The 57,671-nt window shown below is 41.2% G+C and carries 61 protein-coding genes and 1 tRNA gene (1 of these 62 running past the window's edge); 29 read left to right on the forward strand and 33 right to left on the reverse strand.

Annotation, left to right across the window (positions count from 1 at the left end):
• The 3 genes from PHE37_RS10730 to PHE37_RS10740 form a co-directional block, all read left to right on the forward strand.
• A partial coding sequence (locus tag PHE37_RS10730) for a nitroreductase family protein (RefSeq protein WP_366881169.1) occupies positions 1-237 on the forward strand: 237 nt, incomplete at its 5' end.
• Positions 234-1,328 (forward strand): alanine dehydrogenase, encoded by a 1,095-nt coding sequence (ald, locus tag PHE37_RS10735; RefSeq protein WP_299995141.1) that lies wholly within the window; start codon positions 234-236, stop codon positions 1,326-1,328. The genes PHE37_RS10730 and ald, both read left to right, overlap by 4 nt.
• Before the next feature lies 1 nt (position 1,329).
• Entirely contained in the window at positions 1,330-1,647 is a 318-nt protein-coding gene (locus PHE37_RS10740; protein ID WP_299995142.1) for a hypothetical protein, read from the forward strand.
• A gap of 9 nt (positions 1,648-1,656) precedes the next feature.
• On the opposite strand, the gene PHE37_RS10745 is transcribed toward PHE37_RS10740, so the two are convergent.
• Positions 1,657-2,676, reverse strand: a complete 1,020-nt coding sequence (locus tag PHE37_RS10745) for a hypothetical protein (protein WP_299995144.1) — start codon at positions 2,674-2,676, stop codon at positions 1,657-1,659.
• A gap of 136 nt (positions 2,677-2,812) precedes the next feature.
• On the opposite strand from PHE37_RS10745, the gene PHE37_RS10750 reads away from it, so the two are divergent.
• From PHE37_RS10750 to PHE37_RS10785, 8 genes are all read left to right on the forward strand, one after another.
• Positions 2,813-4,042, forward strand: coding sequence for an FprA family A-type flavoprotein (locus PHE37_RS10750; protein WP_299995145.1), 1,230 nt, complete (start codon positions 2,813-2,815; stop codon positions 4,040-4,042).
• A 45-nt stretch (positions 4,043-4,087) separates the two neighbouring features.
• Positions 4,088-4,417 carry a nitrogen fixation protein NifQ gene (locus PHE37_RS10755; RefSeq protein WP_299995147.1) on the forward strand — a complete coding sequence of 110 codons (330 nt, stop codon included), beginning with the start codon at positions 4,088-4,090 and terminating at the stop codon, positions 4,415-4,417.
• A complete protein-coding gene (locus PHE37_RS10760; protein WP_299995149.1) occupies positions 4,414-5,427 on the forward strand; it encodes a MoxR family ATPase in 1,014 nt (337 codons plus the stop codon). Before PHE37_RS10755 ends, PHE37_RS10760 begins: the two co-directional genes overlap by 4 nt.
• Positions 5,360-6,556 carry a VWA-like domain-containing protein gene (locus tag PHE37_RS10765; protein WP_299995178.1) on the forward strand — a complete coding sequence of 399 codons (1,197 nt, stop codon included), beginning with the start codon at positions 5,360-5,362 and terminating at the stop codon, positions 6,554-6,556. Before PHE37_RS10760 ends, PHE37_RS10765 begins: the two co-directional genes overlap by 68 nt.
• A complete protein-coding gene (locus PHE37_RS10770) occupies positions 6,528-7,241 on the forward strand; it encodes a hypothetical protein (RefSeq protein ID WP_300008595.1) in 714 nt (237 codons plus the stop codon). The genes PHE37_RS10765 and PHE37_RS10770 overlap by 29 nt, the downstream gene beginning before the upstream one ends.
• Complete coding sequence (locus tag PHE37_RS10775; protein WP_299995152.1) at positions 7,234-7,476, forward strand: hypothetical protein; 243 nt, start codon at positions 7,234-7,236, stop codon at positions 7,474-7,476. The genes PHE37_RS10770 and PHE37_RS10775 overlap by 8 nt, the downstream gene beginning before the upstream one ends.
• A complete protein-coding gene (locus tag PHE37_RS10780) occupies positions 7,476-7,895 on the forward strand; it encodes an ArsC/Spx/MgsR family protein (protein WP_299995155.1) in 420 nt (139 codons plus the stop codon). Before PHE37_RS10775 ends, PHE37_RS10780 begins: the two co-directional genes overlap by 1 nt.
• A gap of 106 nt (positions 7,896-8,001) precedes the next feature.
• Positions 8,002-11,193, forward strand: coding sequence for a bacteriohemerythrin (locus PHE37_RS10785; protein WP_299995157.1), 3,192 nt, complete (start codon positions 8,002-8,004; stop codon positions 11,191-11,193).
• 2 nt (positions 11,194-11,195) lie between these two features.
• Here the strand turns inward: PHE37_RS10785 and PHE37_RS10790 are convergent, their stop codons facing one another.
• From PHE37_RS10790 to PHE37_RS10820, 7 genes are all read right to left on the reverse strand, one after another.
• Positions 11,196-12,413, reverse strand: a complete 1,218-nt coding sequence (locus PHE37_RS10790) for an HD domain-containing phosphohydrolase (protein ID WP_300008597.1) — start codon at positions 12,411-12,413, stop codon at positions 11,196-11,198.
• Positions 12,414-12,653: 240 nt separating this feature from the next.
• Positions 12,654-13,025 (reverse strand): DUF1566 domain-containing protein, encoded by a 372-nt coding sequence (locus PHE37_RS10795; protein ID WP_299995161.1) that lies wholly within the window; start codon positions 13,023-13,025, stop codon positions 12,654-12,656.
• A gap of 47 nt (positions 13,026-13,072) precedes the next feature.
• Complete coding sequence (locus PHE37_RS10800; protein WP_300008599.1) at positions 13,073-13,729, reverse strand: polysaccharide deacetylase family protein; 657 nt, start codon at positions 13,727-13,729, stop codon at positions 13,073-13,075.
• 204 nt (positions 13,730-13,933) lie between these two features.
• Positions 13,934-14,527, reverse strand: coding sequence for a nucleotidyltransferase family protein (locus PHE37_RS10805; RefSeq protein ID WP_299995164.1), 594 nt, complete (start codon positions 14,525-14,527; stop codon positions 13,934-13,936).
• Between the two features lie 10 nt (positions 14,528-14,537).
• Positions 14,538-15,515, reverse strand: coding sequence for an XdhC/CoxI family protein (locus PHE37_RS10810; RefSeq protein ID WP_299995180.1), 978 nt, complete (start codon positions 15,513-15,515; stop codon positions 14,538-14,540).
• Positions 15,516-15,520: 5 nt separating this feature from the next.
• Positions 15,521-17,734: a molybdopterin cofactor-binding domain-containing protein gene (locus tag PHE37_RS10815; RefSeq protein ID WP_366881171.1), complete on the reverse strand. Its 2,214-nt coding sequence runs from the start codon at positions 17,732-17,734 to the stop codon at positions 15,521-15,523.
• Complete coding sequence (locus PHE37_RS10820) at positions 17,652-18,107, reverse strand: (2Fe-2S)-binding protein (protein ID WP_299995168.1); 456 nt, start codon at positions 18,105-18,107, stop codon at positions 17,652-17,654. Before PHE37_RS10820 ends, PHE37_RS10815 begins: the two co-directional genes overlap by 83 nt.
• A 139-nt stretch (positions 18,108-18,246) precedes the next feature.
• Here PHE37_RS10820 and PHE37_RS10825 point away from each other — a divergent pair, with 139 nt between their 5' ends.
• From PHE37_RS10825 to PHE37_RS10835, 3 genes are all read left to right on the forward strand, one after another.
• The gene (locus tag PHE37_RS10825) at positions 18,247-18,453 is read left to right on the forward strand and encodes a hypothetical protein (protein ID WP_299995170.1); all 207 of its coding nucleotides are present in this window, start codon (positions 18,247-18,249) and stop codon (positions 18,451-18,453) included.
• A gap of 146 nt (positions 18,454-18,599) precedes the next feature.
• Positions 18,600-19,151 carry a response regulator gene (locus PHE37_RS10830; RefSeq protein WP_015653526.1) on the forward strand — a complete coding sequence of 184 codons (552 nt, stop codon included), beginning with the start codon at positions 18,600-18,602 and terminating at the stop codon, positions 19,149-19,151.
• A 101-nt stretch (positions 19,152-19,252) separates the two neighbouring features.
• Positions 19,253-19,327 (forward strand) — tRNA-Glu (locus tag PHE37_RS10835).
• A gap of 157 nt (positions 19,328-19,484) precedes the next feature.
• Here the strand turns inward: PHE37_RS10835 and PHE37_RS10840 are convergent.
• The 3 genes from PHE37_RS10840 to nhaD form a co-directional block, all read right to left on the reverse strand.
• Positions 19,485-20,849: a sodium ion-translocating decarboxylase subunit beta gene (locus PHE37_RS10840; protein ID WP_299995172.1), complete on the reverse strand. Its 1,365-nt coding sequence runs from the start codon at positions 20,847-20,849 to the stop codon at positions 19,485-19,487.
• On the reverse strand, positions 20,849-21,100 hold the full coding sequence (locus PHE37_RS10845; RefSeq protein WP_299995173.1) for an OadG family transporter subunit: 252 nt from the start codon (positions 21,098-21,100) through the stop codon (positions 20,849-20,851). The genes PHE37_RS10840 and PHE37_RS10845 overlap by 1 nt, the downstream gene beginning before the upstream one ends.
• 72 nt (positions 21,101-21,172) lie before the next feature.
• Positions 21,173-22,501, reverse strand: a complete 1,329-nt coding sequence (gene nhaD, locus PHE37_RS10850; RefSeq protein WP_299995174.1) for a sodium:proton antiporter NhaD — start codon at positions 22,499-22,501, stop codon at positions 21,173-21,175.
• Between the two features lie 192 nt (positions 22,502-22,693).
• Here nhaD and PHE37_RS10855 point away from each other — a divergent pair, with 192 nt between their 5' ends.
• The 5 genes from PHE37_RS10855 to PHE37_RS10875 are packed head-to-tail and all read left to right on the forward strand — an operon-like array spanning position 22,694 to position 27,914.
• On the forward strand, positions 22,694-23,977 hold the full coding sequence (locus PHE37_RS10855; protein WP_366881172.1) for a TrkH family potassium uptake protein: 1,284 nt from the start codon (positions 22,694-22,696) through the stop codon (positions 23,975-23,977).
• Position 23,978: 1 nt separating this feature from the next.
• The gene (locus PHE37_RS10860) at positions 23,979-24,629 is read left to right on the forward strand and encodes a TrkA family potassium uptake protein (RefSeq protein ID WP_300008601.1); all 651 of its coding nucleotides are present in this window, start codon (positions 23,979-23,981) and stop codon (positions 24,627-24,629) included.
• 50 nt (positions 24,630-24,679) lie between these two features.
• Positions 24,680-25,978 (forward strand): glutamate--tRNA ligase, encoded by a 1,299-nt coding sequence (gene gltX, locus PHE37_RS10865; protein WP_299997913.1) that lies wholly within the window; start codon positions 24,680-24,682, stop codon positions 25,976-25,978.
• Positions 25,975-26,262, forward strand: a complete 288-nt coding sequence (locus PHE37_RS10870; RefSeq protein ID WP_299997916.1) for a YggT family protein — start codon at positions 25,975-25,977, stop codon at positions 26,260-26,262. The genes gltX and PHE37_RS10870 overlap by 4 nt, the downstream gene beginning before the upstream one ends.
• Positions 26,262-27,914, forward strand: coding sequence for a lytic transglycosylase domain-containing protein (locus PHE37_RS10875; RefSeq protein ID WP_300008603.1), 1,653 nt, complete (start codon positions 26,262-26,264; stop codon positions 27,912-27,914). The genes PHE37_RS10870 and PHE37_RS10875 overlap by 1 nt, the downstream gene beginning before the upstream one ends.
• On the opposite strand, the gene PHE37_RS10880 is transcribed toward PHE37_RS10875, so the two are convergent.
• A complete protein-coding gene (locus PHE37_RS10880; RefSeq protein WP_299995837.1) occupies positions 27,823-28,308 on the reverse strand; it encodes a hypothetical protein in 486 nt (161 codons plus the stop codon). The genes PHE37_RS10875 and PHE37_RS10880 overlap by 92 nt on opposite strands.
• Before the next feature lie 196 nt (positions 28,309-28,504).
• On the opposite strand from PHE37_RS10880, the gene mobB reads away from it, so the two are divergent.
• The 6 genes from mobB to PHE37_RS10910 all read left to right on the forward strand — a co-directional run bounded on the left by mobB (position 28,505) and on the right by PHE37_RS10910 (position 33,235).
• Entirely contained in the window at positions 28,505-29,011 is a 507-nt protein-coding gene (mobB, locus tag PHE37_RS10885) for a molybdopterin-guanine dinucleotide biosynthesis protein B (protein WP_299995835.1), read from the forward strand.
• The gene (locus PHE37_RS10890) at positions 29,008-29,853 is read left to right on the forward strand and encodes a class 1 fructose-bisphosphatase (protein WP_299995833.1); all 846 of its coding nucleotides are present in this window, start codon (positions 29,008-29,010) and stop codon (positions 29,851-29,853) included. Before mobB ends, PHE37_RS10890 begins: the two co-directional genes overlap by 4 nt.
• The gene (locus PHE37_RS10895; RefSeq protein WP_300008605.1) at positions 29,837-30,031 is read left to right on the forward strand and encodes a hypothetical protein; all 195 of its coding nucleotides are present in this window, start codon (positions 29,837-29,839) and stop codon (positions 30,029-30,031) included. The genes PHE37_RS10890 and PHE37_RS10895 overlap by 17 nt, the downstream gene beginning before the upstream one ends.
• 36 nt (positions 30,032-30,067) lie before the next feature.
• Positions 30,068-32,014, forward strand: coding sequence for a methionine--tRNA ligase (gene metG, locus PHE37_RS10900; protein ID WP_299995829.1), 1,947 nt, complete (start codon positions 30,068-30,070; stop codon positions 32,012-32,014).
• On the forward strand, positions 32,011-33,015 hold the full coding sequence (locus tag PHE37_RS10905) for a hypothetical protein (RefSeq protein WP_299995828.1): 1,005 nt from the start codon (positions 32,011-32,013) through the stop codon (positions 33,013-33,015). The genes metG and PHE37_RS10905 overlap by 4 nt, the downstream gene beginning before the upstream one ends.
• A gap of 76 nt (positions 33,016-33,091) precedes the next feature.
• Positions 33,092-33,235, forward strand: a complete 144-nt coding sequence (locus PHE37_RS10910; protein ID WP_299995826.1) for a hypothetical protein — start codon at positions 33,092-33,094, stop codon at positions 33,233-33,235.
• A gap of 7 nt (positions 33,236-33,242) precedes the next feature.
• Here PHE37_RS10910 and PHE37_RS10915 read toward each other — a convergent pair whose 3' ends face one another.
• Together PHE37_RS10915 and queC are read right to left on the reverse strand one after the other, a co-directional pair.
• Positions 33,243-33,968, reverse strand: a complete 726-nt coding sequence (locus PHE37_RS10915) for a SprT family zinc-dependent metalloprotease (protein ID WP_299995824.1) — start codon at positions 33,966-33,968, stop codon at positions 33,243-33,245.
• The gene (gene queC, locus PHE37_RS10920) at positions 33,874-34,539 is read right to left on the reverse strand and encodes a 7-cyano-7-deazaguanine synthase QueC (protein WP_299995822.1); all 666 of its coding nucleotides are present in this window, start codon (positions 34,537-34,539) and stop codon (positions 33,874-33,876) included. Before queC ends, PHE37_RS10915 begins: the two co-directional genes overlap by 95 nt.
• A gap of 56 nt (positions 34,540-34,595) precedes the next feature.
• On the opposite strand from queC, the gene ybeY reads away from it, so the two are divergent.
• Complete coding sequence (gene ybeY / locus PHE37_RS10925; protein ID WP_299995820.1) at positions 34,596-35,018, forward strand: rRNA maturation RNase YbeY; 423 nt, start codon at positions 34,596-34,598, stop codon at positions 35,016-35,018.
• Positions 35,019-35,031: 13 nt separating this feature from the next.
• On the opposite strand, the gene mrdA is transcribed toward ybeY, so the two are convergent.
• The 18 genes from mrdA to PHE37_RS11015 form a co-directional block, all read right to left on the reverse strand.
• The gene (mrdA, locus tag PHE37_RS10930) at positions 35,032-36,819 is read right to left on the reverse strand and encodes a penicillin-binding protein 2 (protein WP_299995818.1); all 1,788 of its coding nucleotides are present in this window, start codon (positions 36,817-36,819) and stop codon (positions 35,032-35,034) included.
• Entirely contained in the window at positions 36,816-37,271 is a 456-nt protein-coding gene (locus PHE37_RS10935; RefSeq protein ID WP_299995817.1) for a hypothetical protein, read from the reverse strand. Before PHE37_RS10935 ends, mrdA begins: the two co-directional genes overlap by 4 nt.
• A complete protein-coding gene (locus tag PHE37_RS10940) occupies positions 37,238-37,702 on the reverse strand; it encodes an N-acetyltransferase (RefSeq protein WP_299995815.1) in 465 nt (154 codons plus the stop codon). The genes PHE37_RS10935 and PHE37_RS10940 overlap by 34 nt, the downstream gene beginning before the upstream one ends.
• A complete protein-coding gene (gene yihA / locus PHE37_RS10945) occupies positions 37,699-38,310 on the reverse strand; it encodes a ribosome biogenesis GTP-binding protein YihA/YsxC (RefSeq protein ID WP_299995814.1) in 612 nt (203 codons plus the stop codon). Before yihA ends, PHE37_RS10940 begins: the two co-directional genes overlap by 4 nt.
• Positions 38,307-38,801, reverse strand: a complete 495-nt coding sequence (lptA, locus tag PHE37_RS10950) for a lipopolysaccharide transport periplasmic protein LptA (RefSeq protein WP_299995812.1) — start codon at positions 38,799-38,801, stop codon at positions 38,307-38,309. The genes yihA and lptA overlap by 4 nt, the downstream gene beginning before the upstream one ends.
• Before the next feature lie 10 nt (positions 38,802-38,811).
• Positions 38,812-39,321, reverse strand: coding sequence for an LPS export ABC transporter periplasmic protein LptC (gene lptC, locus PHE37_RS10955; RefSeq protein ID WP_299995810.1), 510 nt, complete (start codon positions 39,319-39,321; stop codon positions 38,812-38,814).
• Positions 39,322-39,813 carry an HAD hydrolase family protein gene (locus PHE37_RS10960; protein WP_299995809.1) on the reverse strand — a complete coding sequence of 164 codons (492 nt, stop codon included), beginning with the start codon at positions 39,811-39,813 and terminating at the stop codon, positions 39,322-39,324.
• Positions 39,810-40,382, reverse strand: coding sequence for an imidazoleglycerol-phosphate dehydratase HisB (hisB, locus tag PHE37_RS10965; protein ID WP_299995807.1), 573 nt, complete (start codon positions 40,380-40,382; stop codon positions 39,810-39,812). Before hisB ends, PHE37_RS10960 begins: the two co-directional genes overlap by 4 nt.
• A gap of 1 nt (position 40,383) precedes the next feature.
• Positions 40,384-41,193, reverse strand: a complete 810-nt coding sequence (locus PHE37_RS10970) for a septal ring lytic transglycosylase RlpA family protein (protein ID WP_324791568.1) — start codon at positions 41,191-41,193, stop codon at positions 40,384-40,386.
• Positions 41,183-42,394, reverse strand: a complete 1,212-nt coding sequence (locus PHE37_RS10975; protein ID WP_299995805.1) for a lytic transglycosylase domain-containing protein — start codon at positions 42,392-42,394, stop codon at positions 41,183-41,185. The genes PHE37_RS10970 and PHE37_RS10975 overlap by 11 nt, the downstream gene beginning before the upstream one ends.
• A gap of 15 nt (positions 42,395-42,409) precedes the next feature.
• Positions 42,410-43,186, reverse strand: a complete 777-nt coding sequence (locus tag PHE37_RS10980) for a TatD family hydrolase (RefSeq protein ID WP_299995803.1) — start codon at positions 43,184-43,186, stop codon at positions 42,410-42,412.
• Positions 43,183-44,724, reverse strand: coding sequence for an AAA family ATPase (locus tag PHE37_RS10985; protein WP_300008608.1), 1,542 nt, complete (start codon positions 44,722-44,724; stop codon positions 43,183-43,185). Before PHE37_RS10985 ends, PHE37_RS10980 begins: the two co-directional genes overlap by 4 nt.
• 3 nt (positions 44,725-44,727) lie before the next feature.
• On the reverse strand, positions 44,728-45,582 hold the full coding sequence (locus tag PHE37_RS10990) for an NAD(+)/NADH kinase (protein WP_299996538.1): 855 nt from the start codon (positions 45,580-45,582) through the stop codon (positions 44,728-44,730).
• A gap of 69 nt (positions 45,583-45,651) precedes the next feature.
• Positions 45,652-46,521, reverse strand: a complete 870-nt coding sequence (locus tag PHE37_RS10995) for a phosphatase (RefSeq protein ID WP_299996541.1) — start codon at positions 46,519-46,521, stop codon at positions 45,652-45,654.
• Positions 46,518-48,644 (reverse strand): hypothetical protein, encoded by a 2,127-nt coding sequence (locus PHE37_RS11000; protein WP_299996573.1) that lies wholly within the window; start codon positions 48,642-48,644, stop codon positions 46,518-46,520. The genes PHE37_RS10995 and PHE37_RS11000 overlap by 4 nt, the downstream gene beginning before the upstream one ends.
• Positions 48,645-48,660: 16 nt before the next feature.
• Entirely contained in the window at positions 48,661-49,872 is a 1,212-nt protein-coding gene (ilvA, locus tag PHE37_RS11005; RefSeq protein WP_299996576.1) for a threonine ammonia-lyase, read from the reverse strand.
• Positions 49,873-49,881: 9 nt separating this feature from the next.
• Complete coding sequence (locus tag PHE37_RS11010) at positions 49,882-50,313, reverse strand: CoA-binding protein (RefSeq protein WP_299996579.1); 432 nt, start codon at positions 50,311-50,313, stop codon at positions 49,882-49,884.
• Between the two features lie 48 nt (positions 50,314-50,361).
• Positions 50,362-51,636: a citrate synthase gene (locus tag PHE37_RS11015; RefSeq protein ID WP_299996585.1), complete on the reverse strand. Its 1,275-nt coding sequence runs from the start codon at positions 51,634-51,636 to the stop codon at positions 50,362-50,364.
• Between the two features lie 406 nt (positions 51,637-52,042).
• On the opposite strand from PHE37_RS11015, the gene PHE37_RS11020 reads away from it, so the two are divergent.
• From PHE37_RS11020 to PHE37_RS11030, 3 genes are all read left to right on the forward strand, one after another.
• Positions 52,043-54,472: a sensor domain-containing diguanylate cyclase gene (locus PHE37_RS11020; protein WP_299996581.1), complete on the forward strand. Its 2,430-nt coding sequence runs from the start codon at positions 52,043-52,045 to the stop codon at positions 54,470-54,472.
• Between the two features lie 156 nt (positions 54,473-54,628).
• The gene (locus PHE37_RS11025; RefSeq protein WP_299996583.1) at positions 54,629-56,623 is read left to right on the forward strand and encodes a sensor domain-containing diguanylate cyclase; all 1,995 of its coding nucleotides are present in this window, start codon (positions 54,629-54,631) and stop codon (positions 56,621-56,623) included.
• A 211-nt stretch (positions 56,624-56,834) separates the two neighbouring features.
• Positions 56,835-57,566 carry a hypothetical protein gene (locus PHE37_RS11030; protein ID WP_300008610.1) on the forward strand — a complete coding sequence of 244 codons (732 nt, stop codon included), beginning with the start codon at positions 56,835-56,837 and terminating at the stop codon, positions 57,564-57,566.
• A gap of 24 nt (positions 57,567-57,590) precedes the next feature.
• On the opposite strand, the gene PHE37_RS11035 is transcribed toward PHE37_RS11030, so the two are convergent.
• Positions 57,591-57,671, reverse strand: partial view of a DsbA family oxidoreductase gene (locus PHE37_RS11035; RefSeq protein WP_300008612.1) — the end only. The gene runs 573 nt beyond the window's last position; only the last 81 of its 654 coding nucleotides appear in the window; its start codon lies beyond the right edge, outside the window; the stop codon is at positions 57,591-57,593.

Consider the following 57,671-nt stretch of genomic DNA (forward strand, 5'->3'; position numbering starts at 1 on the left):
CACTTACTTTTAGAACAGCGTTTTATCGCAGGTGCGAATATGGTAGTATTAATTTATGCGGAGAATTTTTGTGCATCGTCTCATATTGAAGCGGGCATCTATGCACAGGAACTCTATATGGCGTGTGAATATCACGAGGTCGGATGCAGCGGAATCGGAGCTTTTTATGATGATGAAGCTTCACGCTGGTCCGATAATGCATTGCTTTATGCAGTGGCAATAGGGGGAAAAGTATGATTATCGGTATTCCTAAAGAGATTAAAACGGATGAATTCCGTGTCGGTATGACACCATCAGGTGTTTTAGAGTTGATTAAAGCGGGGCATAGCGTCCTGATAGAACAGGGGGCAGGTGTCGGCAGCGGTTTTGACGACTGTTTATACCGTGATGCCGGTGCAGTATTGCTCGCTACCGCAGATGACGTATACGAGGGTGCGGATATGATCCTCAAAGTCAAAGAACCGATCGAGGTGGAATACAAACGGATGAAAGAGGGGCAAATACTCTTTACGTATCTCCATCTTGCAGCGGATAAAGCACTGACCGAAGTACTATGCGCAAAAAAAATTACGGCATTGGCCTATGAAACCCTTCGCTCAGGACGCCGTTTGCCATTATTGGAGCCGATGAGTGAAATTGCAGGTCGAATGGCAACATTATTCGGTGCGGTTCATTTAGGCCGATATAACGGCGGAAGCGGCCGTTTACTCGGAGGCGCGGTTGGTGTAGAACGAAACCGTGTTGTAGTTCTCGGAGCCGGAGTTGCCGGGAAATCGGCAGCAGATGCGGCAGCAGGTTTGGGTGCAGAGGTAACAATGCTCGATATCAATCTCGAACGACTAACCTATTTGCGGGACGTCATGGCTCCCAATGTAACGATGCTCTATTCGACACATGATACGATATTAAATAGTATCAAAAATGCCGATCTCGTAGTCGGTACCGTTTTGGTGGCCGGTGCAAAGGCTCCGAAACTAATCACACGAGATATGCTCAAGGTAATGCAAAAAGGGTCAGTTTTAGTTGATGTCTCTATCGATCAGGGGGGATGTTTTGAGAGCTCTCATGCAACAACACACTCCCATCCGACCTTCGAGGTCGATGGAATCGTCCATTACTGTGTCGCCAATATGCCCGGAATGTATCCGCGTACTTCAACCATTGCATTGACCAACGCTACCTTGTCATATGCGATCAAAATTGCTTCTACACCGTTAGAAGTGCTTTTGAAAGATGAAATTTACCTCACTGCTCTCAATACCTATGCAGGCGATGTCACGAATGAAGCGGTTGCTTTGGCACACGAAATGACATATAAGGCACTATAAGATGAATGAAATAGATAAAGCACATGAAATACTGGAAATTTACCGCTTTTATAAGATGGACGGCAAACTCTACCACTACGACGAAGATGACCGTCTCGATGAACTGTTTGATGCGGTAGTTATGGCAATTAACGACTGCGGGATGCTCAAACCTCTTCTGCCCCATGAAGAGTTTGTCATCCCCTGCCGCGGGATACTGAATAAAGAGCGTGCATGGCTGCAACGGTTCGATCACCAAGATACCAGAGCCTTTTTTCTAAGCGATATTTACGACTTTCTGAAACTGTTTACCGGACGTACAAAACTACGGGTGAATTGAGTCTTTGATTCACACGGTCCATGCACCGTCTTTGTATACGACTTCATCACCTAACGAAAAGGTATGGGTATCTGCAAATACATCGACATGGTAAAGTCCGTCTCGTCGTTTGAATCCCGGTTTTCCATATGTTCCGTGTTTGGCCCCAAGCGATATATGTACACCGCACATACGCTCATATGTCCCGGTATCGGCAACCGTGCGTGTTTTGCTAAAGGCTCTGTTGAGTCCGAATCCGAGTTCACGAATCCATACGACTCCCCCTTCGTCCCTGCGTATGTTGGAGAGGATGAGATCGAATGCCGGTGTTGAGTTTTCACATGCGACTACTTGGCCTTCTTCTATAATCAGGGTTATAGGAGTTTCAGGTGTATTGATTTTGTACGTTACATCACCGAAACAATAAATCTTAACCCTTCCGTGAACGGCTCTTAGATCTTGGGCTTCAGTAAAAACTTCGCCCAATGGGAATTGTCCTCCCCAATTTTGAAGTCCCGTGTAATCTCCGATATTGACTTTTGCCGACTCGAAAGGGGAATTGTAAATCAACAGTTCTCCGCCGCTGTCAAGCACCCCCATAGGGGCACTGTTTATTTTAGACTGTAGGGCACGTCCGACATGACGGTAATATGCTTTGTCGTATTCCAACGAATCAATGAAGTAGGGCGCTTCATCGTCCGACATACGGCTCAAATGAGGATGTTCTATCACTTTTAGTTTGAGTTTAAATAATTCGACACGCAATCGAAAGGCATCGAGACGGAAATTTGTCGATTGTATCAACACCACTAAATCAGAAGGATTTAGCGATTCCAATAGAGCCCGTACCTCTGCAGGCTGATGTGCATCAAAATCAATCAATCGTGCATGCGGTAGGGCACGTTTATACCCTTCCATCAATATCGTTGCAATGAGACACCGCGTGTCATACACCACGATGGCATTCTCTTTATCACTGTGATGAAATGCTTCGCTAAGGAGTGTTTTCAGGTACTCTTGCGCTTTTATAATCAATTCTTCTGTCTGCAATAGTCGTCCTCGGTTCTAAAGATCATTCTCTTTTATTATGCGAATTATAGCTTAGATTGCATTTTGAAAAAATTCGGCAACCCTTATTTAGAATACTTTATGCATATAAAATTAAAAAGATTTCAGAAGGATGCGTATGCTTCCACCTATCGTCGAAATAAAACCCGACGTCTACTTTACAGGCGCCTTTGACCCAAAAATCCGTACCTTTGACATCATTATGAAAACCGCTAACGGCAGTTCGTACAACAGTTACGTTGTACGTGGCAGCGAAGGTGTCGCGGTTATGGATACGGTTAAAAAAGAGTTTAGCGATGATTTTTTCGTTCGTCTTGAACGTGTGTGCAATTATGATGAGATCAAATACATTGTTTTGCATCATCTCGAGCCCGATCATTCCGGTGCACTGATTGAACTCATGAAACGGGCTCCTGAAGCCAAGCTCATCATTTCAGGTCGAGCCGTAATGATGCTGAAAGGGATTGTGAAAACAGATATCCCCTATGAAATCGCCACAGCAGGAAAAATCATCTCTTTGGGCGATAAAACGATCGAGTTTATCATGACACCTTTTCTTCACTGGCCGGATACGATGAGCAGCTATCTACACGAGGAAAAGCTCCTCTTTAGCGGTGATGTCTTTGGAAGCCATTATTATGACGAGCGCCTTTTTGATGATCTGGTTGGAGATTTTTCGTACGCCTTTCATTACTATTATGATCATATTATGCGCCCGTTCAAACAATTTGTACTCCAAGCTTTGCAACTCTATGCAGCATTTGATATTGAACTCATAGCTCCTCTGCACGGTCCGATACTGCGTAGTAATCCACAAAGCTATATCAACAAATATGCAGCTTGGAGTTCGGAAGCACGTTTTCGAAAAAATGAATTTGGCACCAAAATGCTCTCCGTTTTTTATATCTCCAGTTATGACAATACCCATAAAATGGCGGAAAAAATCACTCAGGGGGCAGATGAGGTTGAAGGGATACGTGCAAGTATGTACGACCTGGCATCCTTGGACGAGTCCAATATGATAACACTCCTTGAAGAGTCGGATGCAATTTTAATCGGTTCACCGACAATTAACGGTGATGCGGTAAAACCTGCCTGGGATCTGCTCTCATGCATGGCCTATCTTGAACGTACCGGAAAAATCGGTGCTACGTTCGGATCCTACGGATGGACTGGAGAAGCTCCTGAGATGCTCCATGAACGATTAAAAGGGCTTAAATTTCGTCTTCCCCTCAAACCGCTCAAGGTCAAACTGATTCCGACAGAAGAAGAGCTCGAAGCATGTGTTGCATTCGGACGTGAAGCGTCAGAAATAGCGATGGGTAAAATGGTTGAAATGCAACTGTAGTATAAAAATTGCATTCTCTTTTGAAACCTTTCAAAGGGGAATACTATGACTGAACACGAAATAATGCGTAATGAGATTGAAAACTATCTAAAAAAATATGCCATAAATGATGAAGCCCGCTACGTTATTGCACCGTTGATTGCAAAAAAATCGTTGGAAATGAATCATCTTTATCAAGATCTTGGGTTCAAAAACCGCATCCAAATGGGAGCTTACATGGCACAGCACTTTCCTCAGCTTGCTCAGATAAAACCAAAAGATAAACTCTGGAAAAAATTTCTTTATGATTCGATCGGTAAAGTTGCGCCTGCATGTGCCAGCTGCAATGATCAGGAACATTGTTTTACATGTCTTATCGCTGAGGCGAGTGCATGAAGACACCTTCGATAACGACGACTGAACTCTATACCCATCTCGATACGCTTATCAGTGCCGACATTCCCGTATTTATCCATGGCTCTCCGGGAATAGGAAAATCCTACATCGTTGCCGAAGTAGCCAAAAAGCACTCTCTGACATTAGTCGATGTACGACTTTCCCAGATGGACCCCGTCGATTTGCGCGGTGTCCCCGCAATTCGTGACGAGCAGACCGTTTGGATGGCACCAGTCTTTTTTCCACGGGATAAAGAATCGAGCGGCATTTTATTCCTGGATGAATTGAACTCTGCTCCTCCTTCAGTACAAGCTGCAATTTACCAATTGGTTCTGAACCGTAAAATGGGAGAATATGAACTTCCGCACGGTTGGCGCATAATCTGTGCCGGTAACCGAATCAGCGACAGAGGTGTCGTTTTCAGACTCCCGACTCCTCTTGCCAACCGCATGGTACATTTGAGTGTCGAAGCCCGCTTTGAAGATTTTAAACTCTTCGCTATTCGCGAAGCACTCCATCAATTTGTCATCGGATTTTTGGGTTTTCGTCCGGATTTACTTACATCCGAACCGGTAAGTGAAGATGACAGTAATCCGGCGTTTGCCACTCCACGCAGTTATCATATGCTCTCCAATGTACTCAAAACAAGCAGTGATACCTCTAAAATCGCACCAATCATCTACGGATTGATCGGATACGGAGCCGGAATCGAGTTTTTGTCTTATGTAAAAGTCTACGAAAAGCTTCCGGATGTACAAGCAATCTATCGTGGCGAATATCCGAATATCGATAAAAGTGAACCGGCACTGCTTTATGCATTGGTCTCTGCAATGGTAGAACTCTATCGCGGCGGAGAAGAAGCCTCCAAACACCTTTTCGCTTTCGCGCAGATTTTACCTACGGAATTTGGCGTCATGCTCATAAAGGATGCTATTGTCAAAGATGCATCCATTGCCGAATGTTCTGAATTTGACGCATGGATTGAGCGCTATGGCGACTACATCCTTTAACGAGCAACTTGAAAAAATACGGGTTCAGTTTCTTTTCGATCATCCGTTTTTAAGTGTCTTGGCGTTATCGATACCTCATAAATTTCAAAATAACCCGCATATGTTGTTTGAAACGGACGGTGTCAGCATCCGCGTTGATGAGGATAAAGCGCTTGGATATGACGACGGACGTCTCAAATACCTCTATGCCCATGTATTGCTCCATATCCTCCTGAAACACCCGTTTCGTATGCAGGGGCGGGACAAACCGACATGGAACCGCAGCTGTGATATAGTTATCGGGCTCTTATTAAATGATTTTCAACGTGTCGGTAACGCCGAGGAAGAAGCGATGGTCATAGAATCATTTCGCGACAAAAGTGTCGAAGAGGTATACAATACTCTCTATCGCGAAAGCGATGACGGTGAGGGACAGCAAAGCGATACGAACCCTACACAACAAAAGATGGACATTATTGAGCATGAAGGCGATACAAAAGTAGCTGAAGAGGAAATCAATGCTCTGATCATACAAGCTATGGGTGCAGCACGGAAGCAGGGGAATATTCCTGCCTCTTTACTTGAGATGTTTGATGAAATAACCAAACCTTCAATCGATCTGCACACGCTTTTGCATGCATATATGTCTGAAAGTTTTTTTGACAAAGAGTCAGACTTTTCCCATCCTAACCGTCGTTTTATCCATCAAGGTCTCTATCTGCCGGGATACCGCTATGACCGTAACCGATTGAGTTTTTTTATCTTTTTGGATCGTTCTATGAGTATTACGGGTGAAGTGTTTTCCCGTTTTTTGGGAATCATCGATTCAATCGTTCGTATGAGTCATGATTTTGAGGTGAGTGTTATCCCATTTGATGAACGTGTCTATACAGAAGAAAAGAAAAGCTATGACGCACAGTCAATATTACCTAATATTAGCTTTGCCAAAGGCAATGGCGGTACTCAGTTTGAACCTGTATTGGAGTATCTCAACACCCATTCAGGCGAAAAGAATCTCGCTGTCATATTGAGTGATGGCTACTTTTTAGTTGAAAAAGCTCCTGCTATGCAGACACTTTTTTTACTCAGTGAGAAAAAAAATTTAACAAGGTTTGAACGCTATGGAGATGTCGTCTACTTTGACTTATAGAGAACATATTGAAATTCTAAAAGATGATTTTGATTTTGAAGAGCAGGGTGACTCAATCTATCTGAATCATGAAGATGATGAAGCGCGATTGCTCTGGGCATTTCATCGCCCCAGCGGTTCGCATCCGCATCAAGTGGGAGACCGTAATACAGATGTAGCCATTATGGCATTTAACCACTCTCGTCTAGGTGCATTGGAACGTTTCAAAAGACTTAATTCTGCTGTGATTGACGATCCTGATCTTCGACGTCATATCCGCAACCGTAGTCGTATGCTGTTTCGTGCCTTAGTCGATAATGACTTCGTTGAATTGTTAGAAGTGTTAACGCTTTTCCCTGTTTTTATCGATCAGGCGTGTGATCAAATGATTAACGGTCGTATTTGGAATGAAAACTACGCAACAGCATTTCGTGCATCACAATTTCTAGAGATTGCAGAAACGTATATCAACGACAAATTAATCGAAGGTGTCATTCGCAGGCTCAAACCGATAAACACCTATAGTTATGATGAGGCAAAAGATCTTTTAGTCGAACTGAGCGCTCAGGCACAAAAATTGCATGAATCAATAAAAGGGCATTATGTCATCGAGTTTGAAAAGTGGATTGAACGTGAGAAACTCCATCCGCTCCAAGCCATTGTTTTACAAAAACAAATTACCCACCTAAAGGATTTCCATGTCTGAGACAAAACTCAAAGTAATGAGAACCATTTTTAATCTAAGTGATGAGTGGGAATACAACATTTACGAATCAGATGATATCGCTGAGTATGCTCGAATGGATAAAACGGAAGTGAAAAATATCATCTCCGAACTTTATGACGAAGGGTATTTAGGAGAGTGTATGAGTATCGGTGATGATGGATACGAAACCTTTTATCTCAATAAAAAAGGGCGTGCCCTTATCGGAATAGAGTAATGGTTAAACTCGTCGTTTTTTATGAAAAACCTTTTTGTGCCGCAAACGCCAAGCAAAAGCAAATTCTCCGATCTAGCGGATGTATTTTGATCGAACGTAATCTTCTAGAACACGGTTTAAGTTCAGATGAACTGCGTACTTTTATGGGGGAGAAGAGGGTACCTGAGTGGTTTAATCCTGCAGCCCCGTCAATAAAAAATGGTAAAATCAATCCGGATGTACTCGATGAGACAGAAGCCTTGGAACTGCTTATGAAGGATCCAATACTAATCCGCCGCCCGTTAATGGTCATAGGAATAGAAAAACTATGCGGATTTGATGAGAAAAGAGTTTCTGAAATTTTGGATCGTTACGTCGAAGCAATGCCGAAAATCAATTGTATGGAAAAAGGGTGTCTCGAAAAAAAATCGGCTGGATAACTTACCTTTAATCCTTAACGTCTAACATCTCTTACAATGTCATTTATTTTCAAGTCAAAATGAAGTAACATAAACTTTCATATATAAAATGGCAAAAAGAGGGAATTTGGAAACGATTGATATTTTTCCGTGGGATGACCATTTTAATACAGGGTTGTCTCAAGTCGATGAACAGCACCGTCGACTTGTAGATCTGCTCAACAAACTTGCACGCGGTGTTGCATTTAAATCTGACCTTTCTCTCTTAAATAAAATCTTTGATGAATTGCTGGACTATACCGTTTATCATTTCGAAACAGAAGAAAAAATATGGGCTCGCTATCTTTTAGACGATCCGATGGAATCTCAACACAAAAAAGTACATCAAAAATTCATTGATACAGTACTTAGACTCAAATCAGAACGGCTTGAACGTTCAAACTTCGAAATAGCCGAAGAAACTTTGGGATTTCTAGCACGCTGGCTCGCTTCGCACATTCTTGAAACCGACCGGATGATGGCCTATATTGTTTTGGATCTTGAAAACGGATCTACATTGGAAGATGCAAAACAAAGTGCCAATGAAAAAATGAGCGGTTTTACGCGGACATTGATCGATATGATACTGTCGATTTATGAAACCTTATCGACAAATACCCTGCAGTTGATGTATGAAATCCGTAATCATAAAGTACTGGATGATAAAGTAAAACAGCAAAGTATGTTTCAAGATTTTTTACTAGATTTATCATCTTCGTTTATAAACCTTTCCCTTGAGCATATGGATTCTGCAATTTATTCTGCTTTGGAGCGGTTAGCACTTTTTGTCAAAGCCGATAGAGCTTATATTTTTGATTATGACTTTGAAAAACGCACCATGTCTAACACCTATGAATGGTGCAATGAGGGAATTTCACCACAAATCTCCATACTACAAAATGAAGCTATAGACATGTATCCTGAATGGGTAGAACCACATCTTCAAGGTAAACCTATTCATATCAAAGATGTATCTAAAATGCCAAAAGGAAATGTACGTACAAGTTTAGAATCCCAAGAGATAAAAAGTATCATAACGTTACCACGGATTCATAACAATCGGTGTTTAGGCTATATCGGTTTCGATGCTGTACGACGAATTCACCCTTTTAATCAGGGAGAAATTAGGCTGCTAAAGCTTTTTGTCACACTTTTGGAACATTTGGAAGATCGCATGCGCGACGAATCTGAGCTATTTGAATCAAAAAATCTGTTAATGACGATCATCAATACCATGCCTATCAGGATCTTTTGGAAAGATACACAATCACGATATCTAGGTTGCAATACACTTTTTGCTCTGGACTCAGGTTTAATGGAGCCCTCTCAACTCATTGGAAAAGATGACTATCAAATGGGATGGTCAGCGCAGGCAGAACTTTATCGTTCAGATGACATGAATGTAATGGAAAGCGGAAAAGCGAGACTTTTTTATGAAGAACCGCAAACAACGCCGGATGGAAAAACGATATGGCTAAGTACTTCAAAAGTTCCATTAAGAGACCATACTGATAAGATTATTGGTGTTGTTGGAGCATATGAAGACATCACCGTACGTAAAGAAGCCGAATCTAATCTAAGACTTGCCGCCAATGTTTTTTCACATGCCAGAGAAGGTATTATGATTACAACCAAAGATGGAACGATCGTAGATGTTAATGAAGCATTTACACAAATTACAGGATATTCAAGAGATGAAATTATCGGTATCAAACCGAGTAAATTAAAATCAGGCCGACAAAGCAAAGAGTTTTACAAAAAAATGTGGAATTCCATGCTTTCGGAAGGGCATTGGAACGGTGAGTTGTGGAATCGCCGAAAATCAGGTGAAATATATCCCCAACTGCTAACCATCTCTTCAATCCGGGATAAAGAGGGCGAAATTCAAAATTTTGTTTCTCTTTTTTCGGACATTACAACATTCAAAGAACATGAACAACAGCTTGAGCATATAGCCCATTACGATTCTTTGACAGGGTTGGCCAATCGGGTTTTATTTGGAGACAGATTGGAACAGGCTATGATCCAAACAAATCGTCACGGAAAGCATTTGGCAGTAACCTATCTAGACTTGGACGGTTTCAAAGAGATCAATGATCTGTACGGGCATGAGGCAGGGGACAAAGTTTTGATGGCTGTTGCGGCCAATATGAAACGAACGCTTCGGGAGGGAGATACCCTCTCACGACTCGGAGGGGATGAATTTGTCGCTATACTTCACGATTTACCTGATCCGGATGCGAGTATACCAACACTTGAGCGATTACTCAATGCCGCTTCGCAACCGATCCAAATCGATCAGCTTGTTTTAGAAGTTTCTGCAAGTTTGGGTGCAACATTTTATCCTCAAATTCAGGATATTCAAGCGGATCAACTCCTTCGTCAAGCCGACCAGGCAATGTATCAGGCCAAACAAGCCGGCAAAAACCGATTTCATCTGTTTGATATTGAACATGATCAGAACATACGTATCCATAACGAGCATCTCGAAGAGATCAAATCGGCATTGCATACGAACGAATTTTGCCTTTTTTATCAGCCGAAGGTAAATATGCGCACAGGAGAGATCATCGGTGTTGAAGCACTTATACGTTGGGAACATTCGACCAAAGGACTTCTCAGCCCGGCTGAATTTTTACCGATAATCGAAACCCATCCACTGGCTGTTTCAGTCGGTGAATGGGTAATCGAATCTGCATTACAACAAATACAATCATGGAGCGAGGAGGGGCTCTCTATTCCGATCAGTGTTAACATCGGTGCACGTCAACTTCAACAAAGTGATTTTATCGAACGGTTACAATCACTCCTCCACGCGTATCCGAATACCCCTCCCTCCATGTTGGAACTCGAAATTTTGGAAACCAGTGCACTTGAAGATATCGTTCATATTTCCAAAGTGATTGAAGAGTGTAAAATGTTAGGGGTTACCTTTGCCTTGGATGATTTCGGTACCGGATATTCGTCATTGAGATATCTCAAACATCTCCCTATCTCTGTTTTGAAAATCGATCAAAGCTTTGTCCGCAATATGCATCAAGATCAAGATGACTTAGCTATTATTGCCGGTGTAATTGGATTAGGCAAAGCATTTAAAAGAGAGATCATTGCCGAAGGGGTTGAGACAATTCAACAAGGAGAGTTACTCATACAAATGGGTTGCGAGAGGGCACAAGGATATGCCATCGCACGTCCTATGCCGCCAAAACAATTATTGGAATGGAGTCATACTTGGATCCCTGGAGCTGAATGGAAAGGAAAACCCGCATCACACTGCTGAATTTACTCTGATTGCATCGCTTTTAAATAGCACTCGTGAAGATTGTGTCGGAGAATCTCAACGATTGAACTATCCAGTTTAAATTCATCTCGCATCGTTTCAACAATCTTCAATGCTGCTTCTGCATCCATACCGATCCGATAAGGTCGATTTTGTACTAATGCTTGAAAAATATCGGCAATCGCAAGGACTCTCGCTTCAATCGGAATTTCATCTCCCATGAGATGATAGGGGTACCCCTTCCCATCCAATGTTTCATGGTGCATTGAAGCAATTTTTGCAATCTCATGAAACCCTTTTATTTTTCGCAAGACAACATTAGAATCAAATCCGTGCCGATTCATCTGTGATTTTTCTTCCTCATCCAGCGGTCCGTCTTTATAGAGTACCTCATCGGCTACCCTTAATTTACCTAAATCATGAAAAAATGAGGCAAGTTCTATAGTCTCCTGCTGCCGTATCAATAATCCCTGCTTTTCAGATAATAAACGGGCAACTGCAGCGACACCATAGGTATGTTTTGCTGTAAATGTACTTTTAGCATCAACGATATCGGCAAACATTTGAGCAATACTTTTTAATATATCAAACCCTACATCTACCGAATGGTTTACTTCAATCCACTCATTAAAATACCCCTCAAGAGATTCAGCATCAAAAAAATACCAAAATGAATCCGCTTCACATACCGATAAAAATGCATTGACCAATTCAGGAGAAAACATCTGATCGGAATATTTTAAAATAGTCTCTTTGATCGCCTGTTTCTCATACAAAGTGTGTGATCCCAGTTGCACCCGTAATGCATCAATACGGTCTGTCAGATAGATTAAATTCGCATCATATTTTGTTCTTTCATCAAGCGAAGAGGGGAGTTCATCCCAATGAGTATGATGATAGAGAATCGTCGTAGCATATTCGTGATAGAGAGGGACTTTTTGCAGTAGTGATTCTCCCCTTATACAGTGTACCTGCGAATTATCCCAATCGAGTTCGGTTACGAGATGATGATGAACATCCGTTGATGAAACTCCGCAGTCATGCAACATTCCCATCAAAATAAGATCATCTATACGTTTTTGTTCCCAGCCCAATTTTTTTGCTACCTCGGCTGACATATATGCCACTCTTTTACCGTGCATAGTATCATCAATACCGACATAATCGAGTGCTTCAGAGAGGGCATAGGTCACCTCCCTTAGATTGAGTAAATAATCCATTAGTCTACCTTCTAAAAATACATCATTTTAATCATATCATTTTATTTATATATCTAATACTCAATAATACAAATATACAGTTCTCCGTATGTTTATATTTTCAATATAATATATATTATGTTAATCAATTACTATAAAAAAATCCTTATGGGAGGCTTTTCCTGGAATTACTTATTAAGTTTTATTTCTTGATTATCCCGCACGCATCGTACATATAAGCTGGAACTTTTAACAACAGCATCATCGTTTCCATTTGCAAAACTCATTTTCCATCCATATGCCCCCCCCATAAATATCGCTGGAAGACCAATAATCATCACTTGTTACATTTTGAAAACTCTTGTTAATTGCAACATCAATGCGGGTTTTATCAAGAATGTAAAAAAGTTCCTCTATATAAGGCAAGCGCCAATCACGATACCCAAAAAAATCAAGATTTTGGCAATATTCTATTGCTTCTTTCCAAGTTTTTTTTACCTTTTTGCAATCACTGTTGTCTTGCCATATTAATTGTCTTTGTGTATCAAGAACAACCTCCTTTATATCCAACCTGATCTGATCAGTGTTTGCAATAGTGAAAACAAAACATAAAACAAACACTATTTTACTCATCAACAACCTTTTATAAATTCAATATTCATTACGTTTAATGCCAATATCTAACGGTAAGCTTTTATACCAAGCAGTTCATCAAGCCTTACAATCATATATCCTCTTTGTCGTAATTTTTCTATTATTATAGGCAACGTGTCAATGGTCATTTGATTACAATGCATTAAAATGATGTCACCGTTATGGACGTTGCCGATGACGACTTGCACTATAGTATTGGCATCTTTGAGCGTCCAATCAAGAGAATCAATTGACCACAAAATCATTGTCATACCATGCTCATTGACACTATCAACGACATTTCGATTACTTAACCCATAGGGTGGACGAAACAGTTTTGGATAATGCCCAGTTACTTCTTCGATACGTTCCGCATTACTAACGAGCTGTGTATCGACATCATTTGTATTCAATTCTTTCAGATTGACATGATCGAAGCTGTGACTTAAAATCAGATGCCCCTCTTGGGAAGTGTACCGTATGGCGTCGATATTCTCACTATTTATCGTTGCACCGTTCACAAAAAATGCTCCTTGTACATCATACTTTTTAAGGATTTTCAAGAGCTTTCTGGCATTTTCTGGATTGGGTGTGTCATCAAATGTAAGAGCAACATTTTTTGTATTGCCATAGCTATTAGCGATCACATTGATATAAATTCCCATTGAAACAGGTACGATTTGGTTCGTACGCCATTGTCCCAAGAAAAGCATGTTATTAGCATCAACGAACCATGAATTTCCTCGAATATCATTAATATTGCTGGATTGGGGAAATAGAAGTTTCTGGTATAAAAGAGAAAAAAGAAAAATATTTTTTAATATCGACATGATTCATTTCTCCATTCTTTAACTATCCGATAACTCATGATATTATTGAAAATATATAAAATAGTTGTGCAAGTGCATCTAACTTTTACCATTCGCAAGTTTTACTAAATCTTCTATGCTATCAATATCCATCATATATTTGCTTTCAATACTGACGTATTTGCTATGAAATGAAGAAAGGAGTGTCTTCGCACCTTTGTCACCACGAAGCAACGCTAGTGCAGAAAAAGTTTCATCGGGGAATATCGCTGGAACGCCTGGTTGATCATTATAGTATGAAGAAATGATAGATTGCGGATTTTGCATCATTGTATCTTTCATTGCAAGAAAATGATTCATTGGAATATACGGTTGATCACACAACATGATAAGGACATGTTTATAATTTTGCAACTGTTCGATACCAAACGCTATAGTATTTCCCATCCCTTCTGCATAATTAGGGTTATATAGAGTAGCTACAGGTAACCTATCAAGTGCTTTAGCGCATTCTTCATACGCATATCCTAAAACTACATAAACATTTGGAGAAATAAAGAGAGCAGTAGATACTGCATGTTCTAAGAGTGTTGCTCCTTTATATTTTACCAACTGTTTTGGAAATCCAAGGCGCTTAGACGTACCTGCTGCTAAAATTAAGATAGCGAAATTTGAGTCAGTTACTAGTTTCATTTTCGTATTCTTAATGTGCTGAAATACTCGAACGGTTGTTTCTTTTTATTTCGATTTCAGCACAGATGGCAAGTGCTATCGATTCAGGACTTGAACCTCCAAGGTCGAGCCCAACAGGATAATGAAGTCGACTATCCAAAGAGCGATCTGTGTTTTGTATTAATGCCTGGATCAACATAGTAGTACGTTTTTTTGATCCCAAAACACCGATATATTGAACATCAGACAAAAGTGCCGATTCAATATAGGTTTTGTCATCATTAAAAACGTGGCTCATAATGACAACAGCATCAAACTTGTTTTCTAACAACAAGTTATGCGCATCCTCAGCTGAATCAAGATAATGTAGAGTATCTGCTTTCAACACAGATTTTAAGAGATGTGGACGTGTATCTGCCACAATAGTTAACCATCCGAGTGTGTCAGCAATGGATACAAGAGGGTCACATCCTGGGCCAGCGCCAAAAATCAAAAGACGATACGGCGAAGAAATTTTTTGCTTAAAATACTTTTCCTGCTCATTGAACCATGTATTAGACGATGCATCAGACGTTATAGTATAAGAACCCGTATTCTCTATAGATCGCATTATTGTTATTTTCTCTTTCTTCAGAGCACTATTGAATGCAATTCCTAATGCACTATAGTTCAGATCGAAATAGAATGGTTCGAGCCAAAATTTCAATAATCCATCGCAACCGATACTCTGAGTCCAACACTCGATTGTATCTGAATCAATCCTCAGGTCATGGACAACATATTTTCCTTTTCGCGAAGCAAGGACTTCTTTTGTGCATTGAAGCATTTTTTCCTCAAAGCAACCAGCACTTACAACTCCGATAGAACGCCCGCAATCATCTACAAACATTGTCGCACCGATTTTTTGATACGACGATCCTTTCGTATCAAGCAACGTGATGGCGACAACATCTCGCTCTTGTGCTATACATTCTTTGAGAAAAAGTATAAACTTCTTGTTCTCAAACATGTCCACTAACTCAGGCTTATTGGCATGGTGTGATAGCGTTTCCCGGATGCATCAAACAGTGCATTTGGGACCGCCGCTAGAATAGGTGGAACCCCAGGCTCTCCAATACCTCCCACGGGATAGCCAGTATTGACAATACTGACTTCAATTTCCGGTGCATCAGAGATTCTGGAGACGATGTAATCATCATAATTGCTTTGTACGGTCATGCCGTTTTGGATCGTGATTTCACTATATTTTAGTGCGGCTATACCGAAATTTATTGCGCTGATCATTTGATTTTCGACATTGAGCGGGTTGAAAGCAAAACCGCAGTCAATACTACACCATACTTTCTCTACGACAAAACTGTCATTTGTAATACGGACCATTGCTACTTGGGCGCATGCACTCCCGAATGATTCGGCGACTGCAATACCATATCCAATGCCTTTCTCTTTTTTACGGCTGTACCACCCTGACTTCTCTGCTACATCTTGCAAAATGGCAATATGTCTTTTACTATCGAGATTCTCGAGTCGGAAAGTTATTGGGTCTTTTTTTGCTGCATATGCAGCTTCATCTATGATACCTTCTAAGGTGGGAATCGTATGAGTATGACCAACGGAACGCCACCATACAACTGGGATCGGTGACACAGGAGAATGTACTTGGATGTCATTACTTGCGATCGCGTACGGATGATAGGCCAAACCTTCTACCTGTGCATCTTCAACCCCATTTTCAATCGATTCCTCGAACGGTGTCCCTTTTAATATCTGCTGCCCTACGACCTTGGCTTCAAATGCAGTAATTTTGCCATTTTTATCCAGTGCGAGGCGGGCACTATTTTTGTACATGGGCCGGTAGTATCCACCTTTGATGTCATCTTCACGGCTCCAAAGTGTCATGATGGGAAACGGCTCATTTTTAGCAACATACAGGCCATCTTTAATGAAATCCACGCTAGCCACACCTCGTCGGCCAAATGCACTGCCGATATAGGGTGTTTCATAGGTGATTTTTTCCTTGTCAAGTTCTAGAATATCAATTGCTGCCTGAAGTGCCCATGTCTGCGACTGTGAACTAGACCAGATTGTTGCATGCTCTTTTTCATGATGGACGGTTACGCCGAGCGGCTCCATGGGAGCATGTGCAAGAAATGGAAAGTCAAAGTGAGCCTCAACGATTTTGTCTGCTTGTTTGAATGCTTCTATCGTATTTCCGTCTTTGCGTGCTGAAGCTCCAGGAGTTATCAACATGGCAGCATATTCTTTATGCATATCCATAGTGTTTGTTTTTGCAAATAACCCGTTATCCCACTCAATTTCAATGTCTTTGAGCGCTTCTTGTGCAATCCACCATTTGTCAGCGATGACGGCTATACCGCTAGGGATCAGTTTCACTTTGACAACACCGCTTCGCGTAAGTGCTTTGTCAGCATTAAACCGTTTTATTTTTGCTCCGAACACGGTAGCGTGTAATACTGCAGCGTACTTCATATTCGGTAAACGAACATCAATGGCAAACACAGCATTTCCACTGACTTTGCTCCACGCTTCCTTGGGATGTCTTTTCATCGGTTTGCCAATCAGTTTACACTTGTCATAGGGTTTTATCATTACATCAGTCGGTATATTCATCTGTGACAATGCTCCAACAAAAGCCCCGTACGGAAGCTTTTCTCCCGTCCTTGCATTAATGACATGACTTTCTTTGGTTTCGATAACAGAAATTGGAACTTCCCAGTATTTAGCAGCTGCATCCTGCAGCATTATACGTACGGTTGCACCGATCTGGCGCATCTGCATTTGTTTACTTTGCACGGATGCTGATCCACCGGTAATCATTAAATTCGGATCACTTTCATATACTGGTGCTACACTTGCAGGTTTGAATTGAATATCGTTCCATTTCACATCCAGTTCTTCTGCAATACACATTGCCAGTGTCGTGTAGATACCCTGCCCCATTTCCACTTGTCCGATAATAAAGGTAATGTTGTTGTTGTTATCAATTTCAATAAACGCATTAGGCTGAATTGTTGCTTCGTCAGTCTGTATAGCACGCGCTTTTGTAGGTATGTAAAATCCAATAACAAGCATACTTCCGGCAATAGCTGTATTTTTAATGAATTGACGTCTTGAAATAGACATTTCATTCTCCCTGGGAGACAGCCAATATTGCTGCCTTAATGCGGTTATAGGTGCCGCATCGGCAGATATTACCGTCCATAGCATTGATAATCTCTTCTTCAGAGGGGTGTGGATTTGATTTCAATAGCCCAACTGCATTCATGATTTGCCCAGGTTGGCAGTAACCACATTGAATGACATCATTATCGATCCACGCCTCTTGAACTTTTTTAAGAAGTGGATCAGTCTGATTCTGGATAGTAGTGATTTCTGCATTCCCTATTGAACTTAGGGGTGTAACACAGCTTCGTATTGCAGACCCGTCCATTAATACTGTACATGTGCCACATTGTGCCACGCCACACCCAAATTTTGTGCCTGTTAGGTTGAGATAGTCCCGAAGAATCCAAAGCAATGGAGTATCTGGATCGGCATCTACCGAGTATGTTCTATCGTCAATTTTGAGCTGTATAGCCATCTCAGTCCTTTTAAGAATAATTGTATAAGTGAAATATACCCAAATTTATTAAATAAATAGGGGGTTTTTGAGCATGAGTGGATACCCAATCGAATGTCAATATAATACAATTTTAGTTTAGCTACGTTACACTTTTGCTATGAAATCTACAAAAGAACAACTCATAATTGATATTGAAAATCTCCTCAACCGATATGAAGGTGTAAAGCCTACTCATATCGATCCGGCACTACTACAGTTTTTAGATCGAAATACTCTTCTTAGCATCATCGATTCTATCCTGCGTCAGCAAGAAAAAACAAATGAATCGAATATTGAATGGTTAGAGCAGTTCAAACAATATTGATATAACACATACTTATCACAAAAACTGTTTGTACTAAAATATTACCGAAAGTTGTTTTTTTAAGGTAATGCTAAAAAATATGATCTATAATAACAACAATTATCCACAGTGATATTTTTTAACATTGAAAATAAAAAGGAGTCTCCATGTCATCTAATGTCGATTTGATCCAACTTACTGAACAAACGAAAAAACTTACTGCAATGGTTGTTGAAGACGAAGTTGTAGCCAATGATCTTTTGAGCTCAACATTCAAAAACTTTTTTGCTGATGTAACTTCAGCTTACAATGGTGCCGAAGCATTACGTATGTACGAAAAAGTAAATCCGGATATCGTATTCGTTGATATCATTATGCCGGAAATCGACGGTATTGAGCTTGCTCGCCGTATCCGTTCAATCAACCCGTCGCAAATCATTATCGTTATTTCTGCAAGTAACGATATCCAAAAAATCTCTGAATCAATCGAAGTCGGAGTTAACAGCTTCATCCAAAAACCGATTGATACGAAAAAAATCCTTGAGATGCTTCAAAACATCACAAGTTTGGTATCAAAACGCAAAAAAATCGAAACGAAAACATTCTCTATCTCTTTACCGTTGGATGTTTATGAATTGGTTGACGATAACGCAAAAGCAGAGAGTATCTCTAAAAATGCCGTTATTATCCGCGCACTTCGCTCATTCTATAACGACTAATCTCCCCTCTTCCCATCTTTGTGGGAAGATTCTGAAAATTTAGCTTTTTTTCAGCATTATCTCCCTATAATTTCGGCTCAGGTTAAACCTGTCTCATTGTCGGCCCCATCATCTAATGGTTAGGATTCCAGATTTTCATTCTGGCCATACGAGTTCGAATCTCGTTGGGGTCACCATTTTTAAACTCTCTTTTCTTTTCCAACTACCTTTTAAATTTCTATAATAATCCTATTTTGATAGTCATACTGCATTTTTTTGTAAAAAAATATCATAACTATGAAGTAAATGAAGCGAGTTGTGTGACTCACCGATATACGGTGAGTGTGAGAAAAATTATTTGAAGAGAGCGATCATTACCCCTGCAGCAATCGCAGAACCGATAACACCGGCGACATTTGGTCCCATCGCATGCATTAACAGCATATTGGTAGGATCGTCTTTCGTCCCCTCTTTATGCGATACACGTGCAGCCATAGGTACTGCTGATACACCTGCGGACCCGATAAGCGGGTTGATTTTTTCATCACTAAACATATTCATAACTTTAGCCATGAGAACTCCAGCCGCAGTCCCTACAGAGAATGCAACCAGTCCTAATACCAATATCGCCAACGTATCAATGACTAGAAATTGATCGGATGCAAGTTTAGAGCCGACACCGAGCCCCAAAAAGATCGTTACGATATTAATCAACGCATGTTGCATCGTATCACTCAAACGATCGACTACACCCGATTCTTTAAAATAATTGCCTAATGCAAAGGCACCGACCAAAGGAGCTGCATCCGGAAGCAACAGAATAATCATTGAAAAAACCAGTAGAGGAAATAGAAGTTTTTCCAAACGACTGACATGACGCAGTGTTCGCATACGGATTTTGCGTTCTTCCGGCGTGGTCAACGCTCTCATAATCGGAGGCTGGATAATCGGTACCAAGGCCATATAAGAATATGAAGCAACCGCAATCGCACCTAAAAGTTCCGGTGCCAAAGACGTAGCAATAAAAATCGATGTCGGACCGTCCGCCCCGCCTATGATACTGATTGCCGCGGATTGCTGTAACGTAAAATCAAACCACGGTGTAAACTGACTCAGTGCATAGGCACCGACCAAGGTTCCGAAAATTCCAAATTGTGCCGCTCCACCCAAAAGTGCAGTTCTCGGGTTAGCAAGCAGCGGTCCGAAATCGGTCATCGCTCCGACACCCATAAAGATAAGTAGAGGAAAAAGCTCATTCGCAATCCCCATATTATAAATTATCCCCAAGAGCCCATGAGGCCCGGCAATATTTGCGATAGGAACATTTGCCAATAATCCGCCGAATGCAATAGGAAGAAGTAATAACGGTTCAAACCCTTTTGCAATTGCCAAATAAAAGAGGAGAAATGTTACACCGAACATAATGACACGTCCCCAAGTCTGGTGAAAGGCGGACATCGGTTTTCCCTGAGAGGTTACGACCCCTTCTTTAGGATGGATCAACGCATTAATACCTGTGGTATGATAAAAATTGATCATCATATCTTTAAAGTCCATCGGTTGATATGTTTCTTCGCGATAGGTTGACTTATGCGGTGCTTCGGCAGAAACAGTTGTATCTGTTGTTATTTGTACAGCGGTATCAGCGGATGTATCTGAGGCCATACTTGACAAAGAGATTGTGAACATCAATAGAAGAGAAAAGAGAACTTTTTTCATTAAATTTTCCCTTCTTGTTCTAACGCATGATGATGTTGCAGCGCAGCTAAAATAGCGGCAATTTTTGCATTTTCATTTATTTTCTGAGTAGGTGCAATCGATTGTGATGCCGACGCAGGGGTTTTTGAAGCCTCCGGAAAATAACGGAGAATAAGCTTAGACATAATTTTTGTCATATACACCATAGTTGTTAAGAATAGGAAAACGGTTCCCATTCCTAAAAACATTATTTTTATGCTTTCAAAAAACATACTAATCCTTTTTATGTGATTTTATATTGTTTACCCTGTTTTACTCCCTTATAAACTGAAAGACCTCTATTCTTAATACCATCCCAAATAAATAAATTGGAAATACCACACCGCAAGAGAAGCAATATATCCGACAAGTACCGTCCATGCCAATTTTAAATGCGATGAAAAAGTATAAATACCATGCATTTTCCCCATCACCCCTACTCCGGCAGCGCTTCCGAAACTAATCAATGATCCGCCGATACCGGCGGTCATAGTCACTAACATCCATTGAGCAAGATTAATATCCGGGTTTGCTTTTAAAACTGCTGACATAACAGGAACATTATCAACAATAGCGGAAAGGAATCCGACACCGATGTTCACGATCGTCGGGTCAAACATTTCAAATAATTGTGCCGCATACGCCAAGAAACCGGTAAAATGAAGAGCTCCTACCGCTGCAAGGATACCGAAGAAAAAGAGAAGCGTATTATTCTCGATTTTACTCATTGCGTCATAGATACTGACATCGATTTTATGCTTTTTCTTGAGAAAGAACATATACAGCTGTAAGATTGCCAGCCCGAATAACATTCCCCACATCGGCGGAAGCTGAATGACCTGTTTGCCGATAACAGCCAAGGCAATTGTCAAAGCACCAAAAGCAATAATAACTCTTCCCCCTTTGAGAATTTCGATCTTTGATGCCGCTTCCGGATCCCCGTCGTTATTAGGATCAAAATCAGGAACATAGCGGACAAGTAAAGCTGCCGTAATCAACCATCCGATAAATGCTGCCGGAAAAAGATAAAGAAAATCAATGAATGAACCTTTTTCTGCCGCCCATACCATCAATGTAGTAATGTCACCAAACGGGCTCCACGCACCACCAGCGTTGGCAGCAACGACAACGTTGATCGCACTCGGAACCAAAAAATCTTTGGTTTTATTATCGATTGTCAGCAATACTGTAGAAAGAATTAATGCCGTAGTAAGGTTATCCGCAACAGGTGAGATAAAAAATGCCAAGGCCCCGGTAATCCAAAAAAGTTCACGGTAACTGTACCCTTTTGTAATCAGCTTTGCACGTAAAGCATTGAAAACTCCACGCTCTATCAAAGCCTCAATATAAGTCATAGCAACAAACAAGAAAAAGAAAATTTCAGCAATTTCCAAAATCATATGATCAACTTCATGTTCAAACGGAGTCATATCAGCTCCGACGCTCACATAATAAATCCCGATTAAAACGAACATCAGTGTTCCGATAAATAATGCAGGCTTTGCTTTGTCGATATGATATTTCTCTTCAGCAGCAATAAAATAGTATCCCACTATAAAAATAGCTAAGAGAAACCATCCAAACGGATGGTTTGCTAGGTTAATCACACCTGTTTCTGCACCTGGTATAGTCATAATTGATTCCCTTTTGTGTCCATAATGAGATTAATACAGCTGTATCTCATTAATTTTTTGCCCCCAAGTGTATCGTAAAAGTAACCCTTAAGCAACTCAGGCGTAGCATTTCGCAATTAAAATCATATATTTTATTAAGGATTACCTACGCATACTCGTGAAATCAAATTAATTTTATTTAGCTTTATCGCATTGATTCTGATCGGAGCCCTATTACTCTCGCTTCCTTTCGCACACAATGGCGAGTTGAGGTTTATGGATGCCTTATTTACCTCCACGTCTGCAGTTTGTGTAACCGGGCTTATCGTTAAGGATACTCCTGTAGATTTCACTTCATTCGGACATTTGGTCATTCTTCTTTTAATACAGATTGGTGGTTTAGGTTATATGACTGCTGTTACTTTTATGGCTGTCATGCGTCGGCAAAAGATCGGTCATCGTGACCGTTTGATATTACAGGAATCGCTTAATTACCCTGGTATGGATGGATTGGTACGATTTTTAAAAATTGTATTTTCCACGATTTTCACTATCGAACTCATCGGTATGGTCGTCTTGACACTGCGATTTTGGGTTGATATGCCATTGGACCGTGCAGCCTGGTTCGGAATATTTCATGCGGTTTCAGCTTTTAATAATGCCGGTTTTTCTCTCTTCAGCGATAATATGATGAGTTATCGAGATGATTTTGTTATCAACATTACCATACCTGTTTTAATTATCCTCGGCGGTCTAGGATATTTGGTCCTTCTTGAACTCTATCATTATCATCGAGGTCGTGTACTAAGACTTTCAACGCACACAAAACTCGTTTTAATCATGACTTTGATATTGATCATTCTAGGTATGGCTATACTCCTCTCTTTGGAATGGAATAATCCTAATTCGTTTGGGAATATGAGTACTTACCAAAAAATTTTAGCCGCATGGTTTGCTTCAGTAAACTATCGGACAGCCGGTTTTAATACCATTGATTTTTCCACACTGACCGACTCTAATCTTTTCTTCGGTACGTTTTTTATGATGACCGGAGGTAGCCCCGGGGGAACTGCAGGCGGTATCAAAACGACTGCTGTGGCACTGGCACTTATCGGTGTTTGGTATACGATGCGCGGTGATACACGCGTTCATATATATCGACGTTCAATTTCACCGTATCAAATCAACAAAGCGTATGCCATTATTTTTGTTGCATCCATCTATGTCGTCGTTTCGACTATCATCTTAAGTGAAGTTGAGCGTCTGCCATTTTTACGAATTTTATTTGAAACAACTTCCGCATTCGGTACGGTTGGTGTATCGACAGGTAATGGCGGTGTACTAAGTTATAGTGCCCTGTTTAGCGATTGGGGGAAACTCAATATCATTATTTTGATGCTTATGGGGCGGGTTGGAGTATTTGCTTTTACTATTGTAATCGTCGGAAAAGCAGCGGAAAGCCGCATTAAATATGCAGAAGGAAAGGTAATTATTTAACATGAATACATATGCCGTATTAGGTTTGGGGAAATTTGGATTTCATGTTGCAAAAGGATTGGCTCAGCAAGGTGTCAATGTCATAGCAGCTGATTTAGATGAGGAACAGGTACGCGATATTAATGAATTTGTTCAAGACGCTATCATTCTCGATTCAACCGACATGCGAGCATTACGCGAAGCAGGAATCGGGAATGTCGATGTTGCCGTAGTAAGTATTGGTGAAAATATCGAGGCAAGTATCCTTACTGTTATGGCACTTAAAGAGCTCGGCGTAGAGACGGTTATTGCCAAAGCGATTACAACCGTACACGGTCAAATTCTCTCCAAGCTCGGTGCGGCTAAAGTTATCTATCCGGAAATGGAATCCGCTAAAAAGATTGTCAAAAAAATGGTTGCAAATATGCATTATGAGACCATTGATCTTTCCATCACGATGAAAATTGCTAAACTGACCGTTCCGTCATTTTGGGTTGGTATCTCAATCCTCTCTCCGATTTTTGAAAATGAATTTGAAGTAAAACCGATCGCCTATAAACACCAGGGTGTATGGTACACCTCGTTTGAAAATGACGATATATTGGAAAAGGGTGATATACTCCTCGTTTTAGGCAATAGTTCGCACATCGAAGCTCTCAGCAAAAAGGTATGAGTTAGCCTCTTTCTGCTAAAATACGAAAAATATTTTAGGAAAGAATACTTATGCTCCGTTTTGCTCCAAGCCCGACGGGAGATATGCATATCGGCAATCTCCGCGTCGCACTATTTAATTATATATCAGCCGTCCAACGTGAGGAGCCGCTTCTTATTCGTATCGAAGATACTGATAAAGAGCGTAATATCCCCGGTAAAGAAAAAGAAATTTTTGAGATATTAGCCCTTTTTGGGATAGAGTACCAAGAACAACAACTTCAAAGCAATAATTTGCGTTTTCACCGAGCAATGGCTTTGCAACTGCTCCAAGATAAAAAAGCATTTAACTGTTTTTGTACACCTGAAACTTTGGATGCAAAACGAGAAGCATCTAAAGAGGGCAAAATTGCATACCGTTATGACGGCACTTGTGAAAATCTTCCGGCTGAAGAGGTGATCGACAACCCTCTGCCCTTTACAATCCGTTTGAAAAAACCGGAACATTCTATTACCGTTACCGATTTGATTAAAGGGGAAAGTACTTTTGCTCCGGATGATATCGACAGCTTTATTTTGATGCGTGCGGACAAATACCCAACCTACAATTTTGCCTGTGCCGTCGATGATATGCTCGCTGATGTTTCTCTCATTATCCGTGGTGAAGATCATCTCAGCAATACTCCAAAACAGATTGCTATTCATGAAGCGCTCGGATATACCAAAAAAGTGGAATACGCCCATTTGCCTATTATTCTCGGTAATGAGGGTAAAAAGATGTCGAAACGCGATGATGCATCCAGTGTGAAATGGCTTCTTGAAGAGGGATATCTGCCGGAAGCGATCAGCAACTATCTCATTTTAATGGGTAATAAAACTCCGCTTGAAATTTTTAGTGTTAAAGAAGCGATCAAATGGTTTGATCTTAAAACGATATCCAAAGCCCCTGCCCGTTTTGATATCGACAAACTCAAATTTATCAACCGTGAACATCTCAAGGGGCTGGATCCTAAAGAACTTTCACGTTATGTCGGATTTGCCGATGAAGAGATCGGAAATCTTGCCAAGCTCTTTTTGGAAGAGGCAAGTACTCTCAAAGAGCTTCGTGCAAAAATCGGTGCAATTTTTTCCCCTAAGAATGTACCTGAAGAATATCAAGAGGGCTTTGAACTATTACGTGATTTAACACAAAAAGCTCCCCATTTCGATGATTATGATTCCTATAAAGCTTATTTGATGGAACATAGCGGATTGAAAGGGAAAAATCTCTTTAAACCGCTTCGCCTTTTACTCAGTGGTGCTGAACATGGTCCTGAAATGGGTGATTTATACACGCATATCAAAAACTATCTCAAAGAGGTAGTCAAATGATGGCAGGAATTGTTTCCGGAGTGGGAGGAATCGTCCATTCCCTCATTACCGTCTATATCTGGGTTTTGATTATCGGAGCCCTCCTCTCATGGGTACGCCCTGATCCGTATAATCCGATCGTTCAAATTATTTACCGATTAACAGAACCTGCATATCGGCTCATTCGCCGTGTAATGCCGACAGTGTTTAACGGTTTAGACCTTGCACCACTAATCTTGGTTATTTTACTCCAAGTTTTAGATGTCTTATTGGTCAACATTATCAATGCTTTAGTATTATCGTAATGCGTTTCTTTATTTTAGCACTGTGCCTCGTAACCGGGGTCTGGGGTTTTACCCTTGATGAAATTAATGATAAGCCGGCTTCACGTCAAAAAAATTTTATGATTTGGCAATTTTTACATCAGGATATCAATGCTTCACAGGCATCCGAAGCGTTTTATCAGATTGACAATGTAAATGAGCGTTTTTTATTCGATTATGCTGCAAAAACGGATGAAGAGGAGATAAAATATACCGCTTCCTGCCTCCGTGAGCAAGCGTGTAATTTACCCTTGATCGAACAAGACGATTGTCTCATGCTTGCGCTTACACCGGCTAAAGCAACGGCGTTAAAACCGGAAGAACGTGAGAATATTGCCGTCGGTCTTAATAACCGTTTTGGAAATACTGAATGGCTAAGAGCCATGAATCAAGAGAGTATGTACACTTCAGTAGACAATCTGAATAATGAAACGATCGTCTTCCGTCTCGCAGGTGCAACGTATCGCCATGAACGCTTCAACCATACGCTTTCTTCTGAAGTATTAGAGGCGTTGGGCCAAAGTCCTGCATTTTCTCAAATCGTCTTTTTAGCCGTTACAGATCCTGCAATGGATCAGATGCAGCAATCCATCGCGGATGTATTCGTTGGAAACTTTGACCCGCAGACCCATTTTTTTCTCGCCATGAATGCCGTTAAATACGGTAAACTCGAAAATGCGGTAGAGCACTTAAAAGAGGCAAAAGGGCGTTTTTCTTCTCCGATCGATCGAGATAAAATCGTATTTTGGCTCTATGAAATTACCAAAGATCAAAATTATTTGACTGAACTTTCCCAAAGCCTTGATATCAACATGTATGTTCTTTATGCAAGAGAAATACTGCAATTGCCGACGGAAAATTATTTTACCACCCTTCCGACTACTCAGCGCACTGATAGTATTAACGGAATAGACCCGTTTCAATGGCGGTTGTTTTCACATGAAATCAAAGCCTCGACTCCTGAAACCATTGTAAACCTTATTGACCGTTGTGACGGAGAAGACTCAGTCGGTGTACAAGGATACGTCTTGGAACGGACGTATGAGCCATACATCCACAATTTTACGATGCCCTACGATCAGTATATGAGTTCAGTTAGCACCGATGATAAGGCCCTCATCTATGCTCTAATGCGTCAGGAAACCCGCTTTATTCCAGGATTGATTTCACGTTCGTTTGCGCTGGGACTTATGCAGATCATGCCGTTTAATGTCGATTCTATCAGTAAAGTCCTTCCGTTAAAACCGTCAAACTATTTTGACATGTTACAACCGGAATACAGCATTGTTTATTCAATAGCCCATTTACAGCATTTGATCAATAATCTTCATAACCCCGTCTTGATCGCATACGGCTACAATGGCGGACTCGGTTCGACAAAACGTCTGTTAATGGAAGGAGGACGCTTCCTCCCCGGAGAGTACGAACCGTTTTTGAGTATGGAACTGATCGGAAATGATGAAAATCGGGAGTATGGCAAGCGTGTACTTGCCAACTATGTAATGTATAAGAAAATTTTAGGTGAAGAAGTTTCGATAAAAGCTATTTTCGATAATTTAACTCAACCGACCCAGTCTGATTATTTTCGAGCCGAAGCGATAAAGAATCGCCAGACACTGGGTCGAACCGAATAAAATAGTATCGATTCCAATTATTCTGAACCGGTATCAAAGCACGTCGGGGATCTTTCTCTCCGAGAGGCTCGATAAGTGTTGCTTTTTTACCGTTAAGTGTCAGCTCATACCCGTTTGATTCCAGCTCTCTTATCTTCGTCGTTGAATCATCATTTTCAAAATAAACGGAGGCAACAAAATATTCACCGTCTTTATATTGGAGCGGATCGATTTTATTGAGATACAACGTCGAGAAAATTGCTTTAGTCTCCATAGACAGCAGAATGCTTCCGCTTCGTAGCTGCTCAACCGCGCGTTCATGTGCTTTATCTATTTTAAAAAGATCAAATGCCCCTTTTTGTGCACATCCGCTAAAAGCCAATAAAGCTGATAAAGCTATCCAAGATAATCGCATCCCAATCCTTTTGTCATCGAATAATCACTATTATACGTCATCTCGCCTTATATTTTTTTAGAACACCATTTTTTTTCGCATCTCAAAGTATAAAGTTATTGAAAATAGAGATAGCTTTGTATTTTGCCTGAGCTCTTTAGAAAGTTTAAAATGAACCTTGACTATAATGTCTATAATTTAACAGAGGTTGATTTTTTTGAAAAAACGTTTAGCGGTTGCGTTCACAGGTCCTTCCAACAGCGGGAAAACGACACTTATCTTAAAAGTGGCACGGAAATTAATTCATGAGCATAATTTACAGGTTGCCATCGTAAAAAATGATCCCAAAGACAAAGCCCAATTCGATGTACCGGGAAAAGACAGTTATAAATTCAGTGATACGGGTGCTGAGGTCATCGTAACCTCTCCGACACGTACCACGTATTTTTCACAACGTCACAAAGAGCTCGACGAGTTAATCGCCCTTTTCGGCGAATTTGATGTTTTACTGGTTGAGGGGCTTAAAAATTTACCGCTCCCGCGTATCAGTATTTTTAGAGGTTCTATCGATACGGACTATTTTCCCTATATGAATGCCCTTGCTATTGATGAAAGCATCGATACGGCTCACTATACAATCCCAGAAGGTATTGATTTACTCGATCTCAACAACCCCGATCAAGTGATCGAGTGGATTTTAGCTCACGCAAAGGTTATGAAATGAATGTTATTTTAGAAGCAATCCAGAAAAGTGCAATACGCATTAAACATGCAATTGATGTCAAAGATATCGGCTACTCCCAAGAGCAAAACAGCTCCGGAGAAACTCAGCTACAGCTGGATATTCAAAGTGATTTGATTATTGAAGAGGAACTCAGCCATGTTGCCGGAGTCCATACGATCGCCAGTGAAGAAAAAGAGCACCCTATGGTACTCAACGAAAACGGCCATTATTTTATCGCCTTTGATCCACTGGACGGTTCTTCCCTTGTAGATGTCAATCTCAGCGTAGGTTCGATTTTCGGCATCTATGAGGGTGAGTTTACTCCGAGTAAAATGGTCGGGAGCTGCTACGTAGTGTACGGTCCTCGTGTTGAACTGGTTTTTGCCGATGAGGAACATGTGTCACTCTATCTGCTCCAAAACGGTGAATTTGAATTTGTTAAGCATATCCTTTTGAATGAAAAAGGGAAAATAAATGCTCCTGGCGGAACGCAGCAGTGCTGGGCACCATTCCATAAAGCAATGATCGACAGTTTCTTTGCACGCGGCTATCGCCTTCGATACTCCGGCGGTATGGTTCCTGATTTACACCAAATCCTTTTAAAAGGGGGCGGATTATTCAGCTATCCGGGTGCAAGTGATAAACCGGAAGGGAAACTCCGTATGCTGTTTGAAGTTTTCCCTTTTGCCTTTATTTTTGAAAAAGCGGGCGGGAAAGCCGTTGACGGAACAAAACGTGTATTAGAAAAAGAGCCGAAGCATGTCCATGATACCAGTCCGTGCTTCTTCGGATCAGCGAATGAAATTGATGAGGTTATCAGTGTCTATGCCGGACAACAATGAAGTTTATGAAGAGCGCTTGGATGAAGCGATGCAAATTCTCCAATCATGCCAGCAAGATCACGAAGTAGAAAGTTGTTACGTATGCGTACAATGTATCGGCTGTGAAATTCGCACTAAATATATCCGAACGGTATATGAAAGTATGTCCAAGGGTGAAACCGGCGGATTTGATTTTTGATGAAACGATTGAATTTTAAAAGGGTAAAAAATTAACATGAAAAATTACATTACGACTCCTATTTATTACGTAAACGGTGAAGCCCATATTGGTCATGCCTACACTACGTTTATCGCAGATTCTCTAGCCCGTTATTCACGCCTGATCGGAAATGAGACCTATTTCCTGACCGGAACGGATGAACACGGTCAAAAAATCGAAGAAGCGGCAAAGAAACTCGAAAAACCGACTCAGGAATTTGCCGATGAGATCAGCGCTACTTTCCGCAACTTGTGGGATGACTTTGATATTAGTTACGATCAATTTATCCGAACTACGGATGAGTCCCACAAGAAAGGGGTTCAAGCCGCTTTTCTTAAAATGTTTGAAAACGGTGATATTTATAAAGATTTTTATGAGGGGAACTATTGCGTCAGCTGTGAAACTTTCTTTCCCGAATCTCAACTTATGGATGGAGGATGCTGCCCAGACTGTGGTAGAGCAACGACGATTTTAAAAGAAGAGAGCTATTTTTTCCGCCTTTCAAAATATGAAAAACCGCTTTTAGACTATTATGAAGCCCATCCGGAATTCATCCTCCCTAAATCGCGTCGTAATGAAGTCATCAGCTTTGTAAAGGGTGGGTTGAACGATCTTTCCGTTACCCGTACCAGTTTTAGCTGGGGGGTCCATTTACCGGAATCGTTAAATGAACCTAAACACGTTATGTACGTATGGCTCGATGCACTGATGAACTATGTTACCGCCCTTGGATACGGCTCAGACGAAGCTAAGATGGATTTTTGGCCTGCAAACGTACAGTTGGTAGGTAAAGATATTCTCCGTTTCCATGCGATTTACTGGCCTGCATTTTTGATGAGTCTCGGTTTGCCATTGCCTAAACATATCGGTGCTCACGGCTGGTGGACGCGTGACGGTGAAAAAATGTCAAAATCCAAAGGGAACGTCGTCGATCCTCGCGAAGTGGCCCAACACTACGGTGCAGAAAACTTCCGCTATTTCATGATGCGTGAAGTACCGTTCGGTCAAGACGGCGATTTCTCACAACGCGCGCTGATCGACCGTATGAATTCGGATCTCTCGAACGATTTAGGTAATCTTCTCAATCGTATCATCGGAATGAGCGAAAAATACTCCAATTTCGTGATTGATAGTTCTGACGTTGCAAAATACCATAGTAAAGAGCTCAATGATACCCATACTATTTTAGATTCTTTGCATACTTATTTTTATGAACTTCAGCTTCACCGTTTCCTTGAAGAGCTGTGGAAAGTGTTTACCATCGGGAACAAAGCAATCGAAGAGCATGCTCCGTGGGTAAAAATCAAAGAAGGACGTACGGATGAAGCCCTTGCTACCGTCGCTTTGGTTGCTAATCTGCTGGCCAAAGCATCCGTGATGCTCCACTCTATCATGCCAAGTACAACGGCAACCATTGCAGATGCACTCGGATTTGAAATTACGACGGAAAGCTATACAAAACTTATCATTAACAAAGGTATTCTCGATACCTTTACCATCAAAAAAATTCCGCCGCTTTTCCCACGTGTGGATGAACCGTTGATGCAAGAGGCACCGAAAGCGATGATCGAAGAGGCTCCAAAAGTCGAGCATCCGGTAATGGAAGATAAAAAAGAGACTACCGTCTCTCTCGATGGTCTTATCACAATCGATCAATTTTTCCAAACTTCCCTCAAAATCGGAACGGTTCTAAATGCTCAAGAAGTTCCGAAAAGCTCAAAACTCCTCAAACTGCAAGTTGATTTGGGTGAAGAGACTCCGCGCCAAATCATCGCCGGTATCCGTGAATATTACAGTGCCGAATCACTGATCGGGACACAGGTCTGTGTTGTCGCAAACCTAAAACCTGCGAAACTGATGGGAATGCTCTCCGAGGGGATGATTTTAGCTGCCAAAGATGCGGATGGGCTCTGTCTTGTTCGTCCTGAAAAACCACGTTTAAGTGGAAGTTCGGTTGGATGAGACTTGAAAATATCCTCGCACTGACCAAAGGAACCCTCTTAGGAGAGCCTTCCGTCAGTCTCTTTGAAAGTGTTGTCTTTGACCCTTCAAAAGTAAAGCGTGGATCATTTTTTGTCGCCTATTCTCCCGAAGATATCCCCGAAGCGCTTCAAAACGGTGCTTATGGTGTTATGTTCGACAAGCCTACTCAAATCAACGACAGTGAAGTAGCCTGGATCAAAGTCGAAAATATCGATAACGCTCTTAAAAAACTGCTTCGGTTCTATCTTCTTGAAAAAGAACTTCAAGTATACGCATGTGATCCGATTACCCTGCACCTTTCATCGATGATCTTGACACCACCATCTTTTTGCAATATTGAAGGTTCTATGCGTGAAATTTGGGAAAAGTTATGGCCGCTTGAGAAAAAATCGATTGTTCTCTTCTCCCCTGCTCTGAGCGATTCAAATATATTTATAGAACACTCGCAACTGATCCGCGCTCAAGAAAATACGATTACCATTATCGAACAAACACTCTTTGAAACCTCATTTATCCACAACGATACGTTTTATGAACGACAAATGCTTTCACCGTTTTTTGTCCCCTATCTCGAACATCTTCTCTTTTTTTATACCTTTCTTCGAATTCCGTTCGTCATCAAAGGATTTAGTAAAATGGGGCATTTTATCCCCGTATTTACAAATTCACGGCTGGAAATCAAAGAATTCGGAAGCAGTGACCGTGTCATCATTTTCGAACCTTTGCTTGAATTAATAGATGAACAGATTGATTTTCTGGATGTTCAGGCTTCGTGGGCAAAAATTATCTATGTATTACCGGATACAATGCGTTCTTCTCTCACAATCGGTATTGAAAATATCTTTTTCTACCGATACCCTGAAGAGATTCTGACAATATTACAATCGAAAAGTTTCCATTTTGCCCTTGTAGCCGGGGTAGACAAAGGGATATTGAATCCTTCACGCTCTTCTATGAAACAGCTCGAACTCATTTTTTAATATTTTCATATCAAAGATTTAGCATTAACTAACCACAGCTATAATACCTGGAGTCTACACGACAAAAGGAAAAAAGATGTCTATAATGACGGATATGCAGATCATTTTTGTGGCTTTGTTAATCATCACGTTTGGTTCACCGGTATTAATAGTTATGTTAATGAAAAAAGCCAAGATGAACAAAAGTGCTGCAATAAAAACCGAAAAAGAAAAAGAATAGGTTTTACTTACAGCGGTCGTATCGCTTTGAGTTCACTGCGCAGTTTTCTTTCATTCGGCAAATATTCCCGTACAAGTGAGTGAAAGAATTTAGAATGGTTTAAATGGCATAAGTGTGCCAGTTCATGGACAATAATATAATCGATGTGTTCATAGGAAAGCTGCATCATCAACGTATTGAGTGTCACGATACCGTTACTGTCACAACTTCCCCATCGACTCCGCATTCGTTTGAAACGTATCTCTTTCGGGTGTAAATCCATTTTTCGTGCATAATGTGCCACACGTGACGGAAGTGTAAAAATTGCTTCATCTCGATAAAATTGGTGATAATATTTTTCAATATTAAGACTTTTTTCGCATTTTTCGATCTTTTTTAGCAGATTTGGCAATTGTTCGACAGAGTGATTTTCGCCACGGAAACGGATTGTTTTTCCCAACTCATGCTTTTCACAGTGTCGTACGTGTAATGCCTGGAGTGTGGTTTGTATCCACTCTTCTCTGAGCTTTAAAATACGTCGTATGGCAGCTTCATTTTTAAGGGGGGTCCGAACTTTTATCTCCCCATCATCCGAAACACGAATATAGGTGTTGCGATTACGGGGGCGATATTCGACTATGATAGGAGACGTTTGTGAATTAAACATAATTGATAGGGTCAACGGCTCCAGCTCGTTCAAAGCCTCTGAGACGCAGACGGCAGCTATCGCAAACGCCGCATGCGCTCTCCTCACTCTGATAACAGCTCCATGTCATATGAAGCGGTACACCTAAAAGCAATGCTTCTTGAACAATCTGAGACTTTTGCAAATGCACCAACGGCATCTCAATCGATATATGGGTTGTCTCTTTCGTTCCCAGATTTGCCGCTTTGCTAAAAGTATCAATAAAAGCTTCACGACAATCGGGATACCCGCTGCTATCCTCCTCGACCACACCGATAGCGATGACTTCACACCCCTCTTTCTCCGCAATTGCCGTTGCAATGGAGAGAAAAATACCGTTTCGGAAAGGGACATACGTGATTGGAACACCCGGTTCAATCCCTTCAGTCGGAACACTGAGAGAGTGATCCGTTAATGCGGATGCACCGATTGTTTTGAAAAAATCAAGATCAATCTCATATTTTTCATGTACCCCTAACTCTTCACATATCGTGCGAAAAGATGAGAGTTCTTTACTGACGGTTCGCTGACCGTAATTAAAATGAAGTCCGACAATCTCATATCCGCGATGGTGCATGATATAGGCGACAAGAGTCGAATCCATTCCGCCGCTCATAATACAAAGTGCTTTTTTATTCATTATGAAATCCCTTTCGTGAGATTTTAGCAAGGGTACGCTTATGCTACAATGTCATTATGATAGAACTTGACAACCGAACCGACAAAAATTATGATTTTGCCCTATTAGAGCAAATAGCGGATGCATTGAGCGAACAAGAAATCGAGCTGATTTTGACCGATAACCGTGAAATTTCCGAAATTAACCGAGAGTTCCGCAACATCGACAAAGCGACCGATGTCCTGAGTTTTCCGAGCGATCCATTCCCCGGTGCACCCTTAGGCAGTATTGTTATCAGTGTGGATAAAGTAGATGAAATTGCGACCTCTCTCGGTCACAGCGTTGATCATGAACTCGCCTTGCTTTTTATCCATGGAATGCTTCATCTCATGGGCTACGATCATGAAGTCGATAACGGTGAGATGCGGCAGCGTGAATCCGAATTGATCGAACGATTTCAACTCCCGAAAAGTCTCATCGTTAGAACATTGGAAGAATAGTATCCTCAGGTGTTTATTTTTTAATGTATCCCAGGTCGTCAAGTTTATTGTAAATCTCTGAAACGATCCCCCCTGCTTCTTCTCCACCATGACCGCCGTGTTCAACCAAGACGGTAACGACAAACTGCGGATTATCCGCGGGTCCGTAAGTTGTGAACCAAGCATGAGAACGTTTTAGATACTCCATACTTTTCTCATTTTGACGATCTTTCGTCCCCTGCGCGATTCCTGTTGTTTGAGCCGTACCCGTCTTGCCTGCAATTGGAAAGCGAGTCGTAACTCTGGCATGTGCTGTTCCGTTAGGGTCATTACAAACACCGCGCATCGCGCGTTGGATAATAGGGAGCTTCTGTTTTTCCGTCGGTGTCAAAACATCCAGCGGTACCGGAACATAAGGATTCTCTCCGATCATTTTTGCAATATGTGGGATCGGTAATGTGCCGGTTGCCATCAATGCGGTGAATTCTGCCATTTGCATCGGCGTTACTAACAAATCACCCTGCCCGATCGAGGTATTGAGTGTCTCACCCTGATACCACGGCTGATGAAACCGTTGTCGTTTCCATGCACGGCTGGGCACGGTTCCTATAAATTCATTCGGAAGATCGATTCCCGTTTTTTTACCGAGCCCCATTCGGATGAGTCCATCACTCATACGATCGATTCCGACTTGAAGCGACCCTTGGTAAAAATAATCATCGCAGCTCTCAACGATCGCCTTATTGATATTTGTGATACCGTGACCCGTCTTTTTCCAGTCTCTAAAAGTTCGGTTACCCAATCGCATAGAACCGGTACTCATGAAGGTCGTGTTTTCATTTAACATACCTGATGTAATGTAGATCAATCCCATCCCGGTTTTGACCGTTGACCCCGGAGGGTAAAGACCGTTGATGATTTTATTAGTAAATGGAGCATCGACACTGTTCATCAATGCATTCCACTCATCAGAGCTGATTCCGGAAACAAAGGTATTTAAATCGTATTCCGGAAAACTACCGGCAGCATAAATCGCACCGTGTACGTCCATGACGATGATAGCACCTACCCTTTTTTCAAAAATCTTGGTAATAAAATTTTGTAAACGCATATCAATATTCAATACAAGATTATGGTTTTCTTGGGTAGCACTGCGTCCCACCTCTTCAATTTCAACATTATGCGCATTCACCTTGATACGGCGTTCACCTGCAATTCCCTGCAAGTAGCTGTTATAATATTTTTCAATACCGTTTTTGCCGACATGCCCTAAAAGCTGGAGGGAGGGATCTTGATCAATCTCTTTTTGATTCGCTTTGGCAACATAACCGATCAGATGTGAGCCTACAGGACCATACGGATAAAGGCGTTTAGGCGAAGGAGAAATTTTGATCGTTTCTCGTAAATTCATTAGTGCATAAAGGGGAATTATGGTTTCATGAGGGACAAAATCAACCACATCAATAAAAGAGTGATTGTAATATGAATCTTGCATGATATAGGCTTTTGCTATTTTTTGAGCATCCAATGACGGTATCATCGATTGCAAATATGCAATCTCAGTATCCAGTCGGCTTCTATCGTCTCCATGAGTTAAATGAGGTGCCAACGCAATCTTAAATCCTAATTCGTTAATGGCGATTGGGTCCAACGTGCGGTCCAAAATTTCACCTCGGACCGGAGCTGACAGCTCAGTTTTGATACTGTTGTTTTCAGAAAGATTTTCATAATAGTCATTGGACTGAACCGCTAAATGAAATACCCGTACAACAAGACCGATCCAAATAATCGCAAAAAGTGTAAAAATTATTTTAATCTTCATATCACAACCGATAAAATCAAAAATTCAATAATCATATACAATCCGCTATGCCAATCGATCATAGGAGAAGGGAGGAGAAGAATACCATTGGCACTCCACATAAATGTCCAATATCCGAGATATCCCAATACAGAAAAGATCGCCGCCATACAGATACGGCATTGAATAACCTGTTCAAATTTAGGAAGCAAATAACGGGATAGCAGAGTAAAAAATATTATAGTGCTTCCGAACCAAAATCCTTTGTCTGCTTCAAAGACCAACAGCATTGCAGATACGGTAATTAATCGAAACAGATCATGTTTGCTGAGTGCATCGTGATAGGCATAAAAAAGTATTGCAAGCATTGGAGGCAATAGAAGATAGATACTGCTCAGGCTGATATAAACAACGTATAAACCGACTAAAAGAAGTCGATTTATAACGTTTTGATAAGAGAAACTTCGTTGCATACGGGGAAATGTTTACATTTAATACAATCAGCCCAGATTTTATGTTCAGGGATCGTCTCTTTAGGAATTTCAATAAATCCCAACCGTTCAAAAAAGCGCTGTTGATAGGTCAATGCCAATACTTCTTTTAGACCGAGAAGTCGACCTTCAGCGCATGCATTTTCAACCAGCGTACTTCCGATATTCATTCCGCGGTACTGTGTATCGATAATCATAGACCTTAGTTCTGCCAACGAAGGCGAATGGATATGAAGCGCCACAAAACCAACCAGTTTATCGCCATCCATTGCCAAAAAATACGACCGTATATTCGTGGCAATTTCATCATCACTGCGCGGCAAAATCACACCGGATTCGATTTCAGGCTCTACAAGCTGCTGCATCGCAGGAATATCGCGCAAAGTTGGCTTTATATACGTAATTACACTCATTCAGAATCACTTTTAAGCAATCGGTACAGATGCTCTACAATCGCATCTACCCCTTTTCGTTTCGAATTGGAAACCATTATGGCACCCGGGAAACGTTTTTTTAATTCGGAGAGCTCTTTTTGATTCAGTTTGTCAATCTTGGTAAAAATAGTGACGATCGTCTGATCCGGGGTACTAATTTCGTTCAGGTAAGTATCCACCGAACGGTCGATCTCCAAATCGGGATGACGGCAGTCAATAAGATGGACAAATACGCGTATTTGTTTACGCTCAGAGATGAAATTTGTAAGATTGCTTTCCCAGTCCGTCTTAAGCGATTTTGCCACTTTTGCGTACCCGAATCCCGGCAAATCGACAAATTTTGCACTTAAACGTTCTCCGGTTTCCCTATCGGCGAATACTACATCAAAATAGTTAATCAAACGGGTTTTACCCGGAGTAGCCGATACTTTGGCTAACGATTTACGCTTTGTTAATGTATTCAGCAATGAACTCTTACCGGTATTGGAACGAGCCATAAACGCAACTTCATTTTGGTACTCGTTTTCAGGTGTCAATCTGATATTGGGAGCCGAGGTTAGAAACGAAGAATCAATAATCTCGATCATTTAGCTGTACTTTTTTGTTTTGAATTTTTTTCCTGAAGCGTAAATGTCATAATAACAGGCTCATCTTTTGCACTTTCAGCGACAGCATTTCCCTGTGACATATTGACGACCACTTTATCCCCTTTGACACGACGGAAATCATCCAATCGAATCAAATCAACTTTGGTATAAAATTGATATTCCCCTTCATTGGGCATATAAACGGCGCTTTGAGACTTCCCGCGATATTTTTCTTGTTGTTCTGTAACGATAAAAAATGAGACACCGCCTTCAGCCACATATTTATACGGTTTTTTATCTTTATCGGTATAAATAGTCACCTTTGACGCATTTAGTTCATCCATACCTTTAGTCACTTTGACATTTCCGGTAAAGACCGCAACACCTTTTTGCTGATCCCCTTTAAAGTTATCGGATATAACTTTTAGCTCTTCAGCATTTAGTGTAATAAATGTCAGTGTAAATAATATAATAAGTGTTCGAATAATCATAGTTTATTTCCTATTTTAAGTTGTAACTTCCGCGAATACGATCAGCGGATACAAAATCTTTTTCGGTGTTGTACACCAATTTTTCGCCATCGACCCGGTTACCGTTTTGAGTTAGTATAAACGGCCCGGCAGTCTGAATAAGCGATGCATTCGTATCGTATTTTCCCTCATTTGAACGAAATTCCAGCCCGTCTTCACGAATATAATGGACATTTCCTTTTAGGGTAACAATGTCATCTTGGTATTTAAGATCATCTGAATGGATAGATTGAAATAAATGTTTCGTATTATCGCTAAAATTTGCTGATGTTACCGTATATCGGTCATCATATTTTCGCCCCTCTTTCCCTTCTAAAATATGTTCGATCCCCTTATGAGATATTTCATACATGGTGAAAGAGATTAACTCTATTTTAGGAATTTCACGGCTGTCTTGATGCGCAACATAATTTGGGCTAAAAAAACCGTACATACCTATCAGCAAAACCAATAGCAAAACAAAAAAAACGTTAATCGACATTTAGATCCACAGCGCTAAGAATTTTTCTTCTTCGCCGTTTCGACGAATTACTTTTTCAATCATTTCGCGAACACAGGCATCTCCGCCGCATCGATCCAAAACCTCTGCGAAACTTTTAAGATACTCGGAACCGTCACGCGGGGTGTAGGCTTGTCCCGCCCACTGCAAAAGGTTATAATCATTTAGATCATCTCCGATTACCGCTACTTCATGGGGTTCTATCCCGAGTTCTGAACACATCGCAATTGCAACTGCACGTTTATCTTTGACCCCTTGATGCAAATGGGCAATATCCAGCTCTTTTGCACGATGTGCTACGATTGAGGAGTCACGTCCGGTAATAATTGCGGCAATATGGCCCATTTTTACCCATGCTTTAATTATGAATCCGTCTTTTACATTGAAATTTTTCAACTCCAATCCATCAGCCGTATAAATAATTTTCCCGTCCGTCATACATCCGTCGACATCTAAGATCAATAATCGAATCACAGTACCCCTTTGGTGCTTGGAACCCCGGCACGATCATTTTTCGCTAATGCACGTCGCAATGCCACGGCAAGCGATTTAAAAGCCGCTTCAATAATATGATGTTTGTTTTTACCGCGTACCATGATAATGTGCGCCGTAATTCCGGCATTAAAAACAACCGCACGGAAAAACTCTTCTGCAAGCTCCGTATCAAACGTTCCGATTTTACCTGAAACCGGAACATCATAGACCAAAAATGGCCGGTTGCTCAGATCCAAATCGCAGCTTACTGCCGCTTCATCCATCACGATTACGGCACTGCCGAAGCGCTCAACCTTTTCAATCGGATAGATCGCTTCACGTAATGCCTGCCCTAGCACAATCCCGATATCTTCAACACTATGGTGATCGTCAATATGGATATCTCCGACGCATTCAACACTCAAATCCATTTGTGCATGTTTGGCAAAACTTTCCAACATATGATCCAAAAAGCCTACTTTGGTCGATATGGTACTTTTTCCTTCACCTGCGATAGTGAGAGACAATGTAATATCGGTCTCTTTGGTTTGACGTTTTTTGTGGATCATCCTATTCCCCTATAATAAATGAGCCTTTAAAATAGCCCTGTGAAATGAAATCGCGCGCTTCGGCTTCTGATTTGAATCCGCTCAGCCATACACGAAATAGTCGTTTGTTATTATACTCTGTATCTTTAATGATTGCAGAGTAGCTATGAAAAGAAGCATACTTTTGTTTTGTGTAGGATGCCCCTTCAAATCGTTCAAATGAGCCGATTTGAACATAAAAATTATTCATCACCCTCTCTTGCGGACCTTTCGCTATTGCCTGCATATTGATCGTACGTGATGTTGAAGGTTCGAATCCTAATACTTCGAGAGTAACATTTGCCGTCCCTTTTTGAGCGACACCGATAGCGTTTGCTGCCGCATACGACAAATCGATGATCCGAGTCTCAACAAAAGGACCCCTATCGTTGATTCGAACGACTGTCTGACTTCCGTTGTCCGTATTCGTTACCCGCACTACGGTATTCATCGGCAACGTTTTGTGCGCTGCCGTCATAGCATACATATCATACCCTTCACCGCTGGAGGTCGATTTTCCGTGAAAGTCATTTCCGTACCAACTCGCTCTTCCGCTAAAGGTATCTCCGACCCGAACAACGGTCGGACAGTACTCTTTTCCGAAAACGGTATAAGGTCGCATCGTTGCATGAAGCTCACCATTAGGTTTATACACATTGGATGAACTCATTGCCAGCTGTTCTGAAGGGTATTTTTGAGAAGGTTTTGGCGGATGGTACGAATAGGATCCGTATCGTGTCGTACATCCGGTAAATATGAGTGCGAGACTTACAGCAAGGGTTTTAATCAGCAACCTTTATCTCCTCCCCTTCTTTAAGTACATTGGACGCAAACGGATTTTTCAGCTTCAACTGTTCAATTGTTGTATTATACAATGCAGCGACTGAAGCGAGGGTTTCGCCGGATTTAGCGGTATAAAGGCGGGGATTCTTTAAAAATGGTTTGGTAATCGGTATTTTTACACGACGGTTGAGATTACGGTCCTCATTGTCGCCTATCATATTTTCCATCATGATCGAGTTTTTAGGAACGTTATAACGTTTCGAGAGCTGATCTAACGTCTCACCCGATTTTACACGGTGCATAATGAAATACCCTTGAATATCCTTTGGCTGAAATTTTTGTTGAAATGCCTCTAGTTTTTCCTTTGGTATGTATACAGGATAGGATTGTGCATTCGGGGGTGTTACCCCTTTTTTTAGGTGGGTATTAAGACTGATTAGTTTCGTTTTAGGCATCTCCAAAACAGCGGCGATTCGATCTATTTTTTCACCTTTGGGAAGATAAACCGTTGCAATCGGATTTTCTACTGCTTCCTGAGTTGAAGTAAATTGTGATAAATACGGATCTTCAGAGCCTAAAAAAGCCAATGCAACGACAGTGCGAATATAATTCCGGCTCTCATGAGGGATATAGGCACGTTTGGGATCTGCCAGGACATTTAAATCGGTTGTTCCCGCTTTTTGTATAGCTCTTGTCAATCGACCGTCACCGCAATTGTAGGCAATCAAAGCCAAATACCATTTTCCGAACTGTTTTTTTAAACTGCTTAGATAGGCAATAGCAGCACGTGTCGATTTGATATGATCACGACGTTCATCGACATACTGATTGACCTGAAGCCCCTGAAGTTTTCCGGTTGTCTCCATAAACTGCCATAACCCGGCTGCCCCGTGTGAAGAGGTACTATCGACTTCCAGCTGCGATTCCGCCAATACTACATATAGAAATTCATTCGGTAAGTCGGATTGTGCTATCAAGGATGAGAGCATAGGAAGAAGCAAATTTGCATTTTCAGAGGCATCATCAAACCCTTGCAAGGAGGTATCACGTTTTTTTTGTGAATAAACATCGTGTAATGAGGGATCTCTTAAAAATGAGGCGGGAATGTCAAAATGGCGTAATATCTCTATTTTATTTTTATCATTCGGATCAAATCCAATGCCCATCAGCATCAAAGGGACTAAAAGTAATATCGCTATTATTTTCCTCATCCCTCTTCCTTTACCCTATCCAAATGCAAACAGCTTTTTGGCATTATGTGTTGTTATTTCTTCTACCTCTTGTGCATTGATGTGAAGGAGTTCAGCCATTTTATCGGCGACATAACGGGTATATGCACTCTCATTGCGAGAACCCCGATGAGGATGAGGAGTGAGGTAAGGTCCATCCGTTTCAATGACGAGTTTGTCAAGAGGGATTTTAGGAAGAATATTGACAAGTTTCTTGGCATTTTGAAAAGTGACAACTCCGCCGATACCGAAATAAAATCCTTCATTGGCGAGTGATAACAGCTCATCATCCGCATTGTAGCAATGCAGTACTCCGCCGACTTCTCCTGCACCCTCTTCCAATAAAATCATTTTTGAATCATGACTTGCATCACGAATGTGGACGATTAACGGCTTATGATAGTGTTTCGCGATACGGATTTGCCGACGAAACACTTCAGCCTGACGCATTTTTTCCTGATGTTTTTCTTCATCACTCCCTTCAAGTCTAAAATAGTCCAGTCCGCACTCTCCTATCGCCACACATTTGGGATGTAGAACATAATGATCAAAATCGACCGTCTCCATCGTCTCCATGTCATAGGGATGAACACCAACGGCAAAATATACATTATCATAAGCTTCGCATATCTCGATTGCACGTTCCAATGTCGCAGGATGTGCTCCCGGTATTACAAAAGCCTCTACTCCTATATCGGATGCACGTTCCATCATTGCATCGAAATCTTCGCGGTAGCGTTCATCGTCTAAATGGACATGCGTATCGATAATCATGATAATCCTCTTGCGCGTTCAAATAAATCTCGTGCGAAGCCCCGTGCTTCATCACTGATTGCATCTCCGCTGATAATTCGGGCTATCTCTTCAATTCTCTCAAGATCGTTCAGTTCACGGACACGGCTCTCATCGTCTTTATAGATCAAAAAGTGCTGCTGCCCCATCGAAGTAAGCTGAGGCTGATGTGAAATAACGAAAATCTGATAACGTGATGCGAGATGGCGCAGAACTTTCGCAACACTCATCGATTCTTCTCCGCTTAGATTTGCATCGATCTCATCGAGCATCAAAACCCCTCCGTCACTTTGCATACTCTCTACCCCTAATGCCAGTAACGCCAATCGTAAACGGTTAAATTCTCCGGAACTCAGCTTATCGAGTTTTGTCCCCGATAATCCCAATACCGCTTTATCATATCCGGATGCATTTAATTCGCACGGCTCAAGCTCCAATGTCGCTTCCCGAAGATAGAGCATCCCCAAATAACTGTTGAGTTTTTCCAGTGTTTCGCCCAAAATGGCATGACGTTTTAGAGAAAGCTCTTTTGCTCCTGTATCCAGCGTAGCTTTTAAAGCAGAAATTTGCTTGATCAAATCACTTTTCGAGTGTTCGATAATCTCATACGATTCCAGCTCTGATACTTTTTGGTCACGATACGCCAATGCTTCTTCAATGCTGCCGTATCGACGTTTCAACTCGGATATTTGCTCGATTCGATCCAATACCGATTCGATCGAAACCTCTTCGAGCTCTTCCATACGTTCCAATGAACTTTCCAAAACACTGCGCAGTTCGTTCATCGTATCATCAAAAAACGCGCTATCAACCTCCAACAGTCCTAATACCGAGCTGACATTCGATTCGTAGGAAAAAATACCCTGTGCCTGAGCGATAGCCGTTTCAATTTTCTCTTTTTTGGAGAGCTGTTTTTTGATAAGACCCAGTTCTTCATCTTCTCCGACATACGGCTTGATCGCATCAATTTTGCCGATCTCATAGAGCGCGAACTCTTTGAGTTCGGAAAGATGTTTTTCTTTCTCCTCAATACTTCGAAGCTCATCTGAGAGGATTTTGAACTCAGCAAATTTAGAGCGATGATTTTCCAATATCGTAGCGTACTGGGGTGTTCGTTCACTGATACGCTCATCAATTATCTTTAAAATTGCCGACGGTTCAAAATCACTGTAATCTTTGAGGCTTAAATGGCGCAGATAGTTAGTACTGATCGATTCCATCGAAGATTTTGAGGTACTTTGGTTATTGATAAAATAGCGTGTTTTCTCTTTTTTGACATGACGAAATATATTGACCGGTTCATTTTGAAGGCCGTAACACTCCTCATCTATATTCCATGACACACTTGACTCACAGATCTGTGCTTCAACATTATCCAACCCTACAGAAGCCAAAATAGAGCGCATAAGAATCGACTTCCCACTGCCGCTGGGGCCTGTGAAAACAACGAGGCCGGGATGGAATTCCAAATCGGCCTCTTTAAATGTCAAAAACTCTTTAAGATAAAAACGTTCTATCACCGATTAATTCCCCCATCCCAATTTCTCTTTGAGAACTTCGAAATAATTAAACTCTTTACGGTGAATCAGACGTGCGGTATTGCTTGCGAGTTTTATATGGACGGTGTCACTGTCACTGATTTCAACCAAATCCTGACCGTCAATAATCACCAAAGCACTGGCATCCGGTGTTTTCATCTCGATCTCAAAATGTCCTGGAAAAACCACCGGACGCTGGGTCAGCGAATGGGGGCATATCGGTGTCAGGGCGAATACCTGCGTCAAAGGAAACAAAACAGGCCCACCGGCTGAAAGGTTATACGCTGTAGAGCCGGTAGGAGTCGAAACAACAACCCCGTCCCCGTAATAGGTATTAAAACTTCTGCCATCTACAAAGGTCTCTAAATGGATCATTTTTGCAATCGACGGACGGGTTAATACAATGTCATTAAAAGCAAATATATCGTTCATTCCGTTAGGAGTAACAATCGTAGCTTGCAAAATAGCACGCTGATCGATGCGGTATTCTCCCACCAACATCTTGTCTACAAAAGATTCGAGCTCGGCAAAATCCAAATCGGCTAAAAATCCAAGTTTTCCTGCATGAATCCCTAAAACAGGAAGCTGGTAATTGTACGAACGCCGTACGGCAGAGATCAATGTCCCGTCACCCCCGATTGTAACGAGGAAATCACTGTTTTGACACATCATATCAAACGGCTGTCCCATCACATCGATCATTCCGCCGCTGATATTGTCGATAATGACTTCGATCCCGCGTGATTCGAAAATACGTTTCGCTTCGAAAAACATCTCTTTAAGCTCAGGCGTCGAGGGGCGAAGCAGCATACCGACACGTTTAATATTAGTTAATTTCAATATATTTCCCCCTCTTTATTTCGCTCTATTATAGCCAAATTGAAAAACAGGTCAAAATAGTGGGCAAAATCAACAGAAATATTCCAGAGCAATCCCTTCGCGCAATCCGTCGTCAATGATAATCGCTTCGTTATAATCAAGAGCTTCAAAAATCGCCGTAACCATCCTGATACCGGCGATAATCAAGTTTTCGCGCCCTACTCCGACGTATCGTGCACGTGTCACTTCATCCATTTTCAGAAGATCATCCTCGACACGGTAACAATCCTCCAAATGCAATCGGTATCCGTTGATTTTTTCGGGATCATACGTCTCATAATCCATACCGTTCAAATAGGCCGCAATCGTTGTAGGAGTTCCGGCTGTCAGGACTAACGATGTATGCGGGAATCGTTGAGAATTGATTTGTTCCTTAAAAGAGTAAATTGATTCATCGAGTTTTTTTGGAGTATTTGAACGTTCGCTTAATGTCACGATACCGATATTAAAACTGATAGAACGGCTCGATTGACCTTCGCATACAATTAATTCGGTAGACCCTCCCCCTATGTCGGCCATGACAAAAGATGACGGCTCAATTCCAAGCTTGCTTAGTCGATATCGTACCGCATTGAGAGTAAGATTTGCCTCTTTTTCGGCATCGATAATGGTAAAACGGATTCCGGTTGCAGCTTCTATGGATTCAATGACGGAATCTGAATTTTCAGCCATACGCATAGCGGCAGTAGCGCATCCTATGATATCATTGGAGACAAAATCAAGCTTTGTCTTGGCCTCGTTGATCGCAGACAAAATCCGCTCAAGCGCATTTTCTCCGATTCGTTTGGTTTCATGGAGAGATTCGGCCGTTTTCACAATTTTCTCATAACTATTCCCCCAATATTCACCGTCATACTCAATAAAACGGATGGTATTGGAACCTAAATCAATTGCGATCATAATTGGGTAATGTCATCAATCCGGATCAAAGGATTCCAGGTGTCCAATGAACCTTCCTTGAGTGTCTCAAAATCGATTTTTGTTTGATATCGAGCTTTAAAATACTCAAAAACTGTCGTAATTCCCTCGTCTCTACCAAACAATCCGACATATTGCCGAATTCCACTTTCGATGATCTCTTGGGGAGCTTTATTACGGAGCTTTTGTTCCAACTGGACACAGTATGCTTGCGCCATAACGCTGGCAATCGCCGAATATTTGGCATTAATAGCATGGTAGGGTTCAAACGTATTTAGCGTCTCTTTGGCGAGACCTTTGGCAGCAAACCGCTGTGCCTGATCGACAATGTTGTTCCAATGGTTTTCCAGCACTTGTGCTTCCGGTGTCTCATACAGCAATGGATAGGAACTAAGATAGGCAAAGGCATTTGCAAGATTGTTGGAAGTAATCGAATCATAAAAGAGATGTTTGACTCGAATCGTGTCAAGCATTTCCTGAGCTTCAGCCGCATAATCAGGAAATGCCAAAAGAATTTCACACGCTTTTCGCGCAGTTGCATATTCCCCCTCTACGTATCCTTTATGAGCCTGTATATAAAGTTTATCGGCATACTCCATAATAGTGCCGTATTCCGAAAACTCTTTTAGAAACGGATGCGCTTTGACCAAATCGAAAAATTTATAAAAATCACGCTGTGCAATTACTCTTTTAAAAAAATCATACAGTCTGCGCTCTTGGAAAAGCTGTTGGATTAAAAGAGTTTTATCGGATATACCCCGATAGGGAGCCAAAACTTGCCGTGCCTGTTCCTCCCCGTTTGGAGTTGAAATGAGTTCTTGTGCTTTTAAAAACAGTTTTTTCCATTTCAATTCCATTGCCCTAAACGGCTCAGAATCTTGAAATGCGGGATATTGTTTCACCATCGAATACGCCAAAGTAAAACGCCCTTCCGTAATAGCGGATTTAAATTGGGGATATTTTTCGTAATCATGCAGTATTTGTGTGATCATACCGCTTTTTTTGGGGATACCGGCGAACATATTAAGGATATCTTTCGCTTTAGGACGTTCATTTTTTTCAAGATAGGCACGTGCTTTTTCTAAAACATCGGCCCAAATCCGTTCTACGATTTCATAAGGCTTGGAATAGAGCAAAATCGGGTTCTCTTCCAAAGCGCTATAAAAGGCTTTATACTGACGTTCACGCAGCATTTGCATGTATTTCTCTTCATCACCGAAAAGGGAATAAATTCGTATATTTCCTTCAGCAGTACCGATTGCCAGCCGAAAAGGATCCGTTAAATACGCTAACGATGTAATGGTCTCAGTTTCTTTGATATAGCGTTGCTTGACCTGTTCCAATGTTTGTAAATCATATAAACCGATGTATCCGAGCTTTGTAGCAACAAAAGCAAATCGTTTGTCGATACTGACGGTCATTGTCGTTATATCGTCATTCATTTTAGCCAAACGTTTGATTTTCTTGCCGTTACTGAGGTCCCAAACAATCAATCCACCCTCTTTATCCGCTGAGAGCATTTTTGCCTCAGGCAAAAAGATGATTTTGACAATGGCACTGCTGTGTCCGCGAAGTTTTAACGGCTGTTTCATAGTAGCCATATTAAGGACGTTAATCGCACGGTCATAACTCCCCGTTGCGATCCATTGCCCATGATCATCAAATGCGACCGTACTGATAAAATCCGCATGCGGCGGCATGGTAAATGCCAAACGAGAGGTTTGGAGTACCCAACCAAACGTTTTTCCATCCTGACCGCACGTCACACAATAACGCCCCATCGGATCCAGTCCGACGCTCTCTATTTCACCTTGGTGTCGACCTACTTTAAAAAGAAGTTCTTTTTTTGGAACATTAAACAGTGCTGCTTTACCCGTTTCCGGTATGATCGATATTGAAAATTCGCCGTCAAGCGTCATATCCACATGGGAGCCGACGATACGTTCATGGGTAATATTACTCTTAAAGCCACCGACAGTCGCATAAGTTTTCACATCAATGATTCGAAGAGCATTTTGGGAATCCACAACACCCATTTTTCCGTTTCGAAGTGTTTTAAGCATCAGAATAGGTTGTTTAATATTTAATAATTTTAAAACTTCCATATTCTAAATGTCCCTTTTAGTGTTCTTCACTGCTTAAATAGCGGTGTTCTTTAAGTAGCGCACGAATTTGGGATTGATGGTCTTCCCCTTTTGTATCCAAATGGATCGTTACATTCGCGTCACCGTATGCTAACGTCGTTGAAGTACGATCATAATCAATGTGGACGATGTTGGCATTTAAACCTTGCAGCATCTCGGTGAGTTTCATAAGGGCGCCCGGTTTATCGACAAGAGTTACTGTCAGTTTCATCTTGCGTCCCGATTTAATCAAGCCCTTTTCGATAATGATGGAGAGGAGTGTAACATCCATGTTCCCACCACTCAATACGATCCCGATTTTTTTTCCTTTAAGATCACTCAATTTATCGTGCAACAATGCTGCAACTCCGACTGCACCGGCACCTTCAACCACAAGTTTTTGACGTTCAAGCAAAAACAATATGGCATTGGCAATCTCTTCATCATCGACACTAACAATGCGGTCAACACATTCAATAATATGTCCAAGCGTGATTTCAGAGGTATCCCGTACCGCGATACCGTCTGCAATCGTTCGTACCGACGTGCTGTCAATCGCTTTTTTAGCATCAAACGATTCTTTCATGGCCGGAGCCCCTAACGCACTGACCCCGATCACTTCCGTTTTGGGCGATAACGCCTTAAAGGCAGATGCCATACCCGAGATCAATCCGCCGCCGCCGACAGGGATAACAACCGCATCGAGATCATTCATCGATTCGATCATTTCAAGTGCAATCGTCCCCTGCCCGGCCATAACCGCCGTATCGGTAAAGGGGTGAACGAATACCATACCGTTCTCGTTGCCGTAGGTGGAAGCATACGCATACGCTTCATCGTAATTGCTGCCGGCTAAAATAACTTCCGCTCCGTAATAGCGTACACCGTTGATTTTTGTCAGAGGGGTCGATTCAGGCATCACGATCAATGCTTTGATACCAAATATTTGTGCCGCCATAGCAACACCCTGAGCATGGTTTCCGGCACTTGCCGCAATCACGCCGCATTGACGTTCCGCATCATTCAGTGTAGCGATCTTATTATACGCGCCGCGAATTTTAAAAGCTCCGGTAACTTGCAAATTTTCTTTTTTAAGATAAATTTCTGCACCGCATTGCTCACTCAGTCTGGGAGCGTAGGCAAACGGGGTTTCTACGACCGTTCCGCGGATACGCTCATGTGCTTGATATATTGTTTCTAGATCAACCAAGGATTCCCTTTAGATGTTTATATTACGATGTTCTACCATCGTACAATGATTTTGTACTACCCGCATTCCGGCATTACGGGCACGTTCCGCAGCCTCGTTATTCACGATCCCTTTTTGTGCCCAAAACACTTTTATATCGCCTCTGGCGATACATGCATCCGCAATCGCATTCAAAGCGTCTGGTTTTCGGAAAATATTGACCATATCGACCGCAAACGGAATCTCTTGGAGTGAACGGTATACTTTTTCTCCTAAAATTGTCTCCTCTTTAGGATAAACCGGGATAATCGTATATCCGGCATTTTTAAGATATTCTGCAACACGATAACTGTCTTTAGAAGCATCCGGTGAAAGTCCCAAAACAGCAATCGTTTTAATTTCAGATAAAATTGATCGGATTTCATCCGTTGATGCATTAACAGTAGGAAATTCACATTCCATAAAAGCTCCTCAAAACAAATAAAAAGTTTCCTATTATACCAAAATATGCTACAGACCTTTTTTCGCCTCACCTATATAACGTTGTCTCGGACGGGCAATCTTCATTTCAGGATCTTTTTTAAGTTCGATCCATTGTGTAATCCACCCTACCGACCTTCCGATAACGAAAATGATGGTAAACATTGATTTTGGAATCTTGAGTGCTGTCAGAATGAGTCCCGAATAAAAATCGATGTTGGGATAAAGGTGACGTTGTATAAAATACTCATCTTGAAGCGCAATTTGCTCTATTTTTTCAGCAATTGTCAGCAACTCGTTATTCACTCCGAGTTCATCTTTTAGCTGATCCAATAAATTTTTCAGTATTTTTGCACGGGGATCGAAATTTTTATAGACTCGATGACCGAATCCCATGAGTTTAAAGTCATCATCCGGGTCTTTAGCCCGTGCGATAAATTCATCTACACGCTCTACACTGCCGATGTATTCGAGCTGAGCGATAACCGATTCATTTGCCCCGCCGTGTGCCCTTCCCCATAACGCATTGATCCCGGCAGACAATGCCGCATACGGATGTGCACCCGTCGAAGCGACGGCACGGACCGTCGATGTAGAAGCGTTTTGTTCATGATCCGCATGAAGGGTAAAGATCGTATCCAGCGCTTTAACCTCTACATCACGGATTTCGAGATTTTCTCCCGGATAGGCTCGCATCATGTAGAGAAAATTTTCCGTAAAGGGGCGCTCAATATCGGGATAGATATATGGGATGCCGAACATCCGACGATGGGTAAAAGCAGCGAGAGTCGGGATCTTTGCGATTATACGCCGTGCCATGATTTGAGCATCCTCATCAGTCGTAACATTGAGATGTTCAAAATAAAAGGTAGAGAGTGCCGACACGGCGGATGACATCATTGCCATCGGATGCGCTTTGTCCGGAAATGCGTCAAAAAGGCGCTTTAGTCCTTCATGAATGAAAGAACGTTTCCGCAATTCATTATCGAATTCGGCACGTTCTTTTTCATTCGGCAATTTCCCTGTCAACAAAAGATAGGCAACATCCAAATAGCTCTTTTTTGTCGCCAAATCACTTATATCGTATCCGCGATACCGTAATTCACCCTTTTCACCGTCAATATAGGTAATCGCCGAACTGCAGCTTGCCGTGGAAGTAAATCCCGGATCGTATGTAAACATCCCCGTATTTTTATAGAGGTTGCGAACATCGATCACGTCGGGTCCGATACTCGGGTGCAAGATTGTGAACTCATAGCTTTTTCCGGTTCGGTTATCGGTCAAGGTTACGGTATCCATAGGAATATCTCCTAAAAAATTATCCTATTACTATATCCTAATATCCAATAAATAACAGATCAACGATAATTTAAACACTATTTATATTTTGTTTAGCTTCTATCAAGTATTTAATCATACTTTGAGAACATCCGATAGATTTAAAAAAAAAAACAATAAATATTTTTCACCTTCTGCTATAATTAAAACTTAAATCAAATCACTTTAATTTCACGGACAAAAGGTTCAAATGCTTTTGAAAACGACATATCATTTATCACAATTGGAACAATTACAAAACCTTTTAAAGGCAAGCAAACCCGCTATATTCACCAGTTTATTCCTTGGTTTACTGCTTGTTTTCGCCGAACAAAACATATCCAATCCTAAGCTCATTGTTATTTGGTTTCTTGCCCTGCTGACTGTCTCACTAGTGCGGATCCGTCTCATTGACTCATACTTGCACCATGCCGATAAAACTTACCCGACTCTTAAAAAACGTCTGCGAACAATTCGTATCGGCACCTTTATATCCGCCATCATATGGGGTTCCATAGGCGTTTTATTAGTTACTACGAATGACATCATCCATCTTGTATTCCTAATTTTCATTTTAGCAGGATTGACTGCCGGCAATACCGTGTCAAATGCCTCAGATCTTCCCAGCAGCATCGGTTTTTCTATTTTGGCCTTGTCCCCTATTACCGTGTATTTGCTTCTTGACGGTACAGATATCTATTTATATATGGGTCAGGCACTGACACTTTACTTCGTTCTTCTCGTCATCATCAGTCGATATATTAATACGAATATAACCAAAAGTTCCGTTTTACAGTACAAAGCCGAAGCAAGTGCAAAAGAGGCACGAATCAGCGAAGAACGCTATCGTCTTATTCTGCAATATTCGCCAGCCGGTATCGTACACTACAACAAAGAGCTTATCATTACCTACTGCAACGACCGTTTTGCGCACGTCATGAAAGCCCCTAAAGAAAGGCTCATCGGACTTGATATAAAAACCTTGAAAGATCAAAGAATGCTACCCTCGCTAAGGGAAGCCCTTGAAGGCAAAGAAGGGGTGTATGAAGGACAATACCACTCGACGCTCAGCAACACACAACTTTGGATAATCATGTCCTATGCACCCCTACGTGATGCTGAAGATAATATTGAGGGCGGAATCGCAATTATCGAAGATATCACAGAACGAAAAAAAACTGAAGAAGAGACGACCAAGCTGCTAAATAATCTCAGACAAGCAGAGAAAATCGCTCAACTCGGCAATTGGCATTTTGAAATACACAGCAATACGTTGGAATGGTCCGATGAAATTTTTAATATTTTTGAACTTGATAAAAATACATTTTATCCCACCTACGAAGCATTTTTAAATGTCATCCATCCTGATGACCGTTTCAAAGTCGCACATGCCTATGAACATTCACTGGAAACAAAACAAAAATACGAAATAACCCATCGACTTCTCATGAAGGATGGGAAAATCAAATATGTCAATGAACAATGCGAAACCAAATTTGATCCAAACGGAATCCCTATTTGCTCTTTAGGCACGGTTCAAGATATCACTCAACAGATGCAATACCAAATACGTTTGGAAAATAGTGAAAACACCCTTAGGTATTTACTAAAAATGAGCCCAATTGCTGTCAGAATTGCAAAAAATAGTGGTCAAGAGGTAATTTTTGCCAATGAAGCGTATGCACACCTCATTCATGCCGATATATCTGATGTTATAGGTAAAAATCCAAAAAATTATTATGCTAATCAAGAACACTACAATTCAATCGTATCTCGAATCAACAACAATGAAATCATTTATAATCAACTTATAGAACTTTATATCGAAAATAAAACGCTTTGGGTATTGGCTTCCTATATGCCGATTGAATTTGAAGGGGAATCCTGCGTATTAGGATGGTTTTATGATATTACCGAAGAAAAAAATCTCCAAAAAGAAGTAGAACAGCAAAGGGATGAGTTTAAAGCTCTTTTTAATACCTCAAAAGATGGTATTGCAATCTTGGATCAAGAATCCAATTTTTTAGATTTCAATGATGCATATCTTGAAATGACCGGTTTTTCGCGTGCCGAACTCCTAACCATGTCGTGTATATCACTCAGTGCTCCGGAAGACCGTGAACGGGCTATGCAGGCAATGAAAAACGTGTTTGAATTCGGGTTTGTCAAAGGTTTCGAAAAAACGTGTGTCGTCAAAGACGGGAAAAGGCTTTATATCAATATGACAGCCACTCTCTTGCCTGATAAACAACGTATCTTGATCACCACCAAAGATATCAGTGCGATGAAAGAGCACGCACGTCAGCTTGAGCATTTGGCCCATTATGATCCCCTTACCGGACTGCCGAATCGTATCTTAGAATCGGACCGTCTGCAACAAGGGATGTTTCAAACCCAGCGACGCGGAGAACGGCTCGCAGTGTTTTACCTCGATCTTGACGGTTTCAAACAAGTAAACGACAGTTATGGACATGATGTCGGAGATCAACTGCTCATTAGTCTTTCGGCACGCATGAAACAGGCATTGCGTGAAGGAGACACACTTTCCAGATTAGGCGGAGATGAATTTGTCGCTATTGTCGTAGATTTGAATGATACCTATGCTGCGCTCCCGATCATCGAGCGGCTTCTCGACTCAGCCAGCAGACCGATCCAGATAGGTGATTTAATCATTCAAGTATCGGCCAGCATAGGAGTCACATTTTATCCGCAAGAAACGGACGTAGATGGGGATCAGCTTGTCCGTCAAGCTGATCAGGCAATGTATGTAGCGAAACAATCCGGTAAAAACCGCTACCATATTTTTGATTTTAATCACAGTTAAACGCATTGTTTTTGAAAGAACAGTTTGCAAACGGATAATTTGTCATAATTAAATCTTTTACTTGATTCAATATTTTTTAAAAAAAAGATATAATAATTTTAAATATAATATTATTTATAACTGATTAATTTCAGATAGAGGTAGAGGAGTTCTTTCTTGATAGCAATCGATTCTTTACCTATAAATATTGCGATTTATAAGTATGAGAACGGTGATTTTATTTTTGTTAATTTTAACCGACACGCTGAAAAAACAGAAAATCTGAAACGTGAAGACATTCTGGGTAAAAGTTTGCAAGAGGTTTTCCCCGGAGTAAAGGAATTTGGGTTTCTTGATGTTTTGGAACGTGTCTACACGTCAGGTGAATCTGAACATTTTGAAGCGAATTACTACCATGATGAGATACGGGAAGGTTGGCGTGTCAATGATGTAACACGTTTGGACAACGGCTATATTATGGCAGTATATACCGATGTTAGCAAAGAGATGCAACTAACCAACTCTTTGGAATCGTTGGGAACTATAATCGATAAAAGCCTGAATGAAATCTATATATTCCATCCGGAAACACTGCAGTTTTGCTACGCAAACGGGAGTGCATTGCAAAATATCGGCTATTCGATGAATGAGCTCTCTCAGATGACTCCTACAGATATTAAACCAGATTATACGTATGAAAAATTTCACACACTCATTCAACCTCTTTTGGTTGAGGAGATCCCGTTATTGACGATGGAAACGAAACATCAGCGTAAAGACGGGAGTCAATATGACGTTGAAGCACGTATCCAAAAAATGATTCATCTCGGCAAAGAACATCTTGTTGTCAATGTTATCGATATCACCGATCGTCTCAAGAGTCAACATGAGATGCTGAAACTTCACCGTATTATCGAACAAAGCGATGATCTGATTATGATTACTGATACTGACGGTGTGATCGAGTACATTAATGATGCCTATACAAAACTAACCGGATGGTCTAAAGAGAAGCTTTTGGGTGCAAAACCTTCCCTGTTAAAATCAGGACATTTTCCAGCACCCTTTTATGAAGATATGTGGAAAACGATCTTAGCCGGAAAAACGTATAAAGGTAATATTCAAAATCGTAAAAAAAACAGCTCCCTTTTCTGGGAAGAAAAAACCATTACGCCGATCAAATTGAAAAATGATGAAGTAACGCATTTCATCTCGACCGGAAAAGATATTAGTGAACAAATAAAGCTCAAAGAAGCACTTGAAGAGAGTGAACTGCTTTTTAAAACATTGACAGAAAGTGCTTTGGCAGGTATATTTTTATACAGAGACTCTTTTCTCTACGTGAACGATGCATTTGCAAAAATGAGCGGATATACGTTAGAAGATCTAATGATCATGAGCCCAATTGATCTTATTGCCCCTAAAGATCGAGAGATTATTGAACAACGCGTACGAGCGAGATTAAATGGGGAGTTACTCGATCAGAGTATTTATCAGGATTTGAAAATAGTGACTCGATCGGGAGAAATACGATGGTTTTATATCGCTATCTCAACAGTCAAGTTTCAAGGAAAATGGACAGGTCTCGGTACGGCTATTGATATGACCGAACGCAAAATCATGGAAAAAAAGCTTGAATATATAGCGCAAACAGATCCACTAACCGGGTTGTATAATCGTCTCAAATTCGATGATATTATCCAGCGTGAGATTTCTTTCGGAAAACGCCATGGAACACCGCTTTCTCTGATTTATATGGATATTGACTATTTCAAGAGAATCAACGATACATATGGTCATGATATCGGAGATACGGTGTTAAAAGAGATAGCTCAGATTACCAGAGATGTTTTACGGGTGAGTGATTATCCGTTTCGCTGGGGAGGCGAGGAATTTATCATTGTTTGCCCGGGTACCGACCTGCAAGAAATCAAAATTTTATCGGAACGTTTACGTCAAAAAATTGCAGAAAACAACTTTGCTGTTGTCGATAAAGTAACGGTCAGTATCGGAATCACGCAGTATTGTGACAATAAGTCAGTCGATGACATGATTAAAAGAGCGGATCAGGCACTTTACATAGCCAAAGAACATGGCCGCAATAGAGTCGTAGAACGTGTAGAGCAATGTTATGAGCATATTTTAGTCACGGGCCACTCTGATAAGGAATAGGAGATTTGAACCTCTATTTATTCCATACAGTTTCCAAAATAGTTTTCATTATCTAAATAATTGAACATCTGCACAGCTGTTTCAGTAGTATTTATCATAATTTCCCCTACTAAAATATATTGTTTGTATTGCCACTTCTTCTTTTAAATAAAATAGTTACAATTAAAGCGTTGAATATAAAAATAATCATATCCGCATGAGGAGAAAACCTATGATTTATGACTTTTGGAAAGACTATGACGAGTTGCTTTCATTTGATCAGGCATCCTTACTCGATTATAGACTCGACAGTATCGCCATCAAACTCAATATCTTTTTCCAAAGACTGATTATCGAACATATCGAGAAACGGGAAATTCACTTTTATTTGGCCGGTTCATGCATCAAGGCAGATACATTCAGAGACCTTGATTTGTTTTTCCCTTCAAAAGAGGATCAGGAACTCATCAACAATGCAATGAACAAGGACTATTTCGAGTACGAGAACAACTCCTATACCTACAAATACAAAAACGACATTTACCAGCTCGTCTATCGGGAGAGGTTTAAAGATGCGACACTGGAAGAACTGGTAGACGGATTTGATTTTGATTCGACGAAAATCGCATTTGAGTGCCGATACGATACGCTGAAGAGGCTCTTTACCATCATCCGATGTGACATGAGAATCGAATTTGTCAACTATATCAACACCCGTGTCAATCGTTTATCCAAAGTCAGTCTTAACCCGTTCGTATCGCTGCAGCGGGCAATCTACTTTTTAAAACGCGGAGATGATGTTCCCTATGAAGTCTTTTTGCAGATTTGTGCGAAAATTGCATCGCTACCATTGAACGAAGAAAACGACATGTCAGTCTATTTTAAAAACCTTCAGGGAAATCCGAATAAACTGGTCAATATAAAAAGTGCTATTGAGCATTATGTAGAGGAGCAGAAGAAGTAGGTACAACGTAAGCTGAAAACTTTTTTAGCTCTTTATCTTTTCTTCGTTTTCAGCTAAAACCTTCTTGATGATTTTTTTAAAAACTTCTGCAGATTGCGCTCCTGA

It is taken from the genome of Sulfuricurvum sp., assembly GCF_028681615.1.
Taxonomy (GTDB): domain Bacteria; phylum Campylobacterota; class Campylobacteria; order Campylobacterales; family Sulfurimonadaceae; genus Sulfuricurvum.

Bases quoted from the DNA above. Each gene is read 5' to 3' on its own strand.
- ald (WP_299995141.1), top strand. From the start codon at position 234: ATGATTATCGGTATTCCTAAAGAGATTAAAACGGATGAATTCCGTGTC.
- PHE37_RS10740 (WP_299995142.1), top strand. From the start codon at position 1,330: ATGAATGAAATAGATAAAGCACATGAAATACTGGAAATTTACCGCTTT.
- PHE37_RS10750 (WP_299995145.1), top strand. From the start codon at position 2,813: ATGCTTCCACCTATCGTCGAAATAAAACCCGACGTCTACTTTACAGGC.
- PHE37_RS10755 (WP_299995147.1), top strand. From the start codon at position 4,088: ATGACTGAACACGAAATAATGCGTAATGAGATTGAAAACTATCTAAAA.
- PHE37_RS10760 (WP_299995149.1), top strand. From the start codon at position 4,414: ATGAAGACACCTTCGATAACGACGACTGAACTCTATACCCATCTCGAT.
- PHE37_RS10765 (WP_299995178.1), top strand. From the start codon at position 5,360: ATGCATCCATTGCCGAATGTTCTGAATTTGACGCATGGATTGAGCGCT.
- PHE37_RS10770 (WP_300008595.1), top strand. From the start codon at position 6,528: ATGGAGATGTCGTCTACTTTGACTTATAGAGAACATATTGAAATTCTA.
- PHE37_RS10775 (WP_299995152.1), top strand. From the start codon at position 7,234: ATGTCTGAGACAAAACTCAAAGTAATGAGAACCATTTTTAATCTAAGT.
- PHE37_RS10780 (WP_299995155.1), top strand. From the start codon at position 7,476: ATGGTTAAACTCGTCGTTTTTTATGAAAAACCTTTTTGTGCCGCAAAC.
- PHE37_RS10790 (WP_300008597.1), bottom strand. From the start codon at position 12,413: ATGGATTATTTACTCAATCTAAGGGAGGTGACCTATGCCCTCTCTGAA.
- PHE37_RS10795 (WP_299995161.1), bottom strand. From the start codon at position 13,025: ATGAGTAAAATAGTGTTTGTTTTATGTTTTGTTTTCACTATTGCAAAC.
- PHE37_RS10805 (WP_299995164.1), bottom strand. From the start codon at position 14,527: ATGAAACTAGTAACTGACTCAAATTTCGCTATCTTAATTTTAGCAGCA.
- PHE37_RS10810 (WP_299995180.1), bottom strand. From the start codon at position 15,515: ATGTTTGAGAACAAGAAGTTTATACTTTTTCTCAAAGAATGTATAGCA.
- PHE37_RS10815 (WP_366881171.1), bottom strand. From the start codon at position 17,734: ATGCTATGGACGGTAATATCTGCCGATGCGGCACCTATAACCGCATTA.
- PHE37_RS10820 (WP_299995168.1), bottom strand. From the start codon at position 18,107: ATGGCTATACAGCTCAAAATTGACGATAGAACATACTCGGTAGATGCC.
- PHE37_RS10825 (WP_299995170.1), top strand. From the start codon at position 18,247: ATGAAATCTACAAAAGAACAACTCATAATTGATATTGAAAATCTCCTC.
- PHE37_RS10830 (WP_015653526.1), top strand. From the start codon at position 18,600: ATGTCATCTAATGTCGATTTGATCCAACTTACTGAACAAACGAAAAAA.
- PHE37_RS10840 (WP_299995172.1), bottom strand. From the start codon at position 20,849: ATGAAAAAAGTTCTCTTTTCTCTTCTATTGATGTTCACAATCTCTTTG.
- PHE37_RS10845 (WP_299995173.1), bottom strand. From the start codon at position 21,100: ATGTTTTTTGAAAGCATAAAAATAATGTTTTTAGGAATGGGAACCGTT.
- nhaD (WP_299995174.1), bottom strand. From the start codon at position 22,501: ATGACTATACCAGGTGCAGAAACAGGTGTGATTAACCTAGCAAACCAT.
- PHE37_RS10860 (WP_300008601.1), top strand. From the start codon at position 23,979: ATGAATACATATGCCGTATTAGGTTTGGGGAAATTTGGATTTCATGTT.
- gltX (WP_299997913.1), top strand. From the start codon at position 24,680: ATGCTCCGTTTTGCTCCAAGCCCGACGGGAGATATGCATATCGGCAAT.
- PHE37_RS10870 (WP_299997916.1), top strand. From the start codon at position 25,975: ATGATGGCAGGAATTGTTTCCGGAGTGGGAGGAATCGTCCATTCCCTC.
- PHE37_RS10875 (WP_300008603.1), top strand. From the start codon at position 26,262: ATGCGTTTCTTTATTTTAGCACTGTGCCTCGTAACCGGGGTCTGGGGT.
- PHE37_RS10880 (WP_299995837.1), bottom strand. From the start codon at position 28,308: ATGCGATTATCTTGGATAGCTTTATCAGCTTTATTGGCTTTTAGCGGA.
- PHE37_RS10890 (WP_299995833.1), top strand. From the start codon at position 29,008: ATGAATGTTATTTTAGAAGCAATCCAGAAAAGTGCAATACGCATTAAA.
- PHE37_RS10895 (WP_300008605.1), top strand. From the start codon at position 29,837: ATGCCGGACAACAATGAAGTTTATGAAGAGCGCTTGGATGAAGCGATG.
- metG (WP_299995829.1), top strand. From the start codon at position 30,068: ATGAAAAATTACATTACGACTCCTATTTATTACGTAAACGGTGAAGCC.
- PHE37_RS10905 (WP_299995828.1), top strand. From the start codon at position 32,011: ATGAGACTTGAAAATATCCTCGCACTGACCAAAGGAACCCTCTTAGGA.
- PHE37_RS10910 (WP_299995826.1), top strand. From the start codon at position 33,092: ATGTCTATAATGACGGATATGCAGATCATTTTTGTGGCTTTGTTAATC.
- queC (WP_299995822.1), bottom strand. From the start codon at position 34,539: ATGAATAAAAAAGCACTTTGTATTATGAGCGGCGGAATGGATTCGACT.
- ybeY (WP_299995820.1), top strand. From the start codon at position 34,596: ATGATAGAACTTGACAACCGAACCGACAAAAATTATGATTTTGCCCTA.
- mrdA (WP_299995818.1), bottom strand. From the start codon at position 36,819: ATGAAGATTAAAATAATTTTTACACTTTTTGCGATTATTTGGATCGGT.
- PHE37_RS10935 (WP_299995817.1), bottom strand. From the start codon at position 37,271: ATGCAACGAAGTTTCTCTTATCAAAACGTTATAAATCGACTTCTTTTA.
- PHE37_RS10940 (WP_299995815.1), bottom strand. From the start codon at position 37,702: ATGAGTGTAATTACGTATATAAAGCCAACTTTGCGCGATATTCCTGCG.
- yihA (WP_299995814.1), bottom strand. From the start codon at position 38,310: ATGATCGAGATTATTGATTCTTCGTTTCTAACCTCGGCTCCCAATATC.
- lptA (WP_299995812.1), bottom strand. From the start codon at position 38,801: ATGATTATTCGAACACTTATTATATTATTTACACTGACATTTATTACA.
- lptC (WP_299995810.1), bottom strand. From the start codon at position 39,321: ATGTCGATTAACGTTTTTTTTGTTTTGCTATTGGTTTTGCTGATAGGT.
- hisB (WP_299995807.1), bottom strand. From the start codon at position 40,382: ATGATCCACAAAAAACGTCAAACCAAAGAGACCGATATTACATTGTCT.
- PHE37_RS10975 (WP_299995805.1), bottom strand. From the start codon at position 42,394: ATGAGGAAAATAATAGCGATATTACTTTTAGTCCCTTTGATGCTGATG.
- PHE37_RS10980 (WP_299995803.1), bottom strand. From the start codon at position 43,186: ATGATTATCGATACGCATGTCCATTTAGACGATGAACGCTACCGCGAA.
- PHE37_RS10995 (WP_299996541.1), bottom strand. From the start codon at position 46,521: ATGATCGCAATTGATTTAGGTTCCAATACCATCCGTTTTATTGAGTAT.
- PHE37_RS11000 (WP_299996573.1), bottom strand. From the start codon at position 48,644: ATGGAAGTTTTAAAATTATTAAATATTAAACAACCTATTCTGATGCTT.
- PHE37_RS11010 (WP_299996579.1), bottom strand. From the start codon at position 50,313: ATGGAATGTGAATTTCCTACTGTTAATGCATCAACGGATGAAATCCGA.
- PHE37_RS11030 (WP_300008610.1), top strand. From the start codon at position 56,835: ATGATTTATGACTTTTGGAAAGACTATGACGAGTTGCTTTCATTTGAT.